Annotated in this window: 26 protein-coding genes and 7 pseudogenes; 20 read left to right on the top strand and 13 right to left on the bottom strand. The window is 66.1% G+C overall.

The window, feature by feature from the left end; translation table 11 throughout:
* Nucleotides 1-301 precede the first annotated feature (301 nt).
* The 6 genes and pseudogenes from IE109_RS31050 to IE109_RS34175 all read left to right on the top strand — a co-directional run.
* Entirely contained in the window at nucleotides 302-1,135 is an 834-nt protein-coding gene (locus IE109_RS31050; RefSeq protein ID WP_189554706.1) for a neutral zinc metallopeptidase, read from the top strand.
* 181 nt (nucleotides 1,136-1,316) lie between these two features.
* Nucleotides 1,317-2,333 (top strand): patatin-like phospholipase family protein, encoded by a 1,017-nt coding sequence (locus IE109_RS31045; protein ID WP_189554705.1) that lies wholly within the window; start codon nucleotides 1,317-1,319, stop codon nucleotides 2,331-2,333.
* Nucleotides 2,334-2,715: 382 nt separating this feature from the next.
* Entirely contained in the window at nucleotides 2,716-5,136 is a 2,421-nt protein-coding gene (locus IE109_RS31040) for a hypothetical protein (RefSeq protein ID WP_189554704.1), read from the top strand.
* 527 nt (nucleotides 5,137-5,663) lie between these two features.
* Nucleotides 5,664-7,835 (top strand): ATP-dependent nuclease, encoded by a 2,172-nt coding sequence (locus IE109_RS31035; protein WP_189554703.1) that lies wholly within the window; start codon nucleotides 5,664-5,666, stop codon nucleotides 7,833-7,835.
* Nucleotides 7,836-7,848: 13 nt separating this feature from the next.
* Nucleotides 7,849-9,315, top strand: coding sequence for a UvrD-helicase domain-containing protein (locus IE109_RS31030; protein WP_189554702.1), 1,467 nt, complete (start codon nucleotides 7,849-7,851; stop codon nucleotides 9,313-9,315).
* A 103-nt stretch (nucleotides 9,316-9,418) separates the two neighbouring features.
* Nucleotides 9,419-10,148: pseudogene (locus tag IE109_RS34175) on the top strand (IS3 family transposase); the annotation flags it as partial.
* A 52-nt stretch (nucleotides 10,149-10,200) separates the two neighbouring features.
* On the opposite strand, the gene IE109_RS31020 reads toward IE109_RS34175, so the two are convergent.
* On the bottom strand, nucleotides 10,201-13,104 hold the full coding sequence (locus IE109_RS31020) for an N-6 DNA methylase (RefSeq protein WP_189554700.1): 2,904 nt from the start codon (nucleotides 13,102-13,104) through the stop codon (nucleotides 10,201-10,203).
* A gap of 278 nt (nucleotides 13,105-13,382) precedes the next feature.
* Here IE109_RS31020 and IE109_RS31015 point away from each other — a divergent pair, with 278 nt between their 5' ends.
* Both IE109_RS31015 and IE109_RS33490 read left to right on the top strand, forming a co-directional pair.
* Nucleotides 13,383-14,390, top strand: coding sequence for a hypothetical protein (locus tag IE109_RS31015; RefSeq protein WP_229891780.1), 1,008 nt, complete (start codon nucleotides 13,383-13,385; stop codon nucleotides 14,388-14,390).
* Nucleotides 14,387-14,668, top strand: coding sequence for a hypothetical protein (locus tag IE109_RS33490; RefSeq protein WP_229891778.1), 282 nt, complete (start codon nucleotides 14,387-14,389; stop codon nucleotides 14,666-14,668). Before IE109_RS31015 ends, IE109_RS33490 begins: the two co-directional genes overlap by 4 nt.
* Nucleotides 14,669-14,862: 194 nt before the next feature.
* Here IE109_RS33490 and IE109_RS31010 read toward each other — a convergent pair.
* Both IE109_RS31010 and IE109_RS31005 read right to left on the bottom strand, forming a co-directional pair.
* Nucleotides 14,863-15,870, bottom strand: a pseudogene (locus IE109_RS31010) (PP2C family protein-serine/threonine phosphatase); the annotation flags it as partial.
* 802 nt (nucleotides 15,871-16,672) lie between these two features.
* Nucleotides 16,673-22,087, bottom strand: coding sequence for a sacsin N-terminal ATP-binding-like domain-containing protein (locus IE109_RS31005; protein WP_189554699.1), 5,415 nt, complete (start codon nucleotides 22,085-22,087; stop codon nucleotides 16,673-16,675).
* Nucleotides 22,088-22,161: 74 nt separating this feature from the next.
* Here IE109_RS31005 and IE109_RS31000 point away from each other — a divergent pair, with 74 nt between their 5' ends.
* The 4 genes and pseudogenes from IE109_RS31000 to IE109_RS30985 form a co-directional block, all read left to right on the top strand.
* Nucleotides 22,162-23,250, top strand: a complete 1,089-nt coding sequence (locus IE109_RS31000) for a tyrosine-type recombinase/integrase (protein ID WP_229891776.1) — start codon at nucleotides 22,162-22,164, stop codon at nucleotides 23,248-23,250.
* A gap of 72 nt (nucleotides 23,251-23,322) precedes the next feature.
* A complete protein-coding gene (locus tag IE109_RS30995; RefSeq protein WP_229891774.1) occupies nucleotides 23,323-24,162 on the top strand; it encodes a BRCT domain-containing protein in 840 nt (279 codons plus the stop codon).
* A 183-nt stretch (nucleotides 24,163-24,345) separates the two neighbouring features.
* A complete protein-coding gene (locus IE109_RS30990) occupies nucleotides 24,346-24,951 on the top strand; it encodes a hypothetical protein (protein ID WP_189554697.1) in 606 nt (201 codons plus the stop codon).
* 382 nt (nucleotides 24,952-25,333) lie between these two features.
* Nucleotides 25,334-25,979 (top strand): annotated as a pseudogene (locus tag IE109_RS30985) (DUF5655 domain-containing protein); the annotation flags it as partial.
* Nucleotides 25,980-26,443: 464 nt separating this feature from the next.
* Here the strand turns inward: IE109_RS30985 and IE109_RS30980 are convergent.
* Complete coding sequence (locus tag IE109_RS30980) at nucleotides 26,444-26,911, bottom strand: NUDIX hydrolase (protein ID WP_189554696.1); 468 nt, start codon at nucleotides 26,909-26,911, stop codon at nucleotides 26,444-26,446.
* A gap of 405 nt (nucleotides 26,912-27,316) precedes the next feature.
* Here IE109_RS30980 and IE109_RS30975 point away from each other — a divergent pair, with 405 nt between their 5' ends.
* Nucleotides 27,317-27,622, top strand: a complete 306-nt coding sequence (locus IE109_RS30975; RefSeq protein WP_189554695.1) for a hypothetical protein — start codon at nucleotides 27,317-27,319, stop codon at nucleotides 27,620-27,622.
* Between the two features lie 197 nt (nucleotides 27,623-27,819).
* Here IE109_RS30975 and IE109_RS30970 read toward each other — a convergent pair whose 3' ends face one another.
* Nucleotides 27,820-28,002, bottom strand: coding sequence for a hypothetical protein (locus IE109_RS30970; RefSeq protein ID WP_189554694.1), 183 nt, complete (start codon nucleotides 28,000-28,002; stop codon nucleotides 27,820-27,822).
* Between the two features lie 262 nt (nucleotides 28,003-28,264).
* On the opposite strand from IE109_RS30970, the gene IE109_RS30965 reads away from it, so the two are divergent.
* Nucleotides 28,265-31,273, top strand: coding sequence for a hypothetical protein (locus tag IE109_RS30965; protein ID WP_189554693.1), 3,009 nt, complete (start codon nucleotides 28,265-28,267; stop codon nucleotides 31,271-31,273).
* 177 nt (nucleotides 31,274-31,450) lie between these two features.
* On the opposite strand, the pseudogene IE109_RS30960 reads toward IE109_RS30965, so the two are convergent.
* A pseudogene (locus IE109_RS30960) lies at nucleotides 31,451-31,879 on the bottom strand (hypothetical protein); the annotation flags it as partial.
* Between the two features lie 119 nt (nucleotides 31,880-31,998).
* Between IE109_RS30960 and IE109_RS30955 the strand changes: the two are divergent.
* On the top strand, nucleotides 31,999-32,715 hold the full coding sequence (locus tag IE109_RS30955; RefSeq protein WP_189554691.1) for a DUF4839 domain-containing protein: 717 nt from the start codon (nucleotides 31,999-32,001) through the stop codon (nucleotides 32,713-32,715).
* 121 nt (nucleotides 32,716-32,836) lie between these two features.
* The gene (locus tag IE109_RS30950) at nucleotides 32,837-33,445 is read left to right on the top strand and encodes an HhH-GDP family DNA glycosylase (protein ID WP_189554690.1); all 609 of its coding nucleotides are present in this window, start codon (nucleotides 32,837-32,839) and stop codon (nucleotides 33,443-33,445) included.
* Nucleotides 33,446-33,796: 351 nt separating this feature from the next.
* Here the strand turns inward: IE109_RS30950 and IE109_RS30945 are convergent, their stop codons facing one another.
* On the bottom strand, nucleotides 33,797-34,780 hold the full coding sequence (locus IE109_RS30945; RefSeq protein ID WP_189554689.1) for a hypothetical protein: 984 nt from the start codon (nucleotides 34,778-34,780) through the stop codon (nucleotides 33,797-33,799).
* 238 nt (nucleotides 34,781-35,018) lie between these two features.
* A pseudogene (locus IE109_RS30940) lies at nucleotides 35,019-35,547 on the bottom strand (transposase family protein); the annotation flags it as partial.
* A 128-nt stretch (nucleotides 35,548-35,675) separates the two neighbouring features.
* Between IE109_RS30940 and IE109_RS30935 the strand changes: the two are divergent.
* Nucleotides 35,676-36,614: a hypothetical protein gene (locus tag IE109_RS30935; protein WP_189554688.1), complete on the top strand. Its 939-nt coding sequence runs from the start codon at nucleotides 35,676-35,678 to the stop codon at nucleotides 36,612-36,614.
* Between the two features lie 41 nt (nucleotides 36,615-36,655).
* On the opposite strand, the gene IE109_RS30930 is transcribed toward IE109_RS30935, so the two are convergent.
* On the bottom strand, nucleotides 36,656-37,357 hold the full coding sequence (locus IE109_RS30930; RefSeq protein WP_229891770.1) for a hypothetical protein: 702 nt from the start codon (nucleotides 37,355-37,357) through the stop codon (nucleotides 36,656-36,658).
* 83 nt (nucleotides 37,358-37,440) lie between these two features.
* A pseudogene (locus tag IE109_RS30925) lies at nucleotides 37,441-37,755 on the bottom strand (transposase family protein); the annotation flags it as partial.
* A gap of 1,332 nt (nucleotides 37,756-39,087) precedes the next feature.
* Here IE109_RS30925 and IE109_RS34220 point away from each other — a divergent pair.
* Nucleotides 39,088-39,414, top strand: a pseudogene (locus tag IE109_RS34220) (tyrosine-type recombinase/integrase); the annotation flags it as partial.
* A 435-nt stretch (nucleotides 39,415-39,849) separates the two neighbouring features.
* On the opposite strand, the gene IE109_RS33805 reads toward IE109_RS34220, so the two are convergent.
* Nucleotides 39,850-46,638: a polymorphic toxin-type HINT domain-containing protein gene (locus tag IE109_RS33805; RefSeq protein ID WP_268251495.1), complete on the bottom strand. Its 6,789-nt coding sequence runs from the start codon at nucleotides 46,636-46,638 to the stop codon at nucleotides 39,850-39,852.
* Nucleotides 46,639-46,985: 347 nt separating this feature from the next.
* On the opposite strand from IE109_RS33805, the gene IE109_RS30905 reads away from it, so the two are divergent.
* Both IE109_RS30905 and IE109_RS30900 read left to right on the top strand, forming a co-directional pair.
* On the top strand, nucleotides 46,986-51,443 hold the full coding sequence (locus tag IE109_RS30905) for an FG-GAP-like repeat-containing protein (RefSeq protein ID WP_189554683.1): 4,458 nt from the start codon (nucleotides 46,986-46,988) through the stop codon (nucleotides 51,441-51,443).
* Between the two features lie 195 nt (nucleotides 51,444-51,638).
* Nucleotides 51,639-52,328, top strand: coding sequence for a DsbA family protein (locus IE109_RS30900; protein ID WP_189554682.1), 690 nt, complete (start codon nucleotides 51,639-51,641; stop codon nucleotides 52,326-52,328).
* Between the two features lie 416 nt (nucleotides 52,329-52,744).
* Here the strand turns inward: IE109_RS30900 and IE109_RS30895 are convergent, their stop codons facing one another.
* A complete protein-coding gene (locus tag IE109_RS30895) occupies nucleotides 52,745-53,101 on the bottom strand; it encodes a hypothetical protein (RefSeq protein ID WP_229891768.1) in 357 nt (118 codons plus the stop codon).
* Nucleotides 53,102-53,168: 67 nt separating this feature from the next.
* The coding region (locus IE109_RS30890; protein ID WP_189554681.1) for an SDR family NAD(P)-dependent oxidoreductase at nucleotides 53,169-53,606 on the bottom strand (438 nt) is incomplete at its 5' end.

Below are 53,606 nucleotides of genomic sequence, written 5' to 3'. Positions count from 1 at the left end.
TCCGCCCTCTGCTGCTACAAGCGGTTCCTCAAACTGACCATGTAGGACACAGTCTAAGTGCAGGGAGATCTTGCGCAGGGGGCGGCTGCCAGGCTTCAGGTACGGGCGGTCCCTAACGTGCCCGCTACGTCCCCGTGCGCGGTGCCGCCAGCACCCCTCTCGGCAGGGCTGTCGGACGGCAGCGGCGCGGAGTTTCCCTGATACGTCGCTTCGGAAGACTACGTCCGCGATTAACCCGTTTGGCCTAAATGAAAGTGACTTCACCCATATGGCGGCTTATACCGAGAGTATGAGACGACTAGTGCGGAACAGTCTGCCGGTAGCTCTCCTCGTCGGCAGCCTAACGCTGGGCGGTGGCTCTGCCGGCGCTCAGGAGCCGACGCCCGGCGATGTCACAGAGCAGTTGGGCGTCCAGCAAGTCCAGGTTGCCCCCGCTGGTGCCGCGCCGCCCCAGAGTGGCGACGAAGTGCCGACGCAGCCCGTGGTCGAGGAGTACCTCACCGATCGGCTTCGAGAGGCCGACGAGGTCTGGACAGCGTTCTTCGCGCGGCTGGGCCTGGCGGAGCCGAAAGTGAGCTACCTGATCGTCACGCCGGAGAGCGGCCCGTACAAAAGTAATTGCGGCAGCCTACCCGTAATTCACCACAACACCCCGAACGCCTATTACTGCGGATGGGACGAGGCGAGTGCCGGCTTCGCCGGCACGATCTACCTGCCGGTGACCACCATGCAGCGCATGTGGGCGGGGGACATCTTCGGGCGGCAGTCCGTACGGAAGGGGGACTTTGCCGCAGCCATCCTTACCGCCCACGAGTTCGGCCATCACGTGGTCCACGAACTGTCCGAGCAATACCGTCAGCCTCTGCCCACCGGCAAGTGGTGGGAGTTGATCTCCGACTGCATGGCAGGTGTCTGGGCAACCAGCGCCTACTACCGCGGCACGATGCAGCCCGGGAACTTCGAGGAAGCCGTGGCCGCGCTGGAGGCGATCGGCGACACGGCCATCACAGCAGAGCCCCACGGCACCTCAGAGGAACGCAAGAACGCCCTCCTCACCGGGTACAACGGAATCCCGAACCGCTACCCGCCCGGAGCCCCGGCCGCCTGTACCGAGACGTACTGGAAGTACGCCTGACCCGCGTTGCCCGGCCCCACACCACCTGTGGTGGGCGAAGCGGTCCCCGTCGGTTCTGATCGCTGCCCTTCCTCCGACCTCGGGCCGCACCACCTGCCCGAATGGACCCGCCCGAGGAAGCAGCCCCACCGGCCCACCATCGGGTTCCTGTCTGTGGATCTTTCGAGAGGAGGTCGGCGTGATGAGACCGATTCGCGTCCTGTCCATCGACGGTGGTGGTGTGCGAGGGTACCTGCCGGCATTGCTCCTGGCGGAGATCGAACGACGCGCTTCCACGCCCGCCGCGCGGCTCTTTGACCTCGTTGTCGGAACGTCAACCGGCGGCATCATCGGCATCGGGCTCGCTACTGGACTGAGCGCCCAGAGTCTGGCCGACTTCTACCCGGCCTACGGCCGTCGTATCTTTGGCGGAGCCGAGGAGCCAGCGTGGAAGACCTGCCTTCTAGGCACGGGCGGAACCTTCACCCAACGAATGGGACACGCCGCCCGGCAGGTGGGCGGTCCCTTCGGCGGGAACCGCATCTATGGCGGGAACGCGCGGCACCGGCCCGAGGGTCTGGAAGGAGTCCTGCGAGAGGTCCTGGGAGACAAGAACCTTTCACAGGCGGAGATGGATCTCGCGATCACGAGTTTCGACGGGCTCACAGCGAGACCCGTTGTGTTCAGTCGCCGTGACGCCCGCACCGACCCTAGCTGGGACCTGCCGCTACGTGACGTCGCACGCGCTACCTCTGCCGCGCCGACGTACTTTCCACCTCTCCGCATCGATTGGAGGGGAAGAGGGTGCCGTTTCGTCGACGGTGGGGTGTGGGCTAACAACCCGGCGGGCATTGCTGTCTCCGAATCGCTTGTGCTGACCAGTGGAAATGGGCTGACCGGCCAGTCGGTGTTCTTCGTCTCCCTCGGCACCGGCATGGCGCCGGCTGGCGCGGGGTTCGACGGCACCAACTCGTGGATCGGATCCGCTGGTGACCTGGTAAGGACCGCCACAAGCGTGGCCGCAGGTGAAGTGCTCGCTCGCCGGGCAGTACCGGAACAGAACTATCGGCGCCTGCAGGTCATCGATAGCCGGGTCGCGGGCGCGATGGACGACCCCTCACGGCAGCGACTCGAGGTACTCAAGGCAGCGGCGGACGATCTTATCCGCGACAGGAGCGCCGAGCTGGACGAGATCGCAGCCCGACTGCTGGCACGATGATCACATCCGCGGACCGGGGCTATGACCGGTCGGCGTAGCGGACATGTCCTTTCGGGGAATCGAGCACTTTCAGCGTTGCTGCTCCAGGGTGAGGATGGCGGCGGCGATTGACGTAATTCGATTCGATAAATTGTCCCTGTCCTCAAGTTGAGCAGGCGAATTTCCGGTTTTTCGGAGCGTCGGATCCTGTCATGTTCAACGCGGAAGTGCCGACCCTTCGCATATTCCGCTGAAGGGTCTGGAACGGTCATTTAGGTCGGCTCGCTGAGAAGCGCGACCCGTTGGAGGCTGCGTACTCAACGACCCGCTGGGGAATCGCTGTGCAGCAGTTGTCCTTCACCCGTGCGCGCGGTGTGTCTCGCCTCTCCGCAGCGTTTTGCGAGTGATCATGGATAAGGCGTCGGAGTGGGGAGCGGCAGTGGGCGAGTCACAGGTCACCGAATCCTTTCCCGAGCCGGCTCCCGATGGCGAGGACTGGCGGGAGAGGCTACGGCGATACGCGGCATCGAGGATCATCCGGCCCGGGCTTGCGCGACCGCCTTACGACACTGCGATCGTGCTTGGGTGTGTGAGCCTCGCCTGCGGCTGCGCTGCCGTTCTCTTGGCGGGCTCCGACGTGCTCGGCACGGAAGCGCTCGGCACGAGTGGGCGCCAGCTGTCCCGAGCTGCGATTGTGGCAATTCTCCTCGTTCTGGCGACGGCCGTGTGGGCACTGGGTATCGCCGCCATCACCGCGCGCAGGGCGCCTCGCCTGTGGCTGGCAGCCCTAGCGATGAGCTCCGCTGGCGTCGCCGCAAGCGTCCACACGGCGGCGTTGCAGATCGCGAGAGCCTTGAGCCACCTGTTGACCGCAAACCCGTCAGTCGACTTCGGGATCATCACGGTACCCCTGTGGGCGTTGGTTGCCGCTTCTGTGTCCATCCTGGCGGCCGCTGCAGTGCTGTTCATCCCGCTACGGCATCTCGCCGCTCATCCCAAGGCATACGGGCTGCTGGTCAGCGCACCGGTGTGGTCCGCCCTGCTGATCTGGGCCGGCCTATCGCATGTCGGTAATCAGTTGCCGTCCGGGCTCTCCCTCAGTGCAGCGGCAACGGAGCGCTTGAGCGCGCCCCCCGCCACGGCCTCTCTGTATTTTCTCAGCGGACTGTTGCTCTTGGGCCTATTGGGCGGGCTGCGGGTACTTGCGCTGCTTGCTGCTGCCGAGGTCGCGGACGCGAACGTGACGGTCGCCCAGCGCTCCGCCCGCTGGCGACCCCTGGGTGCGACTGCGGTGGTCGTGGGGCTGGTTGTGGCCAAGGTGGTCTTCCTCGGCCTCGGCTTCGCCGGCGTATTCGGTGACGACGGCACGGGTGAGACCTGGGACCGCGGGTTCTGGGGCCAATGGGTACTCAGCGTGCTGCTCGTTACTCTGGCCTGCCTCGGCTACCTGGCCGCCCGAGCGCGACCGCTGCGGGCGGGGCATTTTGGCCCCATCTCCACGCTGCTTGTCGTCGGCTTCGGCCTGCCCGGCCTGGTGCTGATGGCTCTGGTGTATTTCCACGCGGCCACCGGCGCGCTGCTACCGGGCCCTTGGCAGGGCCGATTGTCGGACCACGTCATGAATGCCGTCGTCGTCCTGGCACACTTCACCCCACTGGGGACGGTTGTTGTCACCGGGGTCGCAGGCTTGGTCATGTTGGCCAGGCGCGGCCGGACCGACGGAGCTGTCCTTGCGGTGGCTGCCTTTGCTGTGGGCCTCCCAGTTGCTGTACAGATCGCCCTTATTGATGGCACGCCGATCACCCGCAGTCTCCTCTCCTTGCCGATTCTTGACGCGGTCGTCACGGCAGCGCTTCTCGTCGCACTTGTCACCGCGGCCCTGCGCCCGCATCGAGCGCTGCCTGCTCAGGACCTGCTGGTCATTCTTGTGATGTCGAGCCTCTTGTCGTTCGCGGTGGACGCATTCGTCCCGGAAGGCATCCAGGCGTGGCTGTTTGCGGTCATTTTGCTCGCGCCGGTGGTGTGGCGATTCGCCGTCGACACGCGCGAGGAGCAGCAGCGCCCCATCCACCGCACCGTGCTCTCGCTGACTGGTTGGAGCATGGTCCTGGCAGTGAGCAGCCTCGCCCTTGCCCACGGCTTCGGCCACGAGAATTGGGGCACAGAGGATAGATTGACTTGGCGCCTGGTCGCCATCCCTCTTGCCTTCGTCCTCCTGTGTAGGCGCTCGCTGCCGGCTCGTGAGCCCGCTCGCGGCTGGCGCGCAGGGCCGACGCCTGGGGACCGTCCACCGGAGTCGCGATACGTTTACGCTGCCGGAGCGCTTGTTGCCATCCTCCTGGTCAGCGCAGCAAGCCTTGGTCTAGCCAAATCGCTTGAGGTACCACGGGTCAAGCGCGGCCAGTACTTGGTGTCAACCACATTGCCGGACAATTGGTTCCCCGCCCAGTGCCCGAGTGAAGGTGACGCCGAGATGGTGCTTCTCGTTCTCGAGAACGAGCAGGCCGCTATCGTTGCCGGTCACGGATCTCGAGACGGTCTTGAGAGCGCGGGCAGGAATTGCCCTGACGTCGACCAGATCGCAAAAGACGTACTGAAAAATCCCAATTGCACTGGGGTCGTGACGGCCGGAGCTCGCCCCATTGAGGCAGGCGGGATGCCAGGCGCCGAGTTCCACGCAAACAACGGGGTGATCCGCTGCGCGCACTGGAAGGCAGACGGCATCGAGCGATTCGTCGTCGCGATTGATGAAAAACCGGGCCTGCAGGGAATGCGGCCCGCTCTCACATCAGCCATCGAGGGGATCACATTTAGCAGCCGCTAGGTAGGCCGAACGGTGCCAACCCACGGGCGCTCTCACGCAGCAGACTACTGGCACTCAACAGATGTACACGACGGCTGACGGCCGGCGGGTCAGTCGGGACCGGTGAACGCGGCGATCGGCTGGGAGGCGATGGCCTGTTCGCAGCGTGGGCGGCAGCACCACCAGCCACGGGCGTGGTTCCTTCCTTATCGGCGGGTCAGTCGGCGGGCGGTGACAGCAGCCGCTTCGCGATCTCCTGACCCGCGACGGCAGCCCAGCCGGCACGGATGCGGATCCCCAGAAAGGGCACCACAACGCCCAGTCACAGGTCGGTCACCCTCTGTAAGAGTCGATCCTGCGGCTTGCCGTTCCGCGGGTGGATTGGCGGGCTTGGGTGGCCGCTTATCGGCACGCATAGAAGAGGGCGAGGAGTCGTCCGGCGTTCGATCGAACCCAGGCACCCCCAGGCCGCAAGCGATCAAAGGAGAAGCAGTGTTGTCAGTGCTGGGGGTGATGATGACTTCACGTACTTCTTGTCCATGGGGGGCATGATGCACCTGAGTCGTATCGTGGTGAGTGGGTTTCGGGCGAGCGTAGACGGTGAGATGGTCTGCCATCTACCGGGCCGTTTCAGCGTGCTGATCGGAGCCAACGGGGTCGGGAAGACGACGCTCACGGATGCGCTCTACCTTGCTCATCCCGGTTCTCGCTTCCCGGTCCTACCGAGGTACGGATCCGCCACGCTCGCACCCGAGAGGTCCACCCGCACCATCATGGTGGAGTACCGGCTGGGCGATAGCCTCGACGGGGAAGGCCGTCTCGGACGCCAGTTGCATGAGGTCAGCCACCAGCGCCTTGGGAGTGTTGCTCAGAGCTGGGGTGTCACGCTGGGTCGCAGGCTCGGCAGTGTTACCTCGAAGATTGAGACGACGCATGGTAGGTCCTTGGATCTGGACCCGTACAAGCTGATCTACCTGCCGGCCTTGCGTAGTCCTCTGGACGAACTGGCTCGCCGCGAGGCACGGATCCTGGTTGAGCTGCTCCGTGCTGAACAGCAGCGTCTGAACGGCACCCGGAACCTTGTGGGACTCCGGGCGCGGGCCTCCCAGCTGCTTGAGGAACTGGCCAAGGAGAGCATCATCGACGCCGTCGAGAAGAGGATCGGCGGGTACCTCACGGACTTGTCGGCTGGGGTGAGTCACCAGTGGTCGTACATACGTGGGCAGGTCATTGACGACACCTACTTGGCTCGCGTGCTGGAAGTCATGCTCGCTGTCATGGAGGGACGCAGATTCGCTCGGCCGCTTGAAGTGTCCGGGTTGGGATACGTCAACCTGTTGCACATCGCCGTGATCCTGGCGGCGATACCGGACTCCACTGAACTTCCCCAGGATGCTCGTGACCAGCCGCCCCTCACGGATGTTCAGCAGATCGAGCAGGCGACCAGGAACCTTGAACAGGCGCAGGCCGATGCCGAGTCGGAGGAGGATTCCTTCTTCGGTGCGAAGCCCTTCCACGCGACGGTCGTCATCGAGGAGCCTGAGGCGCACCTTCACCCGCAGTTGCAGCACGCTCTCGTTCGGTACTTGCGCAGAACCGTCAAGAAGCGGCCGGAACTGCAGGTCATCCTCTCCAGCCATGCGACGGACGTCATCACGTCCTGCTCCCCCGAGGAGGTCGTCGTCGTACGTCAGACGGCGCAGGGGAGAGTGTGTCGTGCTGTTGCCGATGTTGTGCCGGATAAGCACCGCGACGTGACACTGCGGAAGACACGGCTCCATCTGGACGCCAGTCGGTCCGCCGCCCTCTTCGCTGACCGGCTCGTCCTGGTCGAGGGGGTCACCGACGCCGCCGTGCTTCGGGAGTTCGGCAGGACTTGGGCCGGAGAGGACGCGCGCAAGCAGGCATTCATCGATGCGCTCAGCATTGTCCACATGGGGTGGAAGGTCGGGCAGTGGCCGGCGCATCTCCTGGCGACTCCGGGTAAGGAACTGTGTACCAAGCTGGCGATCCTGGTCGACAACGACCTACCGTTCGAGAGCAACGAGCGCAAGAAGCCGACTTGGCTTTCTGAGCACGATCCATCGGTCGTTGATGCCTTCGTCAGCCATCCGACCTTGGAGCCGTCGATCACCGAGGGCAACGAGGACTTGATCGAGGCGGCCCTACGCGAAGTGGACCTGCACGAGCCGCTCGTAACGGCCCGGACGGTCTACGAACTGTTCCGCAGTGCTCGGAGGGGCAAGCACGGGGAGTCCGGCGTCCCAGCAGGGCGGGGTTCCAGTAAGAAGGGGGACTTCGCGCTTGCCTTCGCCGGTCTCCTGGCAGAGGCCAACGAAGCAGGTCCCGAGCAGGCGTCGCGCCTTCCGACCGTGCCCGACCACATGCGGCGGCTGTTCGAGTTCCTGTACCCGCCCATGCCGGCCGATGAGACCGACCTCTGTGAGTCCACTGATGAGCCGGACTGGCTCGTACTGGACGACCAACGGGATATGGATGAGCAACAGGTCAATGACGCGGTGGAGTTTTACTGGCCGGACGATTGGCAGGAGGAAGAGCGGGAGTGGGCGGAGGCAACCGGGCACGATCCGGCCCCTGAGCCGCCGGACCCTGCCGCGCCGGATCCGGATGCACCACCATGGGAGGAACTCCAGCACTGGCAGCCCTCCCTTGGGGGCTGGCCGACATCCACACGTCGAATGACGGTTTCCGATGGGTAGTCGCTGGCCTGGCATGCGCGGTCTCACGCCGGAGCAACTCCTTACCGCCGCAAGCCCTCACCGCCTCGTCTACGTAGAGGCGTTTCCCGGATCCGGGAAGACGACCGTCTCCCAACAGCGCTTTGGCCTGCACCGCTTCGCGCGCACGACCGATCACCGGGCGGTCGTGGCGGTCAGCTTCACACGCTCGGCCACTGAGGAGATACGTAGCCGCGTGCTTCGACAGTGGGGTCCTTCAGCCCTGGCGTGGCCCCATCGCATCATCACCCTCGACACCGTCCTGAACGACCTGCTCACCCACCTCCTGCGGTCTGGGGTCCTCCAGTGGCCAGGTGGCCACGAGAAACTGGAGGTACTGGACACATGGCGGACACACTTCCCCACCATCCGCACTACCGCGAAGCCCGCTCTCCGCCTCATGGGCACCCAGGTCAGCACCACCTACCTAGCTGGGCCGACGCCGGACAACCACATAAAGCCAGCGGACTTCGCAACTGCGATCCACGAAGGAAGGTGCACGCACGAGAACGTACGTGAGGTCCTGGACGCGGCCCTCCGCATTGACCGTATCCGCGCCCATGTGACGACCTACTTCGCCATGACGATCAGGTCGCTACTCGTCGACGAGGTCTACGACGCGAACGACCTGGACGTGGAGATCATTCGCATCGCGGCGGAAGCAGGACTGGCCGTCACTCTGGTGGGAGACCCCTGGCAAGCCCTCTACGCCTTTCGTGGCGCCCGTCCGCAGAGCGTGCGCCGGCTCATCGAGCTACTGGCCTTCGAGCGCCGCGAACTCCAGACGTCGTTCAGGTGGCAGGACAGTACCGCCCAGACGTCACTGGCACGTCGACTGCGCCGCAGGGAGCGGGTGGTCCTTCCCGCGGGTGCGGCACGAGACGTCCAAGTCGTCCTCGCACGGCGCTGGAAGACGCTGTGGGACGGGAGCCCTCACGTCCTCCCGCTGGCCGTCAAGCAGCCATCAGGACCGTTCCAGGAGGCAGTGTGCACCTTGCTCCTGAATGAGCTGACCCAAAGTTCCTTTGGCCTGCCGGCTGCATTTATTAGCGATGCTCGGTCCACGCTGGGCATCGAAGAGGCTGAAACGTTCGAGGGGCTGCGTCCGGACCTAGAGACTGCTCTTCAGCGACTGGCGAGCCAGGACGACGTCGGCGAAGTATGGACCGCCTTGACGGAGAGCGTTGTCGCGAAGACGCACTTCGAGCCGTCGGAAAGCCAGAAGCGGACACCACGCAAGGCGCTCGGTAACCTGCGCTTACGGCTGGAGGACGCGCACGAGCGACTTGTTCCCGGCCTAACGTGCCACCAGGCGAAGGGTAGGGAGTGGGACAGGGTCGGGGTGAGACTGGAAGAGTCTGACGCCGCCGTGCTCCGAAAGGGGCTCGACCCCGCCGATGAGGCTCACCGCTCGCTCTACGTCGCACTCACCAGGGCACGAGCCCGCAGCCTAGCGGTGTAAACGAAGGATAGCCTGCAGGACCAGGGATGGTCCTGAGTCCGACTATCGCCAAGTGAAGCGCTCCGGGTCTGATGGAGGCTCGATTCCCTGAGAGGATCGAGTCATGGCCCGTCCGTCCCCTTATCCTGCTGAGCTTCGTGAGCGTGCGGTGCGCATGGTCGCGGAGGTCGGCTCCAATTACCCAACTGAGTGGGCCGCGATGAAGGCGGTCGCTGCGAAGCTGGGCATCGGTTCCGCTGAGACGGTACGGACATGGGTCCGCAAGGCCGAGGTCGACGTCGGCCAGCGTCCCGGGGTGACTTCGGAGGAGGCCGCGGAGATAAAGCGGCTGCGGGCCGAGAATGCCGAGCTGCGCCGGGCGAATGAGATCCTCAAGGCAGCCTCGCTTTCTTCGCGGCCGAGCTCGACCGGCCGTCGAAGCGCTCGTAGCGTTCATCGACGCCCACCAGCAGGTGTTCGGAGTCGAGCCGATCTGCAAGGTCCTGACCAGCGACGGACTGAAGATCGCGACGAGCACCTACTACGCCGCCAAGAACCGCACCCCCAGTGCACGGTCGCTCCGCGACGCGCGGCTGAAGTCGCAGATCAGCCGCGTCCACGCCGACAATTTCGGTGTCTACGGAGTGCGGAAGGTCTGGCGGCAGCTGCACCGCGAAGGCGTACCTGTGGCCCGCTGCACGGTCGCCCGGCTGATGCGTGACCTCGGTCTTGAGGGTGCCCGACGTGGGAAGAGGATCCGCACCACCAACCGCGATGACGGCCATGAGCGAGCGTCTGACCTGCTCAGACGCGACTTCACTGCTTCGGGTCCGAACGAGCGGTGGGTCGCCGACCGACGTCTCAGAATCGAGCCGGCTGAGCTGTGGACAGTCAATTTCACCTTGTTCATGCTTGTGTCCATAGCTGCAGCGATGCGTATACGGTGTCGCTTTCCAGCTCGTGTCCCCGGTCAAGGCTTTTCAGTAGCGCCGTGGAGGCGGTGAGCCGGTCCGGGTAATAGAGTTCGGGGGTCAGGCAGGTGGGACAGTCCTCGAGCAGGCAGAAGGGCGAGAGCTGTATCGGCTCGTTCTGCGGCGTCAGCATGTAGAGGCTGCCATCGACCAAGGGGACGTCGGTCTGGAAAGTGATGGGCTCGAAATCAGGGTGATCGCCCATGAGTACGAGGCCCGAAACTTCGAACTTTCCCACTTCGGGAAGCCAACGAAGCCTGTCCATGTGCACCCACCGGGCTCGCGCCAAGAATGTACACCAGGACAAACTGCTGAACATCAGTCGCTCCAGTTTTTCCAGACTCCTGTCGAATTCCGCCCGCGTCCGCGGCCCCGCACCGTGCCTGATCTTGTTTCTCAGGGTCACAAGAGCGGAGAGATCCGCCATTAGTCCCTTTTTCCCTTTCTTCTGGGTTGCGGCCTCAGCCAGCCCGGACGCGGGATCGCCGATTTCCTTGGCGTCTGCTCCTACGGCGCGAATGACCGCTACCCAGTGCCCCAGTGCCACACCACCGCCTCCTACGGCCTGCTTCCACTGAACGATCTCGGGCAGGTTCTGTCGCCCGGAGTTCGCGGCTATGGCATGGGCGACGATGCCGAGGGAAAGGATGAGCGACTCCACACACTGTAGGGCAGCCTCATGCTTCTCGGTGTGTGACGTGCTGTGCCGGAACTTCCGCACCGCCCGAGCAATTCCATAAGGATACGTCTCCTGGAAGATCCTGTATGGCTCGCTCTGCTTTCGGAGATTCTGGGCGATCAGCGAACTCAGTTCCGCCGCTTCGTCGAGTCTTGCGCGACGCTCGTTGCTCGACCCCTTCTCGAAAATTCGCAGCCGTGCGGCGCGAAGCTGGTCCCGGATTTTTTCCGACTCGATCTGCCCCTCTGTGAGTCGGGCGATGGATGTACGAACTTCCTCGAAATCTCCTTCGCATATCGGGATACGGATATCGGCTAGGTCGGCGCGCCTGATGCGAGGAATGACATCGTAAAGCTGAATCTGCTGCTCTGCTTGAGGGCTCGAAAGATAGGTGACGAGATATTCGGAAGGGACTGGATTCTCCAGGGGCCTGATGACGATCAGGCCCTGGCCGGGCTGCACGCCCTCATATTCCGCGGGGAGAATCGTCCAGTGCCGTACGTTCGCCAGGTCGCGACCGACTATGTCGCCTTCTCGTAGCCTCCACCGGGGCTCGCGCCGGTCTTTGCGCACCGGAAGGGTCTCGACGGGGCAGAGATGGGAGGCCAGCAGAGAAGGTTGCAACACTCTTCTCCGCACGTCCGGGTCGCCCGAGGGTGCTGGACCCGTCTCCCTTGCTGCGACCGAACCGCCGTAGATTTCGGCGAAGTCCCCCAGCCGCACACTGTCTCGAGCCAGCTCCTTCGTCTCGTGGGCCTGCCTGTAGTAGTTCAGGGAAAGGTTGTAGCCACTCTTGGCGATCTCCTTCTTCGAAACCAGAAAGCTCTGTTCGCTCGGCCTGCGGCCGCGTTCGCTCGTGTGGCGCAGCAGCCAGCGGCTCACTACGTCAGGAAGGTTGTTCTTGGCGTGCTCGGACCGATCAAGCCTTTCGCTCGGGGTCGGGCCGAGCTTTTCCGGGGAGAGGAGCGGTGTGCGCCGGTCATCGAGACTCCGCCCGTCCGCCGTGACGTCGTAGAACCAGACGCTGTCCGTGCCCCTGCCGCTGGTCTTCGTCAGGAGAAGGATCGACGTGGACACACCTGTGTAGGGCCTGAACACACCGCTGGGAAGTTTCACCAAGGCATCGATTCGGTGATCCTCGACAAGGATTCTTCGTAGTTCTTTGTGGGCCTTGGTTGAGCCGAAGAGAACACCGTCCGGGACGATGACCGCCGCCCGCCCCCCGGGTTTGAGCAGTTGCAGCACCAGGGTCACGAAGAGCAACTCGGTCTTCTTCGTCTGGATGACTCGCTGGAGATCGTCAGCAGCGGCGTCGTAGTCGAGGCTGCCCGCGAAGGGTGGGTTGGTGAGGACCAGCGAGTACCGCCCGCTGTCCTCGACCGTGTTCTGCGCGAGCGAATCGCGATAGCGGATGTCTGGGCTCTGTACCCCGTGGAGCCACATGTTCATCGAGCCGATTCGCAGCATCGTGGTGTCGAAGTCGAAGCCCTGGAACGTGGTCTCGCCGGCTTGCTCGTGCCGGGCTGGCACCTCCGGCGTCTCGGGCCGGTTCCGGTTGACGTACTCCGCTGCCGCGACGAGGAGTCCGGCACCCCCGCATGCGGGGTCGCAGATGATCTCTCCGGGCTGGGGAGCCGTCAGTTCCACCATGAGCTGGGCGATGTGCCGCGGCGTCCAGAATTGCCCGTTGTGCCCCGCTTTCGCGACTTTGCCCAGCATGTACTCGTACACGTCGCCGCCGATGCCCACAGCGTCGAGGGGTACGCCCTCAAGCGTGTCGACAACCTTAGCGAGCAATCCAGGCGTGGGGATGCTGAAGCGCGCGTCAGCGAAGTGCCCGAGAAACTCCGGGTTGTCGTTGCCGTAGGTGCGGAGCAAGGGGAAAATCTCGTCGCGGACCGTGGCGAACATGTGTTGCGGCGCCTCGTCCAACAGGCGTGACCAGCGCAGCCGTTCGTTCAGCAGCGGGGTACTCACGGAGTCGGCCGGTGCGCCGGCGGAAGCGGGGTCCCGTTCATGAGAAGTGCGCCGGACGTCGAGCATCCGTATGAACAGCAGGTACGTGATCTGTTCCAGGATCTCCAGCGGATTCGACAAACCGCCCGACCAGAAAGTGTCCCACAACCGGTCGATCTTGCTCTGGAGTTCACGTGAAAGCACGGTGCAGAGGCTATCTGAGTATGGCGTCCGACGGCGGCGGGACGCCGTTCGCCGCCGCCTCGCAGGGATCCGCGATAACCTGCGTTCCGGCTGTTGCGCCGTAGCTGTGCGGCGGGACCGGCGTCAGCTGGGGACGACCGAGGGACGTAGGAGGAGATTGTGGAGCACGGCGATGCGCGAGCGCGCTGTGAGGAGCTGACGGCCCAGTGGGGCGAGGGCGGAATGATGACCCGTCCTGTCTTCATCGTCCAGGACGCCGGCGCTGCCAAGCACCGCCGATGACCGCCTCTGTTCCGCCGCTCGACGACGTCACAGGAGCGCGCCAGGAGCTGACCGTCGTGCTGCCTGTACGGCTGTTGCGCGTCCCCGAGTGGTCCGAAGGGCCCTTCCCCTTTGAAATGGGCAACCGCCGCACCGACGCCCGGATCCGGTCGACGTACTTCACTCCCGCTTCCGCCCGTGCGCTGTACGGGGCGCCGGGAAGACCCTGCCGCTGGCACCTGCCGCTCGACGTCAAGCACGATGGCATGCGTCTGCTCGGAATGGAACTGCTCCGCGCGGCCACGGCCCGCAAGCCCCAACACGCGCTCGCCGTGCTGCACTTCACGGTGGAAAGGCCCCTGCTGCCCGTGGTGCGGGCCCTGGCCGGGCGGCTGCCGCGTGAAGCCGACGCACCGCTTTCCGGACCGTTCGACCCGGCCCGGCTGCTCGACGGGGTCGCCGCCCTTCGCGCGGCCGACGCGCCGTCCTTCGACGCCCGGCCCTACACCATCGCCTTCCTGAGCCCTGCGGGGCAGCACGCCCCGGCCCTTCGCGCCAGCCTCGAAGGTGAACTGCCCGCCACCGCGGACCGTTGGCTGTGGCAGTTGGCGTCACGCTCCACTCCGGAGGACTTCCCCCTGCCGCCCGAGACCGCTGGTGAGCAGCTCAAGGACACCGTCAGGATCTCGGCGGACTGGAGCGCCTTGGTACTGCGTCAGGGGACCGCTTTCCTCGGCCACCGGACAGACACAGGGGAGGGTGACTTCTTCACCTACGGTGCGCTGCACTCCCGTACCGTCTATCTCGACGCTCTGCTCCTAGGGGCTTGCAACGCGATCACATCGACGAGCTCACCGACGAGCTCTCCGAGGTATTCGTCTCGCCCCGGCCGGCACGTCGCCTCTCGGCATTGGAGAGGAACATCGCGGCCTTCCGCAGCACCTACTGGCGGCAGCACCTCACTGCCCACGGCACGGCGAACGATCTGCTGCTCGCCTTCCAGAACCAGCACCGGCTGCCCGTGAGATTCAACGAGATCCTCGCCGAAGCAGCCGACTACAGCAGGCTCGTGCAGACGCAGGAGAGCCAGCAGATCAGCGGAGCGCTGGGCGTCCTGACCATATTCGGCCTGCCTCTCGGTACGGCGCTCGGCATCCTGCAGGTCCTCGATGACCATTCCGTGGCACACCTGTACATCGCGCTCGCCCTCTCGATCGCCGTCACAGCGGCAGTACTCACCACCCGGTACGGGCGCCTGGTCCTGTCGTCACTACGTGGCGGGGAAGGCAAACCAAGGCCGTAAGGGATCCCGTTGCATACGGTCGCCGGGCCTTCCGTGCGGGAGAGAAGTCGACGTGCGGGCGGGGTCTCGGAGGCGGGGCCAGGGGCCGTGGATCATGGCTGGATCATGGACGCCAAGGTGGGGCGGCTGTCGTCAGAGCAGTGGCTGTTCGGTCCAGATGATCTTGCAGTCGGAGGTGTAGCGGGTCCCCAGCGTGCGGTGAGCTGGGCGACGAGGAGAACTACGTCGTCGCTCGGGCGGGTGGGCAGCAGGGCGTCGAGGGCCGCCTCGCAGGTGTCCTCCACGGCCCGGCCGGCGCAGGCCAGGACGGTACGGAGCTGGTCCGGGCCGGTGTCGATGTCCCGGTGCCGGTCCTCGACGAGGCCGTCGGTGTAGAGGACCAGCTGGCTGCCCTCGGCCAGTTCCAGCTCGACCGTCTCGAAGGGCATGCCGCCGAGGCCGGGCGGCGATCCCGAGGGCAGGTCGACGAAGTCCACGTCACCGTCGGGGCCGACGATCGCGGGCATGGGGTGCCCGGCGCGGGTGAGGGTGCAGTGCCGGGACGCCGGGTCGTAGACGGCGTACAGGCAGGTCGCGCCGATGATGGTGGAGTCCTGGTGGGTGTTTTCCACCGCCCAGCCCTCGCCCCGGTCGAGACGTGCGACCAGGTCGCCCGGGGGCAGGTCCAAGGAGCAGAAGTTGTCGACGGCGGTGCACAGCCGGCCCATGGTCGCGGCGGCGTGCCGACCGTGGCCGACGACGTCCCCGACGACCAGTGCGACGCGGGCGCCGGAGAGCGGGATCACGTCGAATCAGTCGCCGCCTACCCCCGCCTGCGCGGACGGGTAGCGGTACGCGACCTCGACCGCGCTCTGGTCGGGGCGGCCTCGGGGCAGCAGGCTGCGCTGCAGGGCGAGGGCGGTGTCGTGTTCGCGGGTGTAGCGGCGGGCGTTGTCGATGCAGATCGTCGCGCGGCCGACCAGTTCCTGGGCCAGGGACAGGCCGTCGTCCTCGAACGGGGCGGGCTGCTCCGAGCGGTAGAAGCTGACGACCCCGAGGGTCACGCCGCGTGCTCGCAGGGGCACCGTGATCAGGGAGTGGACGCCCGCCACCAGTGCCCGTTCGAGCCGTGCGAGGTCCTGGGCGAGCCAGCCGCCTGCCTCGGCGAGGACGGGTTCGAGCACTGACCGCCCGGTCTCCTAGCTGCGCGCCCGGGGTGCGGAGGCGACCTACTGGACCGGGCCGCTGTACTTCGGGGGTGCTGTGCGTCATGACGCTCGTTTGACGCTCTGGGCTCCTGCCGACTGGATAACGAGCCGAGAAATGGCCTCTGACCTGCGACTTTCCGAGACTTGCTCAATCCGATAGCTTTCGATGACGCATCATGTGGAGTGTGTTGCCATCCTTGAACCGGTCGCAAAGGGCGCCTGACCTGCGGTTTCGTGCGTGCGCATTATGTGCGGTGTGGGCGTTACGGGCGATATCTTGACGCTGAAATGACGCTCGTGACGCTCATTCTGACGGGGTGTCAGGCGAACTGTTGGGCAGGTCAGGCCCTGTCGGGTGGCGTATATCGATGGAGCGCCGAGGGCGGGCGACGTTCTGCGCGGAGCTGCTGGTTCCGGGTGATCACTTGTCCCGGAAGAGACCAGCCACGCCGTGACCTGCATGAATGCCCTTTCGGTTGTTTCACGCTCGTACTGGCTGATGCGGCCGGAAGTCCAGGGAAAGTCCCAGAGAACTCCCACGGGAGGAGCCACTCTTTCGGCTCTGTACAGGGCATGCGAGTGCGCTGTGGGTTGGTGATCGTGGATCGACGGTCTGGCCCGAATGAACGGCAACGCGCACTGCTCGAACGGCTCGCAGCCGGTGATGAGCATCCCGCAGCCTGGGTGTCGGGGGATTGGCGGTCGGCTTATGCCTTGCGTGATCGAGGGTCCCGACGTCTCGCCGCCAACCGTGCACGAGCTCGCTGAACTTGACGTTCAACCCCGACTCATTTCGCGCTGGAGTTGAACGTCAAGGTCACAGCAGGTACGAGAAGCGCAGTGCCCCGCCCTCCTCGCGGTAGCGGCCCCGGCCGCGCTTTCCGTAGGGGTTGGGGAGCATCTGGATGGCCATCTTGTGAGGGGTGAGGGCGTGTGTGACCACTAGGAGGCGCCAGCGGTCGTTGCCCGCGTGCTGGCGGGCCGCGCGGACCTCGCTTTCTCCCAGCTCGAAGCGGCCGCCTTCGCCCCCGGTCGCCTTCACCTCGTACAGGTAGGGCCGGCTGCCGGAGCCGACGCGGAAGTCGAAGCCGAGGCCGTCGTCGCCGGACGGGCCGGGGAAGGCTTTGCGGCGGTTGCCCGACACCCAGCCGGTCTCGTCCATGCGGTCCGGGTAGCACACACACAGCCACTGGTACGCGTACCACTCGCCCACGTAGCCGATGGCCTCCCGCTGGGCCGTGGTCAGCCCGCTGTCCGTGCCGCCCCCGTGCCGCCGCCCGCGCGTGTGACTGCTGGCCTGGGCGCGCCCGGTCTGGGGACGGGGGTCCGTGAAGCGGAGCGGCCCGGCGGCGGTGATGCCCGGCGCCGAGCCGCTCTGCAGTACCCGGTCGAGTTCGCGGGTGAGGGCGGTGAAGTCGCCTGAGTGCACGTCGAAGTCGCGGCCGCCGACGGAGATCGACCGCCGTTTGCGCTCCCGTTCGCGGCGCTCGTGTTCCGCCGCGTTGCGCACCCGGTCCAGGTCGCCCTCGGACAGCCCGTGCCGTTCGGGATCCGTCGCCATCGCCATCCCGTCGGGCCACTGGCCGAGGGCCGCAAGCCAGCCGACGACGTCGGTGGGGGACAGGGGTCGGAAGTCCAGCGCGCCCGCGGCTTCCAGCCGCGCGGTGACCTCCTCGGCGGGCTCGACTCCGGTCAGGGCCGTGGGCAACGGGTGTCCGGCAGCCCTGACCAGGACTGCGAGGTCGGCGGCCAGGCCGGTGATCGTACGGAGGTTCGCGCCGCGTACCTGGTCAGGGGCGGGCAGGCGTTCGCCCGACCGGGGCAACGGCACCGCGCGGCCCAGGCGCAGCGCCAGCTGCTCCTCCACGTGCGCCTCCAGGCTCCCCGTGTCGGCCGTGTCCACGGTGTACGTCCATGCCTCCGGCGCGGTGATCCAGTCCAGGGCCAGGACCGAGGACCAGTCGGGCATCGGACGGCGCGCGTCGAAGTCCTCCAGCACCGCCCAGCGCAGCCGGTTGACGAGCTCCTTCTTGCGCAGGTCCAGGTAGGTGCGGAGCGCCTCCTCGTGCTCGTCGGCGTGGCTGATCGGTTCCAGGGGCGGGTTCATCGCGGGCAGGGTGTCGTTTAGCTCGGCGAATCCGATGCCCAGGTCGCGCCGCAGTTCGTCCGTACCGCGGGCCGCGCGGGCCCTGGCGATGAACTCGGATACGGGGACCGGGAGCTCGGCGGCGTACTCCTCGAGGTGAGCCTGGAACTCCCGGGTGTCGCCGGGCGGCGGCAGGAACAGAGAGTTCGCGGCCTCCGTGCCGAGCAGGTGGACGAGGAAAGGCCGGCAGCGCTCTAGGACCACGCCGATGGCCCCGTCGATCCGGCGACTCGTCTCCTCGACCTGGTGGACCGTGACTTCCAGGGCGTCGGCGAGCTCCTCCTGGCCCGGGTCGCGCAGGTCAGCGTGGCGGGAGGCGAGCTGGTGGGCGGCGAGGCGCAGCCGGTCGCCGAACTCCCGCCGTCCCAGCAGCTCGGCGACCGCCACGACGATGCGGGTGGTCTCGTGCCAGCCCGGCTCGCCTGCCGGGGCGAGGACGAGCGGATGCTTCGGATCGGGCAGCGGCAGCACTCCGCCGAGGCGGCCCGGCAACGTCACGGGCCGGCCGTCGAGCTCGATGTCCCAGGAGCGGTAGCGGTGCAGACATACGCTCCGGACCAGGGACGTCAGCTCGCTCAGCTCGGCCTCGCTCGCCCGGGGGCCGCGCGCCAGGTGGTCGGCGAGGACGCCCACGGCCAGCGTGAGCCAGGGCAGCTGTTGGACCAGTGGCTCTCCCATGGCCGCGGGGTTAACCCGTGCGCCGTCCACGGTCACCGTGAACATCAGGTCGTCGGTGTGCCGGACGGTGGTGGGGTGGTCGGCCGCCAGCAGCGCGGCGGCCTCCGCCGAGACACCGGGAAGGGTGAGTAGGGGGCGCGCCATCTCCCGTATCAACAGGGGCGTCAGGCTGTCGCGTTCACCGCTGACGTAGAGCACGGTCCCGGCATCACCATCGCCATCGCTCTCCCCGCCGCCCAGGGCGGACAGCGGAACGCTGATCAGCCGGTCCTCGGACTCAGCGAGCAGACTGGCGCCCTTGGGCAGTGCGGGACGGGGCCGCCTCACGAGGTGCCTCCACGCGCGTTCGTTTGCGCGCTGCGCGGCGGGCCGGTCCTCGGCCCCCAGCGCGCCCTCCGCCGCGAGCTGTCCCAGCGCGGCGATGAGGCGGTCACTGTCCCGGGGGTCGTCCCAGGTCGGCAGCCGCATTTCCCGCAGGCGGTCGCCAGCCTTCCCGCGTTCCAGGAGGTGGCGCAGCCGATGGTCGACGGTCGGCGCGTACGAGGGCTCCTCCTCCAGCCCGGGCGGGCAGTGCCAGGCGTCGGCCGGCCGGACGAACCGGACGGCCCGGTCGCGGCCCCGCACTGGGAGCCACGGCTGCTCTCGGACGAAGGCGCCGAGCGGGGTCGGGACCCGTTCCGTGTCCGGGGGACTCTGGCTGCCGGCACTGGTCCAGACGCTGGCGAACCTCGTGTCCTCCCAGCTGGCTAGGCCGTGCAGGACAAGCCGTGCGTACGCCAGCCGGGCCTCCTGGCCGAGGCGTCCGACGACGTCCTGGCCGGGGAGCTGCCAGGCGGGGGTTCCCCGGTACGGTGTCCGGGGGTAGTAGACACCGGGCCAGTGGACGTAGGGCGCCCACTGCTCCTGCACCTCGGCAGACACCTTCGCCATGCGGACCAGCTGCCGAGCGCTGAGCTCCCGGCCTTGGTCTACCTGCCTCAAGGCGTCGGAGGAACTGACCGGGACCAGCCCGTCGGCCACCCCGGCCTCCCGCAGGAACGCCCGCCACTCCTCGGTCTCGCCCCGCTTGGCAAACTCCTCGGGCGCGGCGAGGAGGCGGCCGGCGATCGCCTTGAGGCTCTTGGACACGTCCTGCCCGGCGGCGACCACCGCCGCCAGGTCCTCACCGACGGACGCGCGGCCCCAGCCCCGGCCGAAGACGGCGTCGCTCGCCTTGATCAGCCGGCCGTCCGCCGACGGTACGTACAGTTCTAGCGAGGAGATTTCCGTCCCGCCCAGCGAACGCCTCGGCTGCCACAGCTGGAAGACGAACCGCAGGGTCTGGAGCCGCAGCCGCCGATCGGTGCTCGCGCTGAGCGCCTGCCGCACGTGGTCCAGCAGGCCCCTCGTGTCGTACGGCCGGACGAGCCCTTCCTGCTCGAGGAAGGCGCGGGCGGCCCGCCCGCGCGTACGCTCGCCGCGGTCCTTCCAGACCAGCCCCGGGTGCAGGGAGAACAACCGCTTGCCGAGCAGGGCGGGGACGGACGGGGCCTCGGTTTGGTTCGCCTCCGTACGCACCGGCTGGAAGAACGCCTCGAGGCGGGCACCCTGACCGCTCGCCTTGCCCTGTGTACGTGTACTTGTGCCCGTCCCCGCCCTGTCGAGGGGACGGTTGGTGTCCCGCAGTGTGCAGTCCTCCGCGAGCAGCAACTGCCTGCCGTGCAGGACGTGCCCGTCGTCCTCGAAGAGGGCGGCCAGGTCCTCGTACAGCGCACTCCACTGCTCCGGGGACTCACCGGACCGGGGGAGAGGAAGGCCCCCGACGATCCGTTCCACGTACTCGGCGAGGATCTCCGGGCCCGGCTCCCACGGGCACGCGAGGGCCTTGCACAAGGTGGCCAGCCGTTTCAGCCGGTCGCCGCCGATCTCGGGGTCCGCCACCACGACCCCGGCCTCGTACGCACGGTGTGCCGTGAGGACGGCCAGGTCGAGGTCCGGCCACAGGACCGCGCCCCGGGGCGGGGCCCAGCCCGCCTCCGGCGGGGCGCCGTCGGGGGCGAGCACGGGCACGAGCGGTACGTCGGCGAGTTCGCTCCCGTGCACGCGCAGAGCGGCCGCGCGCAGCCGCCCCGCAGAGCCCTTCTCACTCTCCCAGCTCACCAGGTCCACGGCGAGCTGCCCCATCGACGGCTCGGGCACGGTACGCAGTACCGCGGCGGCCGCCAGACAGGTCTCGGCGACCGCGTCGAGCAGCAGCACGTTGAGGGGGTTGTCGGAGGGAAGCCCGGTGCGGTCGAACTTGGTGAAGAACGGGGCGTTCACGTGCCCCGGGAACGGTGCGGCCTGGTCCTCGCTCATCGGCAGGAAGGTGTAGATCTGCCCCCGTCGCGGTCGGCGCGGGGCGGGCAGCGGGAGCGCGACCTCGACGACGGCGGACCGCTTCCACTCCTGCCACGTGTCGTCGAGGAGCCCGGAACCCACGGCCTCGGCGAGCGTGCTGTTCAGCCGTTCCTTCTCCACGGTGCCCCGGGCTACGAGAAAGGTGCCAGACGGCCCCAGGTCCACGGTCGCGCAGGAGACGGGGAATCCGTGCCCGGCGCCGTCCTGCTCCACATCGAAGCGCTCCTCGGAGCGGGTCAGCTCGTACCGCTCGTGCGCCTCTTGGAGGTCGCCCGACTCGCCATCGGCAGCCCGCCGTTCCAGCGTCAGGCCAGCGAGCCGGTCGAGGAACAGCATCACGGGTACCTTCGCCCCGGCGAGCTCGCGCATCCGCAGCCGGACCTCGGCCCGTGCGGCCTCGCTCAGCAAGGGCAGCCGGACGATGGTTACGTACCCCTGGGCGGCGAGCTGCCGGCAGGTCGCGGGCACATCGTCCAGCGGCAGGGGCGCCTGGAGCGGGGGATACTTGGCGGCCACCTCGTGGGCGTTGTCCTCACCGGCGAGGAACTCCTCCACGTCGACCTTCTGCGCAAAGCGGAAGCAGTACCCGTCCAATTCCGGGCCGAGCGGGCTGTCGGGGTCTGTGCTGTAGATCTCGGGCGCGTCGCTGATCAGCAAGATGCTGCGGAACCCGACGCCCTTGTTCCCGATGCCCTCACCGACCTCCTTCGAGCTCTGCGCGAGCTCGCAGACCCGCTCGACGTCCCGCCAGGTGAAGGGCGTGCCGCCGTTGGCGACGTACAACGTCCCCCACTCGCCCTCCGCCTCGTCCAGCAGGACGTGGACCCGTCCGTCGCGGCGGTCCCTCGGATGCGCGTCGTAGCCGTTCTGCAGCAACTCGAAGAGCGAGCGGCCGGCGTACTCCCGCGCGCTCGTGTACGACACGGCGTTCACCTGCCGTGCCATGCGCAGGACTTGCTCCGACCGGGCCCCCTCCAGCACAGACCGGCCGTACTCCCGCAGCTGCTCGGCCCGGGCGTTCCTCGCCATGGTTCTCCCCTCACCTCAGCGTGATGAGGACGGTATCCCGTCGCACTGACATCGGGGGGCGCGAGGAGCACCGTGTGGAGCGCGGCTCGGAGCTGAGCTCGACGTTTTGGTCCACCGTCGAACGGGGCAGGATCTGGGCCGACGACCCGAACACCGGAAAACGCCGCGATCTGGGACTCGAGGAGGAGAGAGCCTTCTGGACCTGGGCCGTAGTCGAGGTCCTGCGGGCCACCGGCATCCGCATCGAGGAACTGCTGGAACTCAGCCACCACAGCCTGGTCCAATACCGGCTGCCCACCACCGGTGAACTTGTCCCCCTCCTTCAGATCGTCCCGTCCAAGACGGACACCGAGCGGCTGCTGCTGGTCAGCCCCGAGCTCGCCGACGTCCTCAGCGCGATCATCTGCCGAGCCCGGGAGGCCACCGGCGCCGTTCCTCTGGTCCGCTCCTACCACCGCCGCGAATGCGCGTGGCAGGAGCCGGCCCCGCTGCTGTTCCAACGACGCATCCGGAATGAGGACGGCGCGTTCACTGATGAAACCGTTCGCACCATGCTCGACGAGGCCCTCACCGACACGGGCCTGACCGACGTCACCGAGGCCCCGCTTCGCTACACACCGCACGACTTTCGCCGGCTGTTCATCACCGATGCGATCCTCAACGGGCTGCCGCCGCACATTGTCCAGGTGATCGCTGGCCACCAGGACATCAACGTCACTCTCGGTTACAAAGCCGTCTACCCCGAAGAAGCGATCCAGGCGCACCTGGCCTTCCTCGCCCGCCGAAGGTCCCTCCGCCCGAGCGAGGAATACCGCGTCCCCACCGACGAGGAATGGCAAGAGTTCCTCGGCCACTTCGAGCGGCACAAAGTCTCCTTCGGAGCATGCGGCCGCCCGTTCGGCACCCCCTGCATTCACGAACACGCCTGCGTCCGCTGCCCGATGCTCTGGCCTGACCCCGCCCAGCGTGACCGTCTCGTCGAGATCCGCGACAACCTCGTCACCCGCACCGCCGAGGCCGAACGCGAAGGGTGGCTTGGCGAGATGGAAGGGCTGCAAGTCAGCCTCGCCGGAGCGGAGGAGAAGCTCACCCAACTCGAACGGCGGCCATCCCGCGTCGTTGTCGACCTCGGCATTCCCGTCAGCAGGACCCCATCCTCATGACGGCCGCCCGAGGCCCGCACACCTTGGTGCCGCCATGCGGCAAGATACGGCGAGGACATAGAGGGGGGTCTCATGGACGGCAAACTCTGCGATGGCTGGGTTCACTCGCTCAATGGTCAGACACTCTGTTTCACGGGCAAAGTGCTCATCGATGGCGCATGGACCGTCCGAAAGGACTGCGAGGAGATAGCCCAACAGCTCGGCGCAAGCTGGAAGTCGGACTTCTCGCGCAAGATCACAGTCTTCGTACATGGCGATCTCGCCAGCCAGGCTGTGACCGACCCGCACCGCGAGTACAGCAAGAAGCTCGTGCGCGCCGCATGGGAACGCGACCGCGGATACCACGTATGCGTCGTGGACGGGGATGGCTTCGCTGACCTGATCGACGGACATCCCGCGCGCTGCCGAGAGCTGCAACGGGCGCACGGCATCGACGACCACGTCCTTGTCCTTCCTCAGACTGGAGACGGGATCTTGGGCGGCCCGCTTCAGCAACACAGAGTCGGTCGCCACGAGCCTGGTGCACTGGCGCTCGACCTTGCCCACCTCGACAAGGGCACGGAAGCACACGAGTCGACTATCGCGGCACTCATCGAGCACCTGGCACGCCAGCACGTCGAACTCCGCGGACACGCTCGCAATGCTCCCCGCTTCGACGCGGGCTGGTCACGCGGCGACGATGTCTTTATCGCCGAGGTCAAGAGTTTGACTGGCGCAAGCGAAGACCAGCAGATTCGACTAGGGATCGGACAGGTCCTCTACTATGCCCACCAACTTCAACTGGCGAGGACACGCGGTCGAGTGCGTCCCGTCCTGGTATTGGAGAAACAGCCGACCGACCCCAGGTGGACGTCACTCGCGGAGACTAGCGGGATCCTACTCACATGGGCCCCCGACTTCGCTGGGTGCTGAAGTCCCGCACGACAAACCTGTCCGAGGTCACTTGCAGTGCCAAATCAGCTGCAACAGCAGGAGATCCGCGGCACATGGACTTTGATCGTTCTCCTGCCGCATCAACCCCGCAAGCGGTACGTTCTATGCGCCCGACGCACATCACCGGGCAATCTCGTCATACGCGGAGGTGGATCACAGATCATGAGACTCGTGGACGATCTCACTCTGGAGCGCGGCACCTCCCTGCAGGAGAAGCCGGGTACGACTTGCACTGGGGTCCCAGCGAAGGGCCCGGCCGTTGAGTGGGAACTACGCCTTCCCGGCCGCCCGTTGTTGACAGTGCACGACACCCGCTGGGACAACGGCGAACGAGATCTCGTGCTCTACCAGCCCACGGTCGTCCCCGAAATCCCCGCGGCGCTATCCAACCTGCACAACCGGCTGCGCGTCGGCATCGCTCGCGCGCCGGGAAATACAACCACCCTGCGCATCATGGCCTTCCCAGCCTGGGTGGACGGAGAACGCCCCAGGATCAAGAAGTCCCTCACCACAGCTCAGCTGGCAGCCAAGTACGGTCTCCAGCAGTTGCGTGACCTGACCGCGCGTCCGGGCGTTGCTCTGCACTCGGCGGGCGGCCATGTCGACGTTCCAGGGTGCGACGTGGATGATCCGCAGGACGAGATACGCATCCAGCACGCCTTGTCCTTCCCAGCCGAGGACGATGAGACACCCGTGATCGCCTTCACCCACCTACGCGTGGTGCCCGTTCTCCGCCATGTCGGCTGGCTTTCCATGGTCGCCGTGTAACACACGGCGCTGGACGTCAGGCGCGTACGTCGCCTGCCTGCGCAGCGACCATGAGACGCACAGCGCCTGACAATGAGGGGGTACCCGTGAGTGATCACCGACCGAGCCAGCGCGTCAGTCTGGAGAAAGCGATCCGCGCGCTTCGCGGCCTATGGGACACCCAGCGCGCGCATACCACACTGCGCGACGCCGGTCATGAGCCAGAGGAAAAGCACACGCGGCAGATTCTCCGCGATCTCGCGAGCAGCGGCCTACTGGTCAAGGTGCAGGACCGGCCGGTCCTATACCGCACAGAGCCTATGAACGAGTGAGGCAGGCCCTCACGCGGCACGGGGCCCGAAGGGAGGTTGGTGTACTGGACCGTACCGCCCAGTTCAGAGAAGGTGTGATCAATCAGGGCCTGTACTACATGGCCTGGCTCACCGCGCGCAGCAGCGCCTTCGACAGCCTGGTCCGCGACCGGCTCGGGGTACCAGCCGCGGCCCAGGTCCGGTGGAGCGCACCTAGGCTGATCTGCATTGCCGGGGACTTCACCCGCTATGACGCCCACGCCGTACGTGAGCACCGGCGCAGCATCGACCTGGTCCGCTACCGGTACTTCGGCAACGACCTCATCGGGCTTGAGACCGTGGCTTCGGTTACCGGGCAGCCGGGTGCGAGCCGACGGACTCGCCGGCGCACGGGCGTGCTCCCGGCAACCCGAAGAGCACAGGGGCCATGACGGAGCTGGCCGAGGCTGTCGACGATGTTCTCCTCGGCCTTGGGGACGGCGTCACCCGTGTCCAGCGCAAGCAGTACGCGGCCTATCAGCGGCTGCGGAACTTCGCCTGCGTCATACCGCCCCAGCAGGCCAAGGTGCTGGTCTACCTGAAGGCGGACCCCAAAGGGGTGGATCTCGTGCCCGGGTTCACACGGGACGTGAAGGGGCTCGGCCACCACGGCACGGGCGACCTGGAGGTGCAGCTGCGCACCTGGCGTGACGGGAGCGCGCCCTGGACCTGTTCAGGCTCAGCTACGCCGCGGCGTAGCGGCTTCATGGCGGGAAAGACGGCAGAGCCAGCTATTCGGTTGTGAATGGTCGTTGTCTGCTGGCCTTTCGCAGTGACGGCTATGGGCGTGGCGGTGGACTACTAATGGTGCGGCGGAGTCCCGGTTTCGGTAACCGGGACTCCGCCGCTATATTGCTCGCCCGGGACGGTACTCCGGCGTGATGGGGGTGCGGACTCTGGGCTCCAACGAGGCTGGCCGGATGAGCCGGATCTGCGTGCGGTGCGCCTTAGGGATCCTTCCTCTCAACGCCGTTGGAGAACGGCGGAGAACCTTTCACCGTCCCCATGGTCTGGACGCTTCCCGCTTCGACCAAATAGTTCGCTCACTGATCACGTCATGGCCGGCGGCTTCCGCGGACAGCCCATACCGGTGGTGACGTTACAACTGGCGGCGTCTTGCCTATTCGCAGGGCCGCTGAGACTGGCAATGGTGTACGCCGATCTCACGCCTTTCGTACCGGCGTATCCAGGATGGAGGCAATCGCCTGGGTGTTGGTGGCGATGAAATCGGCCAACTGCGATGGCATCAGATTCAGTTCGCGGAGGGCATCGCAGGTGAACGGGACCCGGACGACCTCGTAGTCGCCTCTTTTCGGTATGCTGAATTCCGTGCCGGTCCGCGCGGTCAGGTCCATCGCCACTAGGCGGGCAGCGAAGATGTACTGGACGCCGATGCCGCCGTTGAGTTGGTCGGTGATCAGGTAGACGAGTTCAGCGCAGTCCACTGTGCCGCCGAGTTCCTCGAACACCTCGCGGTGAAGGGCCGCTTCGATGGTGTCGTCGTCGGCTTCTACGCCGCCTCCGACCGTCACCCAGTACGGTTCCCGGCCCGGCTTGGTGCGCTTGATCAGGACAAGTTCCTCGCCGTCGAGGAGGATGGCGCGGGCGCTGCGCCTTACGACGTCGGACATGGTGTGGGTTCCTTCTGGTCGCGGTACGGCAAGCACCGGGTCGGAGTGCCGCCTGGCGGCGACCGGATCTCCAGCCCGACGGACTCAGTAGTTGTTGTCTTTCCGATCTCGAGAGATGCGCGTCGAACGGGAGTCCCGATTGGGTGACCGTGGGGCGCTGGGCGCATACGGACAGGGCCTCCTGAACCGCTCGTTGGTGTCGAAGCACCGAGCAGCAGGAGGCCCTGATGCAGCAGTCCTGCGTGCCGATGGCCGGGCAGTCCAGCGCGGTCACCTGGGAGTGTGACTGCCTGGCTCACCGGTTCGGAAACGCCGCCGACAACGGGACGCGGCAGCCGCGCTACCCGACGGACATGACGGATGGGGAGTGGGCCCGGGTCCGCCCGATACTGCCGGTGCCGGTGCATGCGCATCGACGTGTCCATGGGAACGTTCGGCCCGGGCGTCGACCAGGAGGGAGAGACCGTCCCCGGCGCGATGGCCATCTACCCCTACAGCGCCATCCCGGGAGTGGTCGACCCCGACACCGACCGCGGCGAGCGGCCCTTCGCCTGGTTCAACTACTTCCTCAGCGAGGGCGGATGCGTCGTCATCGATGAGCGCCCCGGCGTCGGGCTCTGGCCCACGGGCGTACGGCACGACGATGCCCTCTTCTGCGAGACCGGAGTCACCGGAACCTTCGGCGACGACGACGTCCCGCCCTGCCCGTAGAACGCAGCAGACCAGCCGTCCTCCCAGGGCGTCGACCGAGAGGCTCTCCAGCTGATCGCCCGCCGTGAGAGTGAGATGGTCTCCCTGCCCCGGCAGGAAGCCGCCGAGGACGGGAGGATGGCCGGCGGACGGTATGACAACGCGGCCGCTGACCGCGCGACGTGACGGAGTGTCTGTCAAGCCAGGGGTATGCCTGGTCATCTGTAGGCGGCGACAGCAGCGAAATAGATGCCCAGACCGGTGGCCGCGGTGCCCGCGCCGGTAAGAATCGCCTGACAGACGCCGGCGCCAGAACGCTGGGCCAGCAGGCTTGCGGCGATCGCAAGGTTGAGGGCGGTGGACAGGGCAAGCAGCAGGGCAAGGATTTGTAGCGGGCTCATCGCCGGAACTCCCCGATGGACAGTGACGGCCCGGGCGGGCCGTACTTGATGTGCACGACGCTGCCTGTCCAACCGTCCGTCCCACAGGAATCTGATCGCGGCTGACCAAACCCGCTGGTGGCGTTAGGGTTTCACGCCACGGGACGGTGCGTGTCCACCGGCGTCCACGGCCAGGGTGGACACGCCACGCCGGGGGGTACCGTGAGTGTCAGGGGGCGCTGTGATGAGCGGACAGAGGGCGCAGGATTCTGGTTTCGCTGCGATGCTCGCCGAACTGGAGGCGTTCCGCGCCGGTCCTCTGCAGGGCCAACCGTCGCACCGCGAACTGGCCAGAGTCGCAGGGGTTGCGCCGACCACGATCGGGAACTGGCTGCGCAAAAAACAGTTCCCCCAAGTTATTGATCCCCTCCTAGCGCTGGTGCGGGCAGTTCAGGCACGGGCCGACCGCGTGGGGCAGGCCGGCGAGCCCGCGGCAGCATTCCTGCATCCTCAGACGTGGCGCCGGGCCTACGAGGCCGAGGCCCGCCGACGTGCAGAAGTCACAAGCACGGCGGTCCTAGCGGGGCACGGTCGGACGGCCCTGGAAGGGATACTGCCGGGACTGCCCCTGTCGGAAGTGGTTGATCCGTTCTACCTGGAGGTGCACCGCTCGATCGCCTCCCCGGTTACTGGCCTGCCGATGCTGCCGGCGTATGTGCCTCGTGAGCACGACCGTGTGCTCGCCGAGGTGGTGGCCCAGGCCGCCGGCGGGGCCAGCCAGATCGCGGTGCTGGTGGGCGGCTCCTCCACCGGGAAGACCCGCGCCTGCTGGGAGGCCCTCGCCCCGCTGCGTGAGAGCAACGAGCCGTGGAGGCTGTGGCATCCCATCGCCCCTACCCGCCCCGACGCTGTCCTGGCCGACCTCGCGGACCTCGCCCCGCACACGGTCGTGTGGCTGAACGAGGCGCAGTTCTATCTGACCGCGGACCGGCTCGGGGAACAGGTTGCAGCGGAACTTCGCACCCTGCTGCGGGACCGCAGGCGGGGCCCCGTGCTGGTGCTGGCCACCCTCTGGCCCAACTACTGGGACGCTCTGACAGCCCGCGCCGGCCGGGAGTTGCACCCCCAGGCCCGGGAGTTGCTGGACGGACATCGAATCGGCGTTCCGGATGCCTTCACAGCAGCCGACTTGACTGCGCTGCACGGCACCGTCGACCGTGACCCCCGGCTCGGTGAGGCCGCCGCGCATGCCACGGACGGTCAGATCACCCAGTACCTGGCCGGAGTTCAAGTCCTCCTGAACCGCTATCAGAATGCCGCCCCACCCGCCACGAAGGCACTCATCCACGCGGCGATGGACGCCCGCCGACTTGGCGCCGGACCACGGATCCCTCTGGCCTGGCTGACTCAGGCCGCTCCCGGCTACCTCACGGAAACCGAGTGGGACCATACCGGCGAAGATTGGTTGGAACAGGCCCTCGACTACGCCACGAAGCCGTGCAACGGCGTCCCCGGCATCCTCACCCCCGTCAAAGCCGGCAGCTCCCGCAACCAGCGCACCCCCAGAGCAAACCGAACCGAGGACGCCTCCGCTGTTCAGGGACCGCTGTACCGGCTGGCTGATTACCTAGAGCAGAAAGGGCGCCGGGAACGAGCGGAGCAGATCCCACCCATCGACTTCTGGACTGCCGCCGCCGCCCACGCCCATCGCGCCGATCTGGCCGTACTCGGAGACGCCGCTCGGGCTCGCGGCCTCTACCGGGACGCTGCGCAACTCCACAAGCATGCCACCGTCCATGGCGCATCGTTTGCCCCGACGGACCTAGTCCGCAGCCTCCACGACCTGCATCCCGCCGACCAGCGCCCCGCCGAATGGGCGGCTGCCCATGTCGCTGTCGACCGCCCCTATGCCACCGCTGGGGTGCTGATCGTCCTGTGGAGATTCGGAGTACGGGAACTGGTCACAGACCTAGCAAAACGGGCCTCCGCCCACGCCGCCCTCGACAACCCGGGCGCCGTGGCCACGCTGTTGGAGACCCTGCGGGTGGTGGGGGCCCACGACCAGGTGGCGATGCTGCTGGCCCGCGATCCTGCGTCGCAGGTCGCTCTCGACGCCCTGGGCGACGTGTGCGAACTGTTGGACATACTGGTGAAAGTCGCGGCAAAGGAGCAGATCACGGTCCTGATCGATCGCATCGCAACGACGGCCGCCCTCGACGACCCACTAGCGCCGTTCACCATGCCCGAGGTGCTGGTGAGGCTGCAGGAACTTGAGGCAGAGGAGCAGATCAGGGTTCTGATCGATCGCATCGCGACGACGGCCGCCCTCGACGAGCCGTACACCGTTGCTTGGCTGCTGGACGCGCTGCTGGATTTCGGGACGCAAGAACAGGTTGCCACCCTGTTGGCCCGCAAACCCGCCGCGCACGCCTCCCTCAACAGCCCGGGCGCCGTCGCCGTACTGATGAACAGTCTGCGCAAGGCCAGGGCGCACGAGCAGGTCGCAGACCTGGCCACATGGGCAGCCGCGCATATCACCCTCGTAGGGCCGCTCACCGTAGGTCGCCTGCTGGGAGTGCTGCAGGAGGCCGGGGCGCGCGAACAGGTTGCGACGTTGTTGGCCCGTAAACCCGCCGCGCACGTCGCCCTCGACGACCCACAATCCGTGTCCATCCTGCTGGCCGGACTGCGCTCTGCCGGGGCGCAAGAAGAAATCGCTGTATTGATGGCCCGTACCCCAGCCGCGCACGTCGCCCTCGATGACCCGGGCGCCCTAACCATCCTGCTGCACAGACTCAAAGGGATGGGGGCACAGGATCAAGCCACGCTTCTCGCCGACCGGGCCGCCACTCACGTCACCCTCGGCGACCTTCACAACGTGGCCGTACTGCTGAACTGGTTGCATGACGCCGGCGCGCACGCGCAGGTCACAACCCTGGCTAAACGGGCCGCCGCGGACGCCGCCCTCGACAACCCGCACACCGTACGTGAGTTGCTGGAGGCGCTTGGAAAGGTCAAGGCCCATGAGCAGGTCACAACCCTGGCTAAACGGGCCGCCGCGGACGCCGCCCTCGACAACCGGCACACCGTGCCTCGTCTGTTGGAGGTGGTGCTGCCCGCGCTCAAGGCGGCAAGGGCAGGAGAACACATTGCGGTTTTGACCGAGAGGCTTCCGGGCTCAGGATGCTTCGATTCGTTCATCAGGTTCGGTGACCACGGAACGCGGTTCAGGTCCGGGCGGGAACCGGATGGACGCCCAGCTGACCCCTGGTCATGGCAAGAGCTTGAGTGATCTGCACTGACAGCCCTATCGTGCCGTACTCCCCGAGCCCGGTGCGAGCACGGTGGTGCCGGCGGAAGCGAAGACGACCCAGGGCCCTTCACGAACACGACGCTGGTTGCCGTGCAGCGGTACCTGGACGGGGGCCCGATCCTTTCGTTCGACGGTTGGCCAGAGGCCGGATGACGGTCAGTGCGGGCGGCTGCCGTGGGGGCGTTGCCCGGCGTCGCCAAGCTCAGCAATGAGCCGCGCAGCTTCCTTCCTGGCCGGCTTCAGCAGAGGATCCTCGGGATGCGCGTGCGGCCCTGCGACCTTCGCGCAGAAGAACAGAGCCATCAGCAGGCCGGACCTGCTCTCCAAGTCCGGCCGACGCTCGCTCCACACACGCTCCGCGAGGGCCGGGACGGCGAGGGAATAGCCCCATGGCGTTGCCGCGTCCAGCCCGCGTGGCGCCATGCCCCAGTCCTCCCAGTCGATCATGCATAACTCCGGGCCGGTCACGTTCGCCCACGTCAGGTCGGCATGGGCCGGCCGCCACTCCTCCACCATGGTGTCGGTCACCTCGGGAAAGACCTCCCCAAGAGTTCTTGTCACCAGCTCCTGCGTGATTACACGCGTTCAGCGTGCTGCGGATGCCGGTGATGATCAGACAGTTCGTGACACCGGGCTCCTCGTGGAGTCATCTATGCTCGCGCCCAGTTGGTATGACCAGTTCGCTTCAGGGGGCGGGGAGCCGCATGGTCGATGAGATCAAGTACGAGTACAAGGCCGTGCGGACGATTCGGGGCACCGACGGTTTGGTGATCTCGAAGATGCAGAAGGACGGATGGGAGCTCGTGGAACAGCTCCCAGGCAGACTTCGCACCACCCTCAACTTCCGTCGGCCGAAAAGGCCACTACCGTGGCGTCTGATTGGGGCGGGGGCTGCCGTCCTCGTGGTCTTGGCCGCCATCATCGGCACTGGCGTTGCGCTCGGCGACGGAGATGAGGAGAAGGGCGCGTCAGCCAGTTCGACGGCCAGCAGCGAGAAGCCTTCCCTTACGCCGCCCGCAGACGAGCCGACTGCCGCTGAGGAAATCACGGCGCAGAACAATCCCGAGTTCGCAGCGTTGTTGAAGGCGGACCCGTGTGACGAAGCGAACGTGAACTTCGCAACCAAGCACGAGGGGCGGACAGTCGCCTTCGACGGGTCAATCAGGCACATGGCGGCCCACTCGGATGACCGGACCCGCTACGACTTCCTTCTCGGCCCGGGCGACAAGGGGCCGCAGACGACGGACGGCCCGAACTTCAAGTACGAGGACGTCAACACCGGAAACCTCCACCTGACCGGCAAGGAGGTCCCTGCCACCATTGCAGTTGGCGACAAGTTCCGCTTCATTGCCGAGGTGATCGAGTTCAACACGGTCCAGTGCCTATTCCGCCTCGCCCCGGTCTCGACGGAGACCCGGTAGCCGAAGTGGGCAGCCTCCCATCATGGAGGGAGCTGCCCGATGGAACGGCCCCCTGCTCCATCCATTCGAGAGTTTTGAACTTTCCCACCAGCTTGCCAGACGGCAGCGCCATCCTTGACCCATGCTCGCATCCAGCCCTGCCCAGCGGCTCGCCGACCACGTTCGACACCTCCTTGGCAGCGGACCGTTTCTCCAGCCCGGCGGATGGACCCACATGGGTGCTGTCATCTGCGACGTCAGCTTCCAGCCACGGTGCAACTACGAGAGGACTCTCCGACCGCGGCTCCTCCATTTGCAACTGAGCTGGGCTGATGCAAGACCAGTCCGCGGCTTCCAGCGCCGGCTCGTCACGGAAGACCTTGCCGTGGCCATGAAGTTCAACCACGCACAGAAGGTCGCGACGGCTCACGCCATCACCGACCTCCTCGCTGCCGATGGGGTCGATACCCGCGAGGACCTTCACACCTGGCTCGATCATCAGGCCAATCGCGCCGCTCTACGCACGGTGAAGGGAGTGGGGCCGAAGAGCATCGACTACATAGGCAATCTCGTCGGCCGTTCGCACGTCGCCGTTGACGTACATCTGCGCGCCTTTGCCGTGGATGCTGGTGTTCCGGACCTCCCATACGACCAGTTGCGCGCAGTGTATGAGGAAGCCGCCGCGCTTCTCGGGCACGACAAAGGCGGGCTGGAGCATGCCGTTTGGCGGCATAGGTCGAAGGCCACGTAGCCACCCAGCGGGCCTGGCCGTTGTAGGTGCGGGTTACAGCAGGCTGATCGCTCGTGGATGATGCGCGGCCGAGTTCGCGGACCATGTCTCCGGTCTTCTCCTCCCACCAGCTAGCGAAGATCCTGCGGTGGCACCATCGAGGCCAGGCGGAACCGTCCTGTGGCCGGGGAAATTACCGTGATCCCGTGCGTCGGGTCACCTGTTCGATTCGTTATGCAGCTGGAGTCGCGAGACCTGCCCGTTCCCGGCGGGCAGGGGCACCACGGAGCAGTCGAGCCGGACCCCGTGGACGGGCGTTCAGTCGAGCGGACTGGACGCCCGTCCCGGCCATGGCTTGGGTCCGGGCGAACGTCAGCAGCGGAATCCGTGGGTCGTGCCCCGGGGCTCGACGTCGGTGTAAGGCTTGAACCACTCGTCCCACAAGTCATCTTCGGCCACGTCTGCTTCCAGGAAGTCGTGCGCCCTCTCGCTGACGTCGAGCAGCCCGCTCTCATTAGCGAGGAACTCCCAGTCGTAGTCGAACCGAGAGGCCGGAAGGGTTTGGTAGACCTCGTCCGCGCATACGGATTCGATACTGAACCCGCCGATGCTGCTCACGGCATGGCCGAATAGCACGCTCTCGGCCAGGCAGCGCGGTTCCGGGATGCCACCGGCGAGCAGATCGGCCGCGAGGTCGTAGTACGCGCGAGCGCAGTGAAGCAGGAACCAGTTCGACTGGGCCTCCGCACTGACCGGAACGCTTTCTTCCCAAAAGTCGGGGTCATAAGCGGCGAGGTACGTCTTGTCCGCAAGGTCCTTCAGCTGCCGATGGAGAACGAATGCGGACCTGGGCGTTACACCAACACCGCCGCAGTCCCCGCAGCCGCGCCCCCGGGGGGACGAGTCGCAGACAGTGCACTTTGCGCAGTCCTCGTCCACAGTGCAGCCGCCGTTCCGGCAGCTCCCGCAGTCGGTAGCGCTGAAAAGCGAGAACACGGCCGCGTTGCGCTGTCCCAGGCTCTCCGTAACGGCCCGCGCGGTTCTGCGCGCAGCCTGGGCCCGTGGGGCGTCACCATTTGCGTCCTCGATCTCCTCCGCGATGTCAGTGATTGCCCTCCTGAGGGGGCCAGGCAGGGAAGCCGAACACCGGTGAACCTTCGCGAGGGCGCCTGTTCCTCCCTGGAGAGCCGCATTGAGTGTGAGGGTGAGCAGCTGGGATTCGTCGCGATCCTCGAACGTCCCGATCTTCGAGAGCTCCGGTCCGCGGGGTGTCCCCCGCATGCTGAACAGGATGGCGCCGTTGCCCTTGGGCTGGGTCAGGAAGAAGAGATGCGACGGTGCGGAACGTGCCGGCATGGCTGAGCCTCCGAGTGGTGCGCGCGGGCATCGAGCGCGGGCACGGTAGGGAACACCGCCGCAGGCTCGTGCCTACTACGTGAAAGATGAGGTGAGAGACAAGCCGGTGATCCGGGTGCGTCCGCAGACTCCTTGGCTGAAGCGCAGCTGGTGATCTGGCTACGAGCGAGACCCCGTTGCTGGCACGCGGAAACCTGCCACAGAAGTGGCTGGGAATGCCAGTGAGCCTTTGCCAACCTCACGTTGAGGGGTAGTGAAGGACGGGGACGGCCTTCACGAAGTCGGTGCTCCGGTTGGTGCCGCAGCGGAGCTTCCGCAGGAGGCGCCAGCGCTTCAAGACGGCCATGGCCTGCTCGCCGACGCACCGGATCTTGGCGTGGCTGTTGTTGCGCCGTCGCTGCCAGCGCTTGAGCCGACGGCCCCGGAAGGGGACTCGGATGTGCCGTCCGGCGCCTTGGTACCGCCTTGTCCGCCCAGCACTTCAGTCCCGCGGCGGCGAGTGCGTCGACGATCCCGCGCTAGCGGGCAGCGGTCAGGTCTTGGGTGGAGCCGGGTAGGGCCGGGGAAGCCCACAGCAGTCGGCCGAATGTGAGGACCTGAACGTTCATGCCGTGCCGTTTGTGTTTGCCCGAGTAGTACGGGGTGTCGACGGTGATCTTGTCGATGGGCAGCAGTGTGCCGTCCAGGATGACGCACGCCTTGGCTGTGGCGGTCTTCATGGCCTCGGCCAGGGTCGGGGCGCGGGCGGCCAGGACCTCGATGGCCTCGCGCCGGGCCGCGCCCGCGACCTGACCGGTCGCTTCGGGATGCCCAACTGCCCAGTGCCGTCAAAGCGGTGGCGCGCCGACAGAAGCAGGATATAACCTACTCTCCAATCCAGAGAAGAGGAGTCGCCGTGGCGACGCGGGTTGACTTTAATTTCGGTGACGACGGAAGCCAGGAGAGCGTCGTCATCTCCTCCGACCAGCTCGCCCGAGTGGTGCGCGCCGCACTGCAAGACAAGGTGCTCCTGTCGGAGCAGGCCGCGCCTCATGACCTGTGGCGGGACATCGAAGCCGTAACCAGACTGCTGGAGGGCCTGGAGGATTGGCGGGAGAGGGCCATCGTGGCGGTCGACGAAAGCGGCACCGTGGACCGGAGCGCCCTTGGCATCGCCGCGAGCATGGGCGCGGCAAAGCTGTACGACCTGCTGGAACGGCACGGCCGGCCACGCAATCAGACACGGCTGACTCAGGTGGAGGTGCTGGAGAGCCGGGTGACCTGCGAGGACGGAGAGTGGGACCCGGCCCGCGTCGTCGCCACCATGAACAGCTACGGCTGGGAGACCGACGACAAGCGGGCCCGCGCACTGCTGCGGGCGCTGACCGAGCAGGAGGTGCTGGAAAAGATTCCGAACCGAGGCGGACGCGCCGTCTACCAGGTCGTAAGCCCTCGGGACTGGCTGTACTGCCTGGACCCGGAACGCGACACGATCGAGAATGGCCCCTCCACCCCAGCGCGGGTCGCGAGGCTGGCGCGCGAAGACTCCGGTCCGACCGAGTGGTGGCTCGGGAAGCCGCTGAAGCGGATGAGGGACGGCGACCGGCTGTGGATCTACTTCGGCGGGGTCGAAGGAAAGATCGCGGCGATGGCGCATGTGAAGTCGTCGCCGCGACCGGCGCCGATCGGTTCGCAAAAGCCGTACGAGTTCGACGCCGAACTGGACCTGAAGGCGACCACGGCTCTGTCCAAGTCGCCTGTACGGCTTGAGGAGATGGAGCAGAAGCACCCGCAGGCATGCGGGGAGATGCGGGCGGCGGACGTGAAGCTGGCCGAAGCGCGTGCCGGCCTCTGACCGCCCCTCCCGCTGGGCGCGCACCGCACCGCGGTGCGTGCTCAGCTCTTGAGGGCTTGCTCGATCCGCTCGAAGTCCTCAGGGCTGAAGTTGCCCCGGCTGATCTGCACGCTCCGGTTTTGTTTCGGTGTCACCACATTCGGATACGACGCCAGCTCCGGCACGGCGATCTTCCAGGTGGCCGCGATGCGCCCGAGGACGATCACCGCGTCACGGGACATGGCGCGGCGCACCAGGTAGAAGGCGAAGGACTGGGAGGGCAGTGTGTACGGGATCGGCCGCCACGATTGCGAATGGTAGCCGTGGAACTGCACGGCAAGGATCTGCCGGGCGAGTTCGTCGTGACTGTGCCCCTGCTTCGTCAGGCCGTTCAGGGTCCGGGACCACCACCGGAGTCCTGGATGGTCTTTGTCGGGGTGCGTCAGGAAGTGGTTGGGGGTCCCGCCGGCGTTCGCGATGTGTTGCAGGGTTCGCTCGGTCACGCCGGGCCGGGCGTAGGCGGCCGGGTCTGCGTCGCTCACGCCTGGGTTGGCCAGCAGCATGACCAGGGGCGCGTCGTGGAGGCCGATGAACGGTTCCGGCGGGAGTGTCAGGTTGAGCTGGTACGGCGCGTGCGAGGGGTGGACTTGGGTGTCGGCGAGGGCTTGCAAGTGCGGCAGGTCTTCGGGGACCGCGTACGGTGCGTTCCTGGTCGTGCGGGTCCACGGATTGAGCACCTGATCCCCCGCTATCCGCGTCGTCATGGCATGCAAGCCTACGAGCATCCTGCGAGCGGACCGTCACCGTGCCGGCCAGCCATCGGCGCAGGGAGCCCTTCCCATCCTGATCAGGTGGCGAGTTCGAGGGCAATGACGGCACGGACAGCGGCTGTGATCCGGGTGGTGCTGCAGCGGAGTTTCAGCAGGAGCCGCCAAGACTTGAGGATGGCCATGGCGCGTTCGCCGAGGCTGCGGATCTTGGCGTGATCGCGATTGTGGCGTCGGCGCCAGCCGCGCAGGTTCTTGCCACGGATCGGGACACGGATCGCAGGGCCGGCGCCCTGGTACGCCTTGTCGGCCCAGCACTTGATGTCGTCTGCGGCGAGGGCGGCGGGTATGCCGTGGGTCCGGGCCGCGGTCAGGTCGTGTGTGGCTCCCGGCAGTTCACGAATCCTGAGCTGGGGTGAACATTGTTCGATCCCTCGACTCCAGCCCCCTCCACCCTGATGTCCTGGTTCCTGGCGTTGCTCCGGCCGTTCGGCCCCGTCCTGCAGACCGTGTCGTCGCAGTGCCAGATCGGAGGCGCAGCTCGATGCTCGTGCCGCCGCGCATCGTCATAATGACCTCGCGGGTCCATGCCGGGGACAGGATGTTGACGCTGTCGATCACCACCGTCCGCTCTCCGATCACCGCGATCTTCTGGTGCATGACTTTGACGGGGACGATTGTGTGGACGACGGCCCGCAGGTCCGCGATGAGGCTCTGGCTGTCCGGGCGGGCTTGGAGCTACTCCTGTCGGGGTGGTGTGGGCTGGAGGGCATGCCTCCACTCTGGGGCCGGAGTTGTGGCACGGGGCACAAGGAGCCAGCTGGCCTCTGGAGTTAGCGGGATGGAGCCTGCGGGGGCAACTGGTCGTGCCAGCCCCGTCTGGCCCGAGTGGGCGGGATGGGCTATCGACCGTGACGCTCGTTTGACGCTCTGGGAGCACTGACGCTGTGCGGGGAGCAGGGAAAGCGGCACTGACCTGGTCTTTTCCGTGACTCGCTCAGGCCGACATCTTTCCGATGACGCATCATGTGGAGTGCGTGGCGATTCTGGAGCCTGCTGGCAAGGGGGCCTGACCTGCGGCTTTCTTGTGTTTTCCAGATGTGGTCGGTGGTGCTCGACCTGTTTCCCGAAGTTCACCGCGTGGAGCCTGTTGTAGGTAGCCGCCACATGGCTCACCTGCGGTTTCGCAGCGGGAGCGTGAGTCGGGAACGCTCTGCTCAACTCCGTCAGAGACGGGTTCCGGAAATGTCTTGACGCTCGTTCGACGCTATTTCTGACGGTGTGTGAGGTGGTCGTCCTGGGGCCAGATGGCGAGGGTCAAACGACTTGTCGGGCTCAACCCGTCGAGTAGCGCGTTAGGTCTGTTCTTTGGGCTTGGGCTATACGGCGACAGGTCTCGGATAGACGTGTGCTGATTGCGCTGGCCTCGTTACCCTGTATCGCAGGGAGTGCCGAGGTGCGTGACGCAGATGAGCACGGGAGATGCGGTGCGTCGAACGGCTGCGGTGGAGCGGGGAATTACGTCCGCAGATGCGCTCTTCTCCATGGAGGGCATCCCAGAAGGAGCCGTCGTACCGGAGCCGGAGGGTGAGGCGGCGACTGAGGCGGCGGTCGAGCGACTCGGCAGCCGGTTCGCGCGACTGGACGGTCAAGTACGGCACGCGCTGAGAAGTACCCGAGATCACGCGGGGAATCTGTCGAGTGACCGTCTCCAGGGACTCTCGGAGAAGGGCGGACCACTCGACCCGCCCAGCCTCAGCCGCACCTTCACCACGCTCCTCCGCCGCGCCGACCTCCGCCGCATCCGTTTCGACGACCTCAGGCATTGAACCGCGACCCTGCTCCTGGAGCAGGGAGTCGAACTCGCCGTGATCAGGAAATTCTTGGGCCACGCCCACATCGGCGTCACCGCCACCGTCTACGCCCACGTACGCATCCGCCTCCAGCGCGACGCCATCGACACTCTCAGCACCGCGCTCGGCAGCTCGGCGAGCAGCCATGCAGCCGTGGGCGAAGGCAACGAACCGCCACCCTGCGCTGCCCCCGTCCGCTGACGTTGCCGTCAATTACTGCCGTCAAACACAACGAGAGCCCCCTTAAGGGGGCTCCCGCTTTGCTATGGCAGATTGCAGCCGGCGCCCTGGCGTCGATTCAACTGCACGCTACTCCCGGTTTCCTCTCGCGGCTTCGACGCGAGCGGTGAGCAATTGGACCCACAGGTTTTCGACGTTCCGTGAGTAGCTCGCACTCTGAGCACCCGGTGCTGTTTCGATCAGATGCAGCAAGGTCCACGAAAGGCCGTAACAGTTGTCGGGGCCGAAGCACGCCGATAGTGCCTGCGCCTCTTCATCTGAGACCGGTGCCGTGATGTTATCGAGAAGTCGCTGAGCCTCAGCGATTTCCTCCTCGGAAGCATCCTCCGAGGGGAGCGGTCCCGCGCCAATCAGGTCCTCTACCTCACGCCGAACTGGCATCCTGCACTTTCCTTTCTAGAGTTTACCGATGCTCCGGTAGTAGGCGAGTAGATCCTGGATTCCCTTGTTGTAGTAGCCGGGATCGCCATATTGCTGTTGCCCTATTCGGCGCAGATCCCAAATATCTCTGGCGAGTACAGTCCGGAATGGAAGCCCAGCCTCCGCAGCCTTGGTAGCCCTGCCGCGAGCGCCATAGGTGCGAGTAAGTGCATGGTCCGCATGCGTCATCACGATCGCGCCCCCATCGTTTCTGGGCAGGTGCCCAAGCGCATCCTGAGGCATGTGATGGGGCGTAAGTCCGTCACCTGGCACACCGGGATCCATATCGCCAAACCGTCCAGCCTGGTTCTCGACGACGACCTTGCAGTTTGCGTTATGAACTAGTACCGGTGTGGCCCCGGCCAGCACATAGTACGTGTGTAGGTCTTCGACCGTTAGGTTGTACGTACGGGCGTACTTGGTGAAGGAGCGGTTTGCCTGCACGGTCACGGTTGTGCCGGTGTCCGTGAGGAGGGTCATGCCGGCAGTGAGGTTCCGCGCCTCGATCCAGCGTTCTTCGGAGGGGGACCAGAAGGGGTGCTCGTATGTTGCGGTGAGCTTTTCAGTGCCCGTGCCGGTTTGGAGCGTGAGTGTGTTGAAGCGCTTGTCGTCGTCGGTAACGATCAGTTGCGTGACCTTGCGCGCTTCCGTTTTGCCGGTCAGAGGATTGGTGGCGAGGACGGCGTCCCCGGCTTTGATGTCCTCTATGTTCTTTGTGCTGCCATCGGCGAGGAGGACGTCGGTGCCGGCTAGAAAGCACTTGGTGCATGGGTTGCCCTTGACAGCCTTGGCGTAGCGTGCCCCTGCTGGTAGTGCGCCGATGCGGGCGTCCCAGCCAAGGAGCTCGCCCCTCGCGTGCATCGGGGCGTGATAAGCCTCAAGGTAGGACCAGCATCGTTCGTCGCCGTAGACGCTCTGGCAGGCAGAGAGCGCAGCGCTGAGTTGCGCCATTTCGCGCTGCTGTGCATTGCGGTAGTCAAGGGTCTTGAGCTTGTACTCGTAACGGTCGAGGTAGGCGCGGCGGAGTTTGGGATTGTTGTCAGCGAAGGTCCATGTGTTGCCGCCCGCATCCGTGAATGCGGAGTCGGCTTGGCTCATTACGCCTTTCTTGCCGTTGTCGTGTGACTTCCCGCCTCCCTGGTTGGGCTGATTGGGCGGGCTCGTTGGGCCGGCCGCCACGGCAGCAGCGGCCTCGGACTTACATGGGTAGGTGCAGGAACTCGTTCCACCGCCGTGGTCCGGCATCAAGCCCGTGGGGTCGGAGTACGTGACGGGGTTGTTGTTGGCGTAGGTGTAGCCGTGAAGTTGCTGGGAGTCGGTCAGGTCCATGATCGGGTCGACGCTGATGAAGCGGCCGATCGTGGGGTCGTATTCGCGGGCTCCGATGTGGGTGAGGCTGGTGTCGGCGTCATTGGTGCCGCCGACGAAGCCCTTCTTGCCGGTCCAGTTGGTCGGCGGGGTACCTCGGGGGGCGCCGAAGATGGTGCTCTTGCGGCGGGTTACGGCTTGGCTTGCGTCGTTGGTGACCTGGGTGGTGCTGGTGTTCTGGTGGTCGGTGAGGATGTAGGTGAGCTTGTTGTTGGTGCGCATGGCGACGGTCTTGCCGCCGGCGCTGTAGTAGCGAGTGCCGGTGACCAGGCCGACCTTGTCCATCTCCAGCTCGTTGCCGTTGGGGAGGTAGAGCGTGGTGGTGCCGGTCGAGTCGCGGCCGATGAGGCGCTGGCCGTCCGTGTCGTACAGGTACGTGGAGGTCTTGATGCCGTCGGTGACCTTGGCGAGGTGGCCTTCGTCGTCCCAGGCCAGGGTCTGGTCGAGCGGGGCACCGGGGTTGGTGGACTTGCGGGTCTCGGTGTTGCCGCTCGCGTCGTAGGTGTAGGTGGCGCTGTGGGGGGTGGCGCCGGTCTGGGTCACCGAGGGCAGCTGATGCTTGCCAGCGGCGGGGGCGGTATAGGTGCGGATGGTGTCGGCGGTGGGGCCGCTCGTCGTCTTGTGCTGGGTTTCGGTCTTGCGGTTGCCGACGGCGTCGTAGGTGTAGCTGGTCCAGTAGGCGTCGGGGCCTCCCACCACCGTGGCGGAGGGTGCGGTAGCGCACTGTTCCCCGGCGTTGGTCCAGGCTTCGGTGATCCGACGCAGGGCGTCCATGGCGAAGCACTGCGTGTCGGTGGTGCGAGTGGTGTCCTGACCGTAGGCGGCGGCTATCGAGGTGATGTTCCCGGCCGGGTCGTACGAGTAGCGGGAGTCCTCGATGCGCTGGGGTGCGACCTCACGGTCCGCGTAGGAGCGCGTCAGCGCGCCAGTGTGGTCGTCGTATTCATTGGTGGTCCACAGATGGCGGCCGAATTCGCCGTACTCCAGGCGCTGCGGGCGACCGTAGTGGTCATAGCGGGCGTCTGAGATGAGCGGGTCGCTATTGGCGTAGGCGGAGACCAGCAAGCCACCGGTGTTGTAGTTCGTGACGACGGATTCGGCCGGCAGGCCACCGGTGGCCGGGTGTTCGGTTTCCTCGAGGTGGCCGGTGTTGTCGTTGTAGAAGTTGAACCATTCGTATGCACCGGCCAACTGACCTTCCGCCGCAGGGATGGTGACCTTGGTGCCGACGGGCTGGTAGAGGTCGTTGTACTCGGTGACCTCGCTGACGTAGGCGTTGCCGGCGTTGTAGCGCGTGGCTGCGGTGGGCTGGCCCTTGGCGAGGGTGTCGTAGGTCCAGGAAGCGAGGGTGGTGGTGCCCTTTTTCAGCGCGGTGCGGCGGCCGAGGACGTCGTAATCGGTGTGCAGGGTGATGCTGCGGGCATCGGTGACGTCCGTGACGCGGTCGCCCTTGTCGTAGAAGGTGGTCGTGGCGCCCTTGTCGGGGTCGCTGACGGTCGTCTGGCGGCCTCGGGTGTCGTAACCGTAGGTCCACTTCGCGCCGGAGGCGTCGGTGACCTGCTCGAGACGACCGTGCTTGTTGTAGCCGTAGAGGGTGGACTGCGACGCGGTGCGGTCGTCGTTCGTGTACTGCTTGAGCTCGACGGTCCGGCCGAGCGCGTCGACGACCGTGGTCGTGGCGGTGCCACCCTCGGGCGGGACGACAGTCGTGGTGTCTCCGGTGTAGCTGGTGGTGGTGCGCTTGGTCTCGTCACCGAACCGCTTGGCGATGACGGCGGTCGGGCGTCCGGAGCCGTCGAAGACGGTTTCGGTGGAGGAGGGGTAGTTGGTCTCCTGACCTGTCACGAGTACCGGCTCGGCGGCTCCCGTGGCGAAGTAGGTCCCCGACGACAGCCGGGTTTCCCCGCGGGTGTTATAGAACGACTCGGTTATCAGGCGCCCCGCGCGGTCGGGCGAGGTCGCCTGGCTCTGGCGGGCGCGCAGCAGACCGTCGAAAAAGGCGTAGCTGGTCTGATAATCGCTGTTGTGATCGAGCGACTTGCTGGTGACGACAACCGGGCCGTTATTGCGTACGAGGTAGTCGAATACGTGGTTCGGCGCGTTGGGGTACGTGGCCTGAGGCCGCGTCGGAATCCACACCTTACTGACGCGCCCGAGGGCGTCATAGGCGGTCGAGGTCACCTTGCCATTGGGGTCGGTGACCTTGGTGGGCTGCCCGCGGGACGGGTCCAGCACCGTAGTGACCGTGTGACCAAGCGGATTGGTGACCACGGTGGAGGTCGGTACTTCCCCGGCCGTCGGTATGTAGGCAGTCGTCGTCGTCTTGCCATACACATCAGTGGTCGCCAGCGCCCGACCGTACTGGTCGAAGCAGAGCTGGTCCTTAGCCGCTCCACAGATGGCGGGAGTGGATGTGGTGACGTCGTATCCGGTGCCCGCACCGTTGATACGGTCGGTCTTGGTCACCAGCCCCTTTGTAGGAGCAGCCCCGAAGGCTTGGCCGTCGTAGTAGTTGCGGACGTCGTCAATGACGTCCGCCGGCCGGCTCACGGTGGCCCCGCACGCGGCAGCCACGGTGTCTGTGCGGGAGACGGCGTTGCGGATGGGGTTGGTGGAGCTGCGGGCGTAGCTGGTGGTGATGCACTGCTCGTCGCCGGTCTTGGAGATGTCACCGAGGTCGGACTGGGTGGCGATCATGCCGTAGGCGTCGAAGCTGCGGATGGTCTTGGTAGTACGAGTGCCGCTGGTGAGCTTGGTGTGAGCTTCTTCCGCTTCTGTGCCTGTCTGGTATGCCTCGAGGGCCGGCAGATCGGCTGCGGTGCGAGACCTGGTGGCCGTGATGGCGGAGCGCCAGGGAGTGTAGGAGGTGGAGGAGATGAGCGCGCCACCGTCGCCGTTGTAGGTGGCCTTCTCCCTGACCATGCCGGCGAACTGCTCGCGGTCCGTGACGGAAGCTCCGGTGGAGTCCTCCACCGCGGCGCCGTCCATGCCGCGGAAGTAGCGCGTCTCGGTCAGCGTCTTGTGGTCCAGGCCCGCACCCTTGCGTGTCTGGACGAGGTGGTAGCCACGGGCGACCGAAAAGGTTCGGTCCACAGGCTTGGTGAATTCATCAGTGCTCTTGGCCCACTCGGCGCCACCGGTGTACGTGTACTCGGTGACCACATCCGGCGATTCGACGAGGTTGTCCCCTTCGGTGACGCGCTTGACGGCGTAGGAGTTGAACCAGTCCTGCTTGGCCGTCTCGCCCTCGTAGGCCCACTTGACGGGGTAGCACCGAGTGGTGTTGGTGGCGTCGGTCGGTGGCAGGGACGCGGCCGTGCAGTCCGGGTCGTAGTAGTCGATGCCGATGGTGCCGCCGGACTCGGTGGTGATCTGGGCCATCCGTAGGCGGATGAACGGGGCGAGGCTGTCACCGAATTTGTCCACGCGGTTCGGCTTCTGCACGCCGGTGAAGGTCACCGCGGGCAGCGCGGCGGTGCCCCCTGCCTTGCCTGTGCGGGTGATGGACTCCAGCCACATGGGGGTCGAGATGCCGTCACCGGAGGGCGGGAAGTTCTGCTTCAGTGCCCAGGAGTCGACGTCCTTATAGGCGCCACCGGTGAGCACCTGGGTGGTGATGGAGGCGAGTCGCTTACGAGACCAGAAGCTGGGGGAGTACTTGTCCTTGCACTCCGTCGACCCGTCCTTGCAATAGAGGTCGAAGGGGACGTCGGGCCAGTTCTTGGCATTTGCCTCGTCGAACGTGGTGCAAGAAGCCAGGCAGCGCTCGCTGACACCGAAGAGCACCTTGCCCATGGGCTTGCCGGTGTACACGGCGTCGGAGCGAAGCCCATAGTCGATGTGGTCGAGCCAGCCACCGCGGATGTAGGGGGTAACGGTGGCGTTTCCGGTGGTCTCGGAGACGTTGCGGCCGTAGTTGTTGGCTTCCGTCTTCCAGTAGTACGCCATCGCGTTGCCGCGGGGGTCGACCACGTAGTCGAGCTGCCACCGCCAGGCTTGCTGGCACCAGGCCGCCGCGAAGGAAGCGTTGTAACAGGGTTCGCCGGACTGGTTGCCGAAAACAGGCGCGGTCCACGTCGAGTTGGTCACCGGGTCATCGGCGGCGGTGCCGTTGTCGCGCCAGCCGGGCAGCTTGTTGAGACCGAAGTAGTACTGGGTGCCATCGGTCGTGGTGACCTTCCAGTGCTCTCCGACACCATCGACACCGGCCGTACCCCTGTCGGGATTGGACGCGCCGGTCAGCTTCTCGACCTTCTCACCCGAGTCAGATGCCGGATGCCAGCCCTTGGCGCTGTCATAGACGAGCTCGGTGCTCTTGCCGCCCAGCGAGAGAGTGGCGTTGTCGTTGTACCAGCACAGGTCACCGACCCTCGTGGTGTTCGTGCCGCCGGTCTTGTCGTCGTTGCACGACTTGTAGCGGCGCTCGATGTAGCCCGGCTGCCAACCCCAGCCGTCACCGATCCAGTCCGCCTGGTTGTTGGTGACCGCCGTACGACCGTCAACGGACTGTGAGCTGTAGTTGAGAGAAATGGAGGGCTGAAGACCACCCGGCACGGAGGGAACGCCCACCGGATAGGACCAGTTGAACCCGCCCGTGGCGTCATCGGCGGTCCACGAGCCCGAGCCCGTGAGGGAGGTCGCCTTGTAGTCACCGGTGGGACCGGACGGCTCCGCCGTCGCCGCCAGGACCGTCGTCCCAGATCCCGCCGATGCAGCTCTTGCTCCCCGTGGGGTGGCGCCGGGAAGGGGCGCGGTTGCGTACAGCGTGCTCGACTTCGTGTCGTTTGCCGTCGGGAGAGGCGTGCTCGTACGGCATGCGGGCTTGTTCGGAGTGGTCAGCGCGCAGGCTGGAAGCTGGACCAGGCGCAGGCGAGCTGCCCAGTCACCACCGTAGGCTCCCTTGAAGGAGGCATAGTCGACACGAACGTCGACCTTGCTCGCGGCGGTGGCGGAGTCCTCGCGGGCGAGCGACAACACCAAACCTTCCACGCCGACCTTGCGCGCTGCGGCCTCGGAAGCGACGGTGACCTTCACCTTGCCGGTGGCCTGAGCGCCGATGCGAGCCTTCGACTGAGCAGCGCCAAGGAAGACAGGCAGGCCGCCAGCTCGCCTCTGGGCGCGCCCCGCCCCGGTGACCGCCTGCAAAAGAACCGTCTCCGAGCCGGCGGCCGGCCACACGACCTTGGGTGCGGTCCACCTGGCGGCCTTCGTTCCTCTCGCCTTGGTACCCCCGACGGACATCTTCGTGACGGGCACGGTGGGCGGCTGTCTCAGCTGTGGAAGGTCCGGCCCCCTCCCGGCTGCTGCGGCAACAGCTGTTGCCTGCGCGGGCAACAAGCTCGCGACGACGGCGGCCGCGAGGGCCCCAACCCACTTACGCGCGCCGAAACGGCTCACGCCCCCACCCCTCATACACACTGACAAAATTGGGCCGACCATAACAGCACAGAGGTCATCTGCAAATAGGTGCCGTGGCCAATGAGTGGGGAACGTGCTGTTTTTCAGTAATGTCTGATTCTGGTCTCATCCCCCTTTGTGGGGGCTTGGTGAAGTGCCGAACTGTGGGTTGGACCAGCAGAGTCACGATGAGTTTGGCTTTCCGACGCTGTCCGGCTTTACCAGATGTGCACGGTTTCATCACGAGTGGTCTTCTCCTATGGCTGGCTCAATCCGGATGGTTTTCGAGGTAGCCAGCTATAGTTCGGCGCGAAATCCGGGCACAACGAATAAGGGGGGAGACCTGCGTGTCCATACGCAACAAGGGAGGGGGCTCCCGGATGAGGCAGGCCGGCCTGCTGGCGTTCGCGCTGGCAGGCAGTCTGCTCGCTCCGGGGGTGTCGTCCGAACCTGCCTACGCCAGTCCGCCGGACCAGACGCCGGCGCAGACGGCCGGCGATCCGGTGGCTGCTGGCTCGCTCAGCGAGGAGGACAAGGCCCTCGAGGATGCCAAGGCCTCAGGGCGGCCCGTGGAATTGCTGTCCGCGCGGACGGAGGCGAGTGACACCTGGGCACAACCAGACGGTTCGTTCTCGGTCAAGCGCCATGGGACAGCGGTACGCGTCTGGCGCAACGGCGCCTGGGTTCCCACGGATCCATCACTCGTCTTCACAACCGATGGTTCCGTCGTGCCCAGAGCGTCCTCGGTTTCGGTCCGGTTCTCCGGTGGCGGCAGCGGCCCCATGCTGACTGGTGTCAAGGACGGACGTTCCCTGTCGCTGACCTGGCCCAAGCCGCTGCCCAAGCCGACGCTCAACGGCAACGTGGCCACGTACGCGGAGGTGCTGGCCGGGGTGGACTTGCAGCTGAAAGCGGAGACCGAGGGCTTCTCCCAGCTGCTCGTCGTCAAGACTGCCGAAGCGGCCAAGAACCCTGAGTTGGCGACGCTTCAGTTTCCGATAAAAACCGTGGGTTTGACGGTCACGAAGGACGCGGACACGGGTGCCCTTGAGGCCCAGGACCCGGCCGGGCAGACGGTGTTCACAAGCCCCACGCCTCTGATGTGGGACTCCAGTCAGCCGACGAGCCCGACGATGCGCGCCTTGGCCGCCGAGGCGCCGGCGGACGCCTTCGAACCCGGCGCCGGTGCCGAAGAAGCTCAGATGGGAACCACCGTCACCGGTGACTCGCTGACCATCACGCCGAACCAGGAGTTGCTGACCGGAGCCGAGACCACCTACCCCGTCTACATCGACCCCAGCTGGGCGTGGGGCGAGTGGCAGCATTGGGCCCGTGTGTACAAGGCGTACCCCAATACGTCCTTCTACGACGTCAAGGAAGTCGTACGCGTCGGATACGAAGCCGAGACCGGCGGCAGCGACCGCGTTTCCCGCTCGTTCTTCCAGCTGGACACCAGCGACGTGGCGGGAGCTCAGGTCAAGGAAGCGACCTTCCGCATCCGCAACACCTGGTCTTGGTCGTGCCAACCTCGGCCGATCGAGCTGTGGGAGACCGGCGACTTCTCCCGCAAGACGACCTGGGCGAACCAGCCAGGCAAGATCGGTGCGGTTCTTTCGACCGTGGATGATGCCAAGGGCTGGAGCAAGGACTGCGCCGCGGGCAACCTCGAGTTCAACGCCACCCCTGTCGTGCGCAAGGCGGCCGCCAACAAGGACGCCAGCGTCACCCTCGGCCTGTACGCCACGAACGAGGCTGACACCTTCGGATGGAAGAAGTTCGACCCGAAGACCGCCACCCTCGAAATCAAGTACAACCATCCGCCCAAGACACCAACCAGCCTGGGTACCAATCCTCGTACCAGTTGCACCGCTGGGGGAACCATCGGCAACAGCGCGGTTAGCCTCTATGCGAAGACCGACGATCCGGACGGTGGCAACCTCACAGCCCAGTTCCAGCTGTTCAGGACGGGCTCATCGACCCCGACGGTACCCGTCGTGGACACCAGCCTGCCGGCTCTCAAGGGACGCGTCACCACACTTGTCCTGCCCGCGGACAAGACCCCTTCCGGCGACTACACGTGGAAGGTGCGCGCGAAGGATCCTGACGGTGCGCTGTCCGCATGGAGCACCACGTGCAAGTTCAGCCTGGACCGTAACCGTCCCAGTCAGCCGCCGCTCATCACATCCGAGGCCGGCAAGTTCCCCAGCGGGGAAAACGGCTGGCCGGCGCTGACCGGCACAGCACGGAGCGAAGGCAAGTTCCTCTTCACCAACAACGGAGTCAAGGACGTTGTCGCCTACTACTGGTGGACCGACACGAACTCCGAAGTTCGGATGACCCCCGCAGACGTCGCCTCCGCTCTCGTCACACCTCCCTCTTACGGTCCGCACCTGGTGCACGCGTACAGCGTCGACAAAGCCGGCAACCGATCCGATCAAGCCACCTATCTGTACTACGCCAATCGGGCCGATGCACGGGACAAACCGGGCGACCTCACCGGTGACGGGTTCATGGACATTTGGAGCACCGACACCAACGGGACCCTGCTCACCTACGTGGGCCAGGGGAATCGGGATTTCTCCTCCGCGACCAACGCGGGCGCCAGCTTCCCCGACCAGCAGGTCACTTACAGCGGTGACTGGCACCAGGATGGCCGTAACGACCTCATCGCCCTCGAATACAAACAGACCACCCTGAAGAAGCACCTCGTTCTCTACAGCAACAACGGCGAAGGAGGCATCGACCCGGAGAGCAAGCTGGAGCTCAGCGTCACCTGCCCGGTACCAACGGCGTCCACCCGCTGCCGGGCAACTGAAAGCTGGAACGGAGACGACCACTGGCACAACGCCGAGCAGATCACGACCGGCGGTGACATCAACGCCGATGGCATGGCTGATCTCCTGGTCAAGCAGGGCAAGCACCTGTGGGCCTACTACGGCAGCCGTGGCGCCAGACTCGACGTGACACGTCCGCACGCCATTCTTGTGGGTACAACCGACTGGGACCGATTCACCGTCATCGTCGCGGGCGACCTAAACGGAGACAAACTTCCCGATCTGTTGCTTCGCGAGGACGCCTCCGGAGACCTCTACCGCTCCTACGGCAAACCCGACGTCGACGGCACACTGAGCCTCGCCACGTGGGGCACCCCGTCCAATCGCTTCAAACTTACGAGTGGCACCCACCCCAAGAGCCTCTTCCCTGTCCTCGGCGTAACCGGAGACCTGGACGGCGACGGAAATGGTGACGGGGTTTCCGACGGCGATGGTATTCCCGACTTGTGGGCACGCAAGAGTAACAACACACTCCTGGGCTGGCCCGGCCGAAAAACTGGAAGTGATTACACCGGCATCGGCGCCTACTTCGCCATCGACGGTCCCACAGGCGGTGCTCTCATCGCCGGGGGCACGGAGCTCAAGTCAGGCCAGTCGGTGGTCGGTAAAAAGGTCACGCTCACTATGCGCGCTTATGTGAACGAAGAGGATCCGGGGGGCGACCTCGTAGTCACCTCTAATGCGGCTCCGTCTCGAGTCCTGTGGTCCACGGACACTCGAGGCCACAGGGGTGCCACCGCTCGAGTGGAGGCGAACGGGAACCTGGCTGTCTACAACAGTGACGGCAGCGCCAAGCTATGGACGGCTGGCGTCACAGATCCGGGAACGGGTTATGCCGTTCTTCAGGACCGCGGAAACTTGGTTTCCTACAACGCCAAGGGGCAAACACTCTGGACTAACGGCGCCGGTCCCCGCCACGACTACAACGGGGACGCGCGTAGCGACATCGGGCTGTGGTACGACTTCGACGCGGGTACGGATGCCACGTATACGCTGCTGGCGAAAGCAGATGGCACCTTCGATCTGCCGATGAAGTCATATGCAGCCGCAGCGGGTACCTGGGAATCGAAGTACATGAAGTTCGTCACCGGCGACTTCAACGGAGATGGACGTGGCGACATGGCAGCCCTTCAGCCGTCCAGCGACACCAGTCTTAAGTTGTGGACGTCGCTCGGTAAAGCGGATGGAGGCTTCGCCGCTCCCTTCTCGTCGTGGAGCGTGCCGCCTGGTTTCATGCACGGCAGCTACATGACACCGCAATCCGGCGATTTCAACGGAGATGGACGTGACGACATCGCCGTCTGGTACGCCTATCCTGATGGAACCAGCAAGTTGATCACTTACACGGCCAGCATCAAGGGCGGATTCAATAAACCTTTCGAATCCTGGACCGCACCTGAGGGCACCTGGCTCAGGGACCGTTGTAAATTCGTCACCGGCGACTTCAACGGAGACGGCCGCGACGACCTCGGCGTCTTCTATGGCCAAGGAGACGACACCGTCCGCAACCACACGTTCCTCGCCACGGCGGTGGGAGGGTTCGCCAAGCCCACCTCATGGTGGTACAGCAGTTACCTGGACTGGGATCTCATCATCCCCCACGCAGGCGACTTCAACCGTGATGGCCGCGATGACGCCATCCTCTGGGACGACAGAGCTGCCACCAGTGACAACGTGTCGACGATCATCGCCGAGTCCCAGGAGGGCAACAAGTTCGGCTCTGCCTACGTCTCGCTCGTCGCTGACCCCAGCTGGCAAGTAAACAAGAGCCAGATGGTGATCGGTGACTACAACAGCGACGGGTACGACGACATCGGAACCCTGTACCACCAGCCGGATGGTGCGGTGAAAATGTGGACATGGGCCGCGAAGCCGGACGGAAAGTTCAACGGTGCAAAGCCGAGTGCCTGGATCTACACATCCGACCAGTGGAAATACGAATGGACCCGGTTCTTCAAGCCCTACAACTAGTGCGTTGTAGCACGAGCTTTACGCGAGCGTGATCACGTCGCCCTGTCTACAGCCCCCATCGGTGGGCAGGGTGATGTGGCGTATTCCGGAGGGCCGGAATGAGGCCATGCCCAGCCCCCTCGCGATGGCCGTGGGGCCTGGAGGTACCCTGCTCCCCGCCCTGTCACCTCTGACAGGGCGGGGGAGGGGAGCCTCATGGGTGAAATGCGCAATCTGGGGTGTGCCGTCGTGGCCTGTGCCACCGCGGCCGTGGGGATCGGGGTGTACGGCCCCTGGTGGAAGGACGATCCGAAGCCGCTCATGGGGGAACTGCCCGAACGGCTGGATACGCAGACCATGGCCGTCATCGTCGGTGACCCGTCCGCGCGCACGACGGTCACGGTGTTCGAAGATCCGCGCTGTGTCATGTCTCGGGAGTTCGAGACCTCGGGCAGCGGTGCTCATCTGGTGGAGCTCGCCCAGCAACGCAAGATTGCGATTGAGTACAGATTTGCGACCTTCATCGACGACAAGCAGGGCGGTACGGGCTCCAAGAAAGCGGTGGCCGCACTCGGAGCGGCGCTGGATGCGGGGAAGTTCACCGAACTTCACGGGCTGCTGTACACCAACCAGCCGTCGTCGGAAACCGTGGACGGGTTCACCGACGACAGGCTTCTGAGCATCGCGAGCAAGATCCCCGGGCTGCGCGGCACCGCCTTCGATCAGGCCGTCAGAAACTCGAGCGACAACGACTTCGTCACCGGTGCCGAAGAGGCTCACGCCAGGGCGGGATCCCCTGCCACCCCCACCATTCTGGTGAACGGTCAACCGCTCTCGGTCGCCATGGCGGACGCCATCTACGACAAGGGCGACTTCGCCGGCATCATGCGCAGCTACGTGGGCTGAGCCGCAGCGGTTGACGGCGAGGAGCTGCAGACGCTTGTTCGACGCTCCTCGCCCGCAGTCGCACGCCACCCCTCAGGAAGAGGGCCCGTGGCCTGCGCGTTCTGTCGTACTGACGTGCCCTCGCATCTCTCCGATGGCGCACCATGTGGAGCGCGTGGCGATCCTCAAGCTCACAGAAAAGGGCCTCTGACCGGCTGATTCAATGATTCCCCAGGTTGCGGTGGGTGGTGCCGACATGTTTCCGCAGGTCCACGCGTGGAGCATGCGGCAGGTTCCCGCCACGTGTCTCACCTGCGGCTTCGGGTGGGGGCGTGGGTCGAGAACGCTCTGTCTCAACTCCGTCAGGGACGGGTTCGGGAGGTGTCATCGACTTGTCGGGCTCCGGTCGAGCAGCGGGTTGGCCCCCAAGGCCGCGTTCACCCGTCAGGCCGCCGGCATGACCGGGGCGATGGCGCGGTCGGCGGCGCCTCCCTGGAGGCGGCGATTTCCTCCTGGGGCACGCCGAGCAGCACCGCGCTGACCTCGGTCAGGCGGGTGTACCGCTCATCGACCAGATGGACGTCGAGGACGCCGAGGTAGCTGTCGAGCTGGGAGGGATTGCGCGGGCCGATGATCGGGACGAGCGTGGCAACGGGGCGGGCGGCGCGCTCGCGCACCCAGGCCACCGCCACCTGGCGGGCGTCACGCCGGTCTCCTCGGCGATCTCCATCCTCCGACTCGCCGAACTGGTAGCCGTCCGCGCTGTCGAGAAGGGTCCCGCCGGCCTCGGCCAACCGGTCGAAGATCCGCCGGGCCTCGTCAGGGATGTGAGGGTGGTCGCACCAGGGGAAAGGGCGAGCGTCAGGTCGCGTTCGGCTGGGGCGTCGCGGACAGGCTCTGCTTGACGTACCGGCTGGTCTCGTCGGCGAGGATCTCGAACAGGCCGGTCTCGATGCCGTGCAGGGCCTGGGCCGCGACGTCGGCGGCGGCGACCTTCTGATCGGCGGGCACGCCGGCGGCCATGTCGGTGTCCATGTAGCCGACGTGCAGCGCGGAGACGGTGATCCCGCGCGGTGCCAGTTCTTCGCGGGTCGCGTCGCTCAGCGCCCAGGCGGCGGCCTTGGACGCGGCGTAGGAGCCGAGTCCTGCCGGGTGGAACCAGGACAGGGCGGACAGGACGTTGAGCACGGCGCCGCCGCCGTTGCCCTCGATCACCGGGGCGAAGGCGCGGGTCGCGGCGAGCGGGCCGAAGAAGTTGGTCTCCATCTCCCGGCGCACCTCAGCCACGTCGCCTCCCAT

Source organism: Streptomyces lavendofoliae (genome assembly GCF_014649735.1).
Lineage (GTDB): Bacteria > Actinomycetota > Actinomycetes > Streptomycetales > Streptomycetaceae > Streptomyces > Streptomyces lavendofoliae.
The sequence above is the reverse complement of the archived record's forward strand: the minus strand, read 5'-3'. Positions and strand labels throughout refer to the sequence as shown.

What these genes read in the sequence shown, in the direction of transcription:
- IE109_RS31045 (WP_189554705.1), top strand. Translation starts at nt 1,317, where the DNA reads ATGAGACCGATTCGCGTCCTGTCCATCGACGGTGGTGGTGTGCGAGGG.
- IE109_RS31035 (WP_189554703.1), top strand. Translation starts at nt 5,664, where the DNA reads ATGATGCACCTGAGTCGTATCGTGGTGAGTGGGTTTCGGGCGAGCGTA.
- IE109_RS31030 (WP_189554702.1), top strand. Translation starts at nt 7,849, where the DNA reads ATGCGCGGTCTCACGCCGGAGCAACTCCTTACCGCCGCAAGCCCTCAC.
- IE109_RS31015 (WP_229891780.1), top strand. Translation starts at nt 13,383, where the DNA reads ATGACCGCCTCTGTTCCGCCGCTCGACGACGTCACAGGAGCGCGCCAG.
- IE109_RS31005 (WP_189554699.1), bottom strand. Translation starts at nt 22,087, where the DNA reads ATGGCGAGGAACGCCCGGGCCGAGCAGCTGCGGGAGTACGGCCGGTCT.
- IE109_RS30995 (WP_229891774.1), top strand. Translation starts at nt 23,323, where the DNA reads ATGGACGGCAAACTCTGCGATGGCTGGGTTCACTCGCTCAATGGTCAG.
- IE109_RS30990 (WP_189554697.1), top strand. Translation starts at nt 24,346, where the DNA reads ATGAGACTCGTGGACGATCTCACTCTGGAGCGCGGCACCTCCCTGCAG.
- IE109_RS30980 (WP_189554696.1), bottom strand. Translation starts at nt 26,911, where the DNA reads ATGTCCGACGTCGTAAGGCGCAGCGCCCGCGCCATCCTCCTCGACGGC.
- IE109_RS30975 (WP_189554695.1), top strand. Translation starts at nt 27,317, where the DNA reads ATGCGCATCGACGTGTCCATGGGAACGTTCGGCCCGGGCGTCGACCAG.
- IE109_RS30970 (WP_189554694.1), bottom strand. Translation starts at nt 28,002, where the DNA reads ATGAGCCCGCTACAAATCCTTGCCCTGCTGCTTGCCCTGTCCACCGCC.
- IE109_RS30965 (WP_189554693.1), top strand. Translation starts at nt 28,265, where the DNA reads ATGCTCGCCGAACTGGAGGCGTTCCGCGCCGGTCCTCTGCAGGGCCAA.
- IE109_RS30955 (WP_189554691.1), top strand. Translation starts at nt 31,999, where the DNA reads ATGGTCGATGAGATCAAGTACGAGTACAAGGCCGTGCGGACGATTCGG.
- IE109_RS30950 (WP_189554690.1), top strand. Translation starts at nt 32,837, where the DNA reads ATGCTCGCATCCAGCCCTGCCCAGCGGCTCGCCGACCACGTTCGACAC.
- IE109_RS30945 (WP_189554689.1), bottom strand. Translation starts at nt 34,780, where the DNA reads ATGCCGGCACGTTCCGCACCGTCGCATCTCTTCTTCCTGACCCAGCCC.
- IE109_RS30930 (WP_229891770.1), bottom strand. Translation starts at nt 37,357, where the DNA reads ATGACGACGCGGATAGCGGGGGATCAGGTGCTCAATCCGTGGACCCGC.
- IE109_RS30900 (WP_189554682.1), top strand. Translation starts at nt 51,639, where the DNA reads ATGGGTGAAATGCGCAATCTGGGGTGTGCCGTCGTGGCCTGTGCCACC.